General features: G+C 59.7%; 42 protein-coding genes and 7 pseudogenes. 24 read left to right on the top strand and 25 right to left on the bottom strand.

Going from position 1 to position 44933, the window contains the following annotated elements; translation table 11 throughout:
• Positions 1 to 167 precede the first annotated feature (167 nt).
• Together FJ417_RS22185 and FJ417_RS33620 are read right to left on the bottom strand one after the other, a co-directional pair.
• Positions 168 to 665, bottom strand: a complete 498-nt coding sequence (locus FJ417_RS22185; protein WP_226892151.1) for a response regulator — start codon at positions 663 to 665, stop codon at positions 168 to 170.
• On the bottom strand, positions 640 to 3342 hold the full coding sequence (locus tag FJ417_RS33620; RefSeq protein ID WP_246672472.1) for a PAS domain S-box protein: 2703 nt from the start codon (positions 3340 to 3342) through the stop codon (positions 640 to 642). Before FJ417_RS33620 ends, FJ417_RS22185 begins: the two co-directional genes overlap by 26 nt.
• A 437-nt stretch (positions 3343 to 3779) precedes the next feature.
• Between FJ417_RS33620 and FJ417_RS22160 the strand changes: the two genes are divergently transcribed.
• Positions 3780 to 3986: a hypothetical protein gene (locus tag FJ417_RS22160; RefSeq protein ID WP_140646433.1), complete on the top strand. Its 207-nt coding sequence runs from the start codon at positions 3780 to 3782 to the stop codon at positions 3984 to 3986.
• A gap of 236 nt (positions 3987 to 4222) precedes the next feature.
• Here FJ417_RS22160 and FJ417_RS22155 read toward each other — a convergent pair whose 3' ends face one another.
• Both FJ417_RS22155 and FJ417_RS22150 read right to left on the bottom strand, forming a co-directional pair.
• Positions 4223 to 4429 (bottom strand): hypothetical protein, encoded by a 207-nt coding sequence (locus FJ417_RS22155; protein WP_140784907.1) that lies wholly within the window; start codon positions 4427 to 4429, stop codon positions 4223 to 4225.
• Between the two features lie 933 nt (positions 4430 to 5362).
• A pseudogene (locus FJ417_RS22150) lies at positions 5363 to 5801 on the bottom strand (AAA family ATPase); the annotation flags it as partial.
• 291 nt (positions 5802 to 6092) lie between these two features.
• Between FJ417_RS22150 and FJ417_RS22145 the strand changes: the two are divergent.
• Entirely contained in the window at positions 6093 to 6317 is a 225-nt protein-coding gene (locus FJ417_RS22145; protein ID WP_348639949.1) for a hypothetical protein, read from the top strand.
• 295 nt (positions 6318 to 6612) lie between these two features.
• Here FJ417_RS22145 and FJ417_RS22140 read toward each other — a convergent pair whose 3' ends face one another.
• The gene (locus FJ417_RS22140; RefSeq protein ID WP_140784906.1) at positions 6613 to 6996 is read right to left on the bottom strand and encodes a GFA family protein; all 384 of its coding nucleotides are present in this window, start codon (positions 6994 to 6996) and stop codon (positions 6613 to 6615) included.
• 438 nt (positions 6997 to 7434) lie between these two features.
• Here FJ417_RS22140 and FJ417_RS22135 point away from each other — a divergent pair.
• The 4 genes and pseudogenes from FJ417_RS22135 (at position 7435) to FJ417_RS22105 (ending at position 11916) form a co-directional block, all read left to right on the top strand.
• Positions 7435 to 7848: pseudogene (locus tag FJ417_RS22135) on the top strand (MucR family transcriptional regulator).
• A gap of 976 nt (positions 7849 to 8824) precedes the next feature.
• Complete coding sequence (locus FJ417_RS22125; protein ID WP_140784904.1) at positions 8825 to 9022, top strand: hypothetical protein; 198 nt, start codon at positions 8825 to 8827, stop codon at positions 9020 to 9022.
• Between the two features lie 2307 nt (positions 9023 to 11329).
• The gene (locus FJ417_RS22110; RefSeq protein WP_140648186.1) at positions 11330 to 11509 is read left to right on the top strand and encodes a hypothetical protein; all 180 of its coding nucleotides are present in this window, start codon (positions 11330 to 11332) and stop codon (positions 11507 to 11509) included.
• A 95-nt stretch (positions 11510 to 11604) separates the two neighbouring features.
• Positions 11605 to 11916 (top strand): TetR family transcriptional regulator C-terminal domain-containing protein, encoded by a 312-nt coding sequence (locus tag FJ417_RS22105; RefSeq protein WP_140784903.1) that lies wholly within the window; start codon positions 11605 to 11607, stop codon positions 11914 to 11916.
• A gap of 463 nt (positions 11917 to 12379) precedes the next feature.
• Here FJ417_RS22105 and FJ417_RS22095 read toward each other — a convergent pair whose 3' ends face one another.
• The 5 genes from FJ417_RS22095 to betI all read right to left on the bottom strand — a co-directional run bounded on the left by FJ417_RS22095 (position 12380) and on the right by betI (position 18179).
• Complete coding sequence (locus FJ417_RS22095; RefSeq protein ID WP_140708155.1) at positions 12380 to 14470, bottom strand: ABC transporter permease subunit; 2091 nt, start codon at positions 14468 to 14470, stop codon at positions 12380 to 12382.
• On the bottom strand, positions 14467 to 15564 hold the full coding sequence (locus FJ417_RS22090) for an ATP-binding cassette domain-containing protein (RefSeq protein ID WP_140784902.1): 1098 nt from the start codon (positions 15562 to 15564) through the stop codon (positions 14467 to 14469). The genes FJ417_RS22095 and FJ417_RS22090 overlap by 4 nt, the downstream gene beginning before the upstream one ends.
• An 80-nt stretch (positions 15565 to 15644) precedes the next feature.
• Positions 15645 to 16580, bottom strand: a complete 936-nt coding sequence (locus FJ417_RS22085; RefSeq protein WP_246687514.1) for an ABC transporter substrate-binding protein — start codon at positions 16578 to 16580, stop codon at positions 15645 to 15647.
• A 57-nt stretch (positions 16581 to 16637) separates the two neighbouring features.
• A complete protein-coding gene (locus FJ417_RS22080) occupies positions 16638 to 17447 on the bottom strand; it encodes an SDR family oxidoreductase (protein ID WP_140784901.1) in 810 nt (269 codons plus the stop codon).
• A 102-nt stretch (positions 17448 to 17549) separates the two neighbouring features.
• A complete protein-coding gene (betI, locus tag FJ417_RS22075; RefSeq protein WP_140708161.1) occupies positions 17550 to 18179 on the bottom strand; it encodes a transcriptional regulator BetI in 630 nt (209 codons plus the stop codon).
• Between the two features lie 83 nt (positions 18180 to 18262).
• Here betI and FJ417_RS22070 point away from each other — a divergent pair, with 83 nt between their 5' ends.
• Positions 18263 to 19336 carry a helix-turn-helix transcriptional regulator gene (locus FJ417_RS22070; protein ID WP_246687513.1) on the top strand — a complete coding sequence of 358 codons (1074 nt, stop codon included), beginning with the start codon at positions 18263 to 18265 and terminating at the stop codon, positions 19334 to 19336.
• A 9-nt stretch (positions 19337 to 19345) separates the two neighbouring features.
• On the opposite strand, the gene FJ417_RS22065 is transcribed toward FJ417_RS22070, so the two are convergent.
• Positions 19346 to 20740, bottom strand: coding sequence for an NAD(P)-binding domain-containing protein (locus tag FJ417_RS22065; RefSeq protein WP_140784900.1), 1395 nt, complete (start codon positions 20738 to 20740; stop codon positions 19346 to 19348).
• A 209-nt stretch (positions 20741 to 20949) separates the two neighbouring features.
• Between FJ417_RS22065 and FJ417_RS22060 the strand changes: the two genes are divergently transcribed.
• From FJ417_RS22060 to FJ417_RS22050, 3 genes are all read left to right on the top strand, one after another.
• The gene (locus FJ417_RS22060) at positions 20950 to 21726 is read left to right on the top strand and encodes an SDR family NAD(P)-dependent oxidoreductase (RefSeq protein ID WP_140784899.1); all 777 of its coding nucleotides are present in this window, start codon (positions 20950 to 20952) and stop codon (positions 21724 to 21726) included.
• Between the two features lie 110 nt (positions 21727 to 21836).
• On the top strand, positions 21837 to 22658 hold the full coding sequence (locus tag FJ417_RS22055) for an SDR family oxidoreductase (RefSeq protein WP_246682882.1): 822 nt from the start codon (positions 21837 to 21839) through the stop codon (positions 22656 to 22658).
• A 107-nt stretch (positions 22659 to 22765) separates the two neighbouring features.
• Positions 22766 to 23650 carry an SMP-30/gluconolactonase/LRE family protein gene (locus tag FJ417_RS22050; protein WP_181183273.1) on the top strand — a complete coding sequence of 295 codons (885 nt, stop codon included), beginning with the start codon at positions 22766 to 22768 and terminating at the stop codon, positions 23648 to 23650.
• A gap of 877 nt (positions 23651 to 24527) precedes the next feature.
• Here the strand turns inward: FJ417_RS22050 and FJ417_RS22040 are convergent.
• Positions 24528 to 25466 (bottom strand): LysR family transcriptional regulator, encoded by a 939-nt coding sequence (locus FJ417_RS22040; RefSeq protein WP_140784896.1) that lies wholly within the window; start codon positions 25464 to 25466, stop codon positions 24528 to 24530.
• Positions 25467 to 26084: 618 nt separating this feature from the next.
• Between FJ417_RS22040 and tnpB the strand changes: the two genes are divergently transcribed.
• Together tnpB and FJ417_RS22025 are read left to right on the top strand one after the other, a co-directional pair.
• On the top strand, positions 26085 to 26255 hold the full coding sequence (tnpB, locus tag FJ417_RS33615; protein WP_319023014.1) for an IS66 family insertion sequence element accessory protein TnpB: 171 nt from the start codon (positions 26085 to 26087) through the stop codon (positions 26253 to 26255).
• A gap of 81 nt (positions 26256 to 26336) precedes the next feature.
• A complete protein-coding gene (locus tag FJ417_RS22025; RefSeq protein ID WP_140708171.1) occupies positions 26337 to 26546 on the top strand; it encodes a hypothetical protein in 210 nt (69 codons plus the stop codon).
• Positions 26547 to 26729: 183 nt separating this feature from the next.
• On the opposite strand, the gene FJ417_RS22020 is transcribed toward FJ417_RS22025, so the two are convergent.
• Both FJ417_RS22020 and FJ417_RS22015 read right to left on the bottom strand, forming a co-directional pair.
• A complete protein-coding gene (locus tag FJ417_RS22020; protein WP_140645537.1) occupies positions 26730 to 27236 on the bottom strand; it encodes an Hsp20/alpha crystallin family protein in 507 nt (168 codons plus the stop codon).
• A 96-nt stretch (positions 27237 to 27332) separates the two neighbouring features.
• Positions 27333 to 27812 (bottom strand): Hsp20 family protein, encoded by a 480-nt coding sequence (locus tag FJ417_RS22015; protein ID WP_140784895.1) that lies wholly within the window; start codon positions 27810 to 27812, stop codon positions 27333 to 27335.
• A 278-nt stretch (positions 27813 to 28090) separates the two neighbouring features.
• Between FJ417_RS22015 and FJ417_RS22010 the strand changes: the two genes are divergently transcribed.
• On the top strand, positions 28091 to 28474 hold the full coding sequence (locus FJ417_RS22010) for a DUF982 domain-containing protein (RefSeq protein WP_348639948.1): 384 nt from the start codon (positions 28091 to 28093) through the stop codon (positions 28472 to 28474).
• On the opposite strand, the pseudogene FJ417_RS22005 reads toward FJ417_RS22010, so the two are convergent.
• Both FJ417_RS22005 and FJ417_RS22000 read right to left on the bottom strand, forming a co-directional pair.
• A pseudogene (locus tag FJ417_RS22005) lies at positions 28458 to 28726 on the bottom strand (protein usg). The gene FJ417_RS22010 and the pseudogene FJ417_RS22005 sit on opposite strands and share 17 nt — an antisense overlap.
• Positions 28727 to 28744: 18 nt before the next feature.
• Entirely contained in the window at positions 28745 to 29086 is a 342-nt protein-coding gene (locus FJ417_RS22000; protein WP_140645541.1) for a hypothetical protein, read from the bottom strand.
• A gap of 336 nt (positions 29087 to 29422) precedes the next feature.
• Here FJ417_RS22000 and FJ417_RS21995 point away from each other — a divergent pair.
• Positions 29423 to 29737, top strand: a pseudogene (locus FJ417_RS21995) (co-chaperone GroES).
• Between the two features lie 56 nt (positions 29738 to 29793).
• A complete protein-coding gene (locus FJ417_RS21990) occupies positions 29794 to 29994 on the top strand; it encodes a hypothetical protein (RefSeq protein ID WP_140784894.1) in 201 nt (66 codons plus the stop codon).
• Between the two features lie 651 nt (positions 29995 to 30645).
• Here FJ417_RS21990 and FJ417_RS21985 read toward each other — a convergent pair.
• From FJ417_RS21985 to FJ417_RS21955, 6 genes and pseudogenes are all read right to left on the bottom strand, one after another.
• Positions 30646 to 31008, bottom strand: a complete 363-nt coding sequence (locus tag FJ417_RS21985; RefSeq protein WP_140784893.1) for a hypothetical protein — start codon at positions 31006 to 31008, stop codon at positions 30646 to 30648.
• 547 nt (positions 31009 to 31555) lie between these two features.
• The gene (locus FJ417_RS21980) at positions 31556 to 32689 is read right to left on the bottom strand and encodes a substrate-binding protein (RefSeq protein ID WP_140708180.1); all 1134 of its coding nucleotides are present in this window, start codon (positions 32687 to 32689) and stop codon (positions 31556 to 31558) included.
• An 85-nt stretch (positions 32690 to 32774) separates the two neighbouring features.
• Positions 32775 to 33047 carry a hypothetical protein gene (locus FJ417_RS21975; protein ID WP_027024197.1) on the bottom strand — a complete coding sequence of 91 codons (273 nt, stop codon included), beginning with the start codon at positions 33045 to 33047 and terminating at the stop codon, positions 32775 to 32777.
• A gap of 90 nt (positions 33048 to 33137) precedes the next feature.
• On the bottom strand, positions 33138 to 34682 hold the full coding sequence (locus FJ417_RS21970) for an HD domain-containing phosphohydrolase (protein WP_246687512.1): 1545 nt from the start codon (positions 34680 to 34682) through the stop codon (positions 33138 to 33140).
• A gap of 229 nt (positions 34683 to 34911) precedes the next feature.
• Positions 34912 to 35137 (bottom strand): annotated as a pseudogene (locus FJ417_RS21965) (GMC oxidoreductase); the annotation flags it as partial.
• Between the two features lie 302 nt (positions 35138 to 35439).
• Positions 35440 to 35784 (bottom strand): hypothetical protein, encoded by a 345-nt coding sequence (locus tag FJ417_RS21955; RefSeq protein ID WP_140784889.1) that lies wholly within the window; start codon positions 35782 to 35784, stop codon positions 35440 to 35442.
• An 807-nt stretch (positions 35785 to 36591) separates the two neighbouring features.
• Here FJ417_RS21955 and FJ417_RS21950 point away from each other — a divergent pair.
• From FJ417_RS21950 to FJ417_RS21915, 8 genes and pseudogenes are all read left to right on the top strand, one after another.
• Complete coding sequence (locus FJ417_RS21950; RefSeq protein WP_140784888.1) at positions 36592 to 37017, top strand: hypothetical protein; 426 nt, start codon at positions 36592 to 36594, stop codon at positions 37015 to 37017.
• Positions 37018 to 37088: 71 nt separating this feature from the next.
• Complete coding sequence (locus FJ417_RS21945) at positions 37089 to 37334, top strand: DUF982 domain-containing protein (RefSeq protein ID WP_140784887.1); 246 nt, start codon at positions 37089 to 37091, stop codon at positions 37332 to 37334.
• A gap of 13 nt (positions 37335 to 37347) precedes the next feature.
• Positions 37348 to 37911 (top strand): SH3 domain-containing protein, encoded by a 564-nt coding sequence (locus FJ417_RS21940; RefSeq protein WP_140784886.1) that lies wholly within the window; start codon positions 37348 to 37350, stop codon positions 37909 to 37911.
• A 14-nt stretch (positions 37912 to 37925) separates the two neighbouring features.
• Complete coding sequence (locus FJ417_RS21935) at positions 37926 to 38522, top strand: hypothetical protein (protein WP_140784885.1); 597 nt, start codon at positions 37926 to 37928, stop codon at positions 38520 to 38522.
• Between the two features lie 10 nt (positions 38523 to 38532).
• Positions 38533 to 38724: a hypothetical protein gene (locus FJ417_RS21930; protein WP_140784884.1), complete on the top strand. Its 192-nt coding sequence runs from the start codon at positions 38533 to 38535 to the stop codon at positions 38722 to 38724.
• Positions 38725 to 38951: 227 nt separating this feature from the next.
• Positions 38952 to 41129 (top strand): glycogen debranching N-terminal domain-containing protein, encoded by a 2178-nt coding sequence (locus tag FJ417_RS21925; protein WP_140784883.1) that lies wholly within the window; start codon positions 38952 to 38954, stop codon positions 41127 to 41129.
• A 98-nt stretch (positions 41130 to 41227) separates the two neighbouring features.
• A pseudogene (locus FJ417_RS21920) lies at positions 41228 to 41569 on the top strand (chloride channel protein); the annotation flags it as partial.
• A gap of 212 nt (positions 41570 to 41781) precedes the next feature.
• A complete protein-coding gene (locus FJ417_RS21915) occupies positions 41782 to 42543 on the top strand; it encodes an IS5 family transposase (protein WP_140784882.1) in 762 nt (253 codons plus the stop codon).
• Between the two features lie 205 nt (positions 42544 to 42748).
• Here FJ417_RS21915 and FJ417_RS21910 read toward each other — a convergent pair whose 3' ends face one another.
• On the bottom strand, positions 42749 to 43549 hold the full coding sequence (locus FJ417_RS21910) for a nitronate monooxygenase (protein ID WP_210240663.1): 801 nt from the start codon (positions 43547 to 43549) through the stop codon (positions 42749 to 42751).
• Between the two features lie 85 nt (positions 43550 to 43634).
• On the opposite strand from FJ417_RS21910, the pseudogene FJ417_RS33610 reads away from it, so the two are divergent.
• Positions 43635 to 43770: pseudogene (locus FJ417_RS33610) on the top strand (IS5/IS1182 family transposase); the annotation flags it as partial.
• A gap of 119 nt (positions 43771 to 43889) precedes the next feature.
• On the opposite strand, the gene FJ417_RS21905 reads toward FJ417_RS33610, so the two are convergent.
• Both FJ417_RS21905 and FJ417_RS21900 read right to left on the bottom strand, forming a co-directional pair.
• A complete protein-coding gene (locus FJ417_RS21905; RefSeq protein WP_246687511.1) occupies positions 43890 to 44600 on the bottom strand; it encodes a DUF4336 domain-containing protein in 711 nt (236 codons plus the stop codon).
• A gap of 27 nt (positions 44601 to 44627) precedes the next feature.
• On the bottom strand, positions 44628 to 44837 hold the full coding sequence (locus tag FJ417_RS21900) for a hypothetical protein (RefSeq protein WP_140784881.1): 210 nt from the start codon (positions 44835 to 44837) through the stop codon (positions 44628 to 44630).
• Positions 44838 to 44933: the final 96 nt, after the last annotated feature.

Genomic DNA, 44933 nt, shown 5'->3' with positions numbered 1-44933 from the left:
CCCATGGCTGCCTCCAAAAGACAGCCTTGAATCTGATTTGCTCACTCTGGGGAATCCCAAGAGTCCACACTTCCTAGACCTGGTCCATAGGTTCAAATCACACCCAAAATCAAGCACTGACGTGGCGCTCGGCGCGTCCGACTGCTTAAATGACCCTCCCCGCGCGTTCAGCTCTCCTTCTCGAGCTCCTGAAGAGCATTTCGAATGGCTGCGACTAGCGTCGCTATCGAATAGGGTTTCTGCACCCAGCCCAGCGGTCTGGCCGCTTCGGCTCGAAGCCGCACGTCGCGATCGCTATGGGCCGTCGTAAAGACGCACCGTATGCCCAACTCGCGGTACAATTCCACGGCCGCGTCGATGCCGTCCCGCTTGCCGAGCAAGCGGATATCCATCAGGGCAAGCACCGGCTTGGTCGAGAGCGCCATACTTATCGCCTCATCGGCGCTGGTCGCGAGGCCCGCCAGCGAGAAGCCTTCGGCCAGCAGTCCCGCCTCTACATCCAGCGCGATCAGGTAGTCGTCTTCGACGATCAGAATCGGCTGGTTCAGAGCGGTTTCGGGGTGTCCTCCGCTCACATCATCTCGGGAGAAGACTACCTGCGGCTTGAAGGGCCGATTGATGTCCCCCGCACGGCTCAACTCAGGTATCGCTGCTTTTGGTCGCAAGGCCAATCTCCTGAGGCATCTGAGAAAAAATAATGGTGCATCTGGACGGGCTCCGGCTGACTTCGAACGTCGCGCCGATCTGTCGCACCAGGCCTTCGACAAGTCGCAGGCCGGACGACGACGAGCGTACCGAACTCAGTTCGAAGCCCGGGCCCTCATCCTCTACCACAAGGCTAATCGCCCGGCCGTTCTGTCTGATGGAAACGCGAATAGTTCCATGCTCATTTCCGGGCAAGCCATACTTCACGGCATTGATCAAAAGCTCGTTGATAATAAGCGCCAGCGGCATCGCAACGTCGTTCGGCAGTTGGATCGGATCTGCCTCGCAGACCAATTGAACGGCTGCGGGAAACATCTGTTTTGCTGTCTCGCAAACAGCTCCCAGGAAAGGTTCGGCACCGAAGTTGATGGCATCGGGCGTGTCATAGAGGACCCGCTGAGCGGCAGCCATGGCGGCCACCCGCTTGCTGGCCTCATGCAGAACGGTTTGAGCCTCCGAACTCTTGCTGGTCCTTGCCGCCATGGAAAGCAGGGACTTCAGCATCATCATGTTGTTCTTCACGCGATGATTGAGCTCGTCGAGCAAGATCCGTTGCTGGCTTTCTGCCTGCTTACGCTCGCTCACATCGACCAGCATGTTTATGGCGCCGGTGATGTTTCCCGCGGCATCGCGCATCGGTGTGGGATAGGGAATGAATGGAACCCGGGTACCATCCGGCCGCTCGGCCACCGCTTCATATCCCCGGAGGGGCCGCCCTTCGCGCAGTGAGATGGCCATGGGACACTGATCGTGGGGGAGCGGCGTTCCATCCGGCCAGTAGAGCTTCCATGTCACGCACCATTCGTCGGTGCCAATGACGGGCGTTCGGCCGGCAAGTTGCACCGCCGCTTCATTGAAGTAGGTGATCTTACCGTCGCCATCCGTGGTGTAGATCGCGGCAGGAATGGCCGCGAGCAGGTCTTGAAGGTGGCGCTCGCTGTCTTGTATCTTCGCTTCCGCTACCTTTTTGTCGGTTATGTTCCGGGCGATTTTGGATGCTCCGACGATATGGCCTGACGCATCCCGCACCGGCGATATTGTGAGAGAGATATCTACCAGCGTTCCGTCTTTGCGGCGGCGAACCGTTTCGAAATGATCGACGAGTTCGCCGTTGCGGATGCGGCCTAATATCAGCGGCTCCTCGTGCTGCCGACCCTCGGGAATGATAGTGGTGATGGGCTTACCGACCATCTCCGCGGCCGTATAGCCGAACAACCGCTCGGCGCCGCGATTCCAGGTCGAGACGACGCCTCTGAGATCCTTGCTTACGATGGCGTCATGGGACGACTCCACGATTGCCGCCAATTGCCGGGTCGCATTCTGTGTCTTGACACGCTCAATGCCAAAGCCGAGCTGGCGTGCAATTGTCCGGGCGACTTCAACCTCTTCGGCCGAGCATTCGTGCGGCTCGTCGAAATAGGCCATGAACTTGCCCAACAGACGCCCACCTTCGGTTATCGGAATGAAGCAGACCGCGTCGATGCCTTCTGTTCGGATTGCCTGTCTCAAGCCGTCGGGGAGTTCGGCCTGTTCCACATCGCGCATGCAAATCGGCTGCGGATCGCGGTCTGCCGCGGACCAGGGCGAATGGCCTTCCACGGCGCCTCGATATGCCTTCGACAAGCCCCGCCAGGCGACAAACTTCATGATCCCGCCTTCCAAGAGCAGAACAGAAGCACGCTGACATCTTAGCCCGCGCTGGATCGCGTCGAGCGCCGCCTCGTAGACGTCTTCGCGGGTACGGGCGTGCTGTAGCATTTCCGTTAATTGATGCAGCGCAGCCTGCTCCTCGGCCCTTTGGGCGAGCGTCGCCTCAATCTCTTTCCGCTCGGTGATATCGTGCTGCACCCGTACCGCGTAGTGAAACCGCCCACTGCCGTCGTAGACGCTGGAAGACGTCACGACAGCCCAGAAAAGCGACCCGTCCTTGCGCACGAACCGCTTCTCGATCGTGTAGCTTTTGATCTCGCCAGCGACCTGTTGGCGATATTTCATGCGATCCGCCTCGACGTCGGGAGGAAAGGTCCGATCGAAAATAGATCGGCCAACAAGGTCCTCCTGCGTACAGGCCAAAAGACGGCACAAATGTCCGTTCACCCGCAGCAGCCGGCCTTCGGCGTCAGCTTCCACGATTCCCACACCAGCGCTGTGATAGGTCAGGGCAAGCCTCTGCTCCTGTTCGCGCAACAACTCTTCCGCTTCGACCTTCTCAGTCACGTCGATGGTGATGCAGCGCGTATTGAGGAACTGACCACCAACCGAACGCACATTCGATGTTATCTCGACCCAACGCATGGAGCCTTCTTTGGCGCGCAACCTCGCACGATAATGTCGAAGCTGCTCATGCCGAGAAAGGCGGTGCAAAATGTCTTCGATCGCGGCGGGATCGGCGTGGAATTCGCGGATGTTCCGGCCGATGTATTCCTCCGCGGCATAGCCGAGCAAGTCCAGTTCGGCTCTATTGGCGCGCAAAATCGTGCCATCATTCGCGACCAGGTGGAGAGCCACGGCTGCATTCTCGAAGAAATCTTCCATATCGCTGCCGGGGAGCAGGACCGCACGGGGCCCTTCGACGTCCCTTTCATCGGCGAAGGATTTCGCGCCAGAAATGCTGGAGGGCAAAGCTCGTTGTTCCATGAAAGATTGAATTCCCCTAAACGCAGCTTAACACTCGATTTCACAAGAGGTTCCAACGGGCTGCACAATTCACCCGGCCATTAACGGCAGGTGTTATGCTGGAAGGCGTTCGCGGGCGCCGGACCAGCAAATCCGGCGACTCGATGATGCCGCTATTTTTCGAGCCGTCGCAGCACGCTTGCACGGCACCGCGACCTGACGCTTATCCAGACCTATGCGGAAAGCAGCCAGTCAAAGATCCGGTTCCCGGCTTGGCTTTTGCCGAGAAGCCGCCCGCTCCAAGGACATGCGCAACGGATGCTGCGGAGCGTTAATATTCTTCTGGACGCTAGTACAAGCCGCTACATATTTAACGATCGGGCAGCTGTCGGAGACCTTCTAGGCACACGACTGCCGACCAAAGGGATGATCCGCTGATTTCGGGATGGAGAAAGGCCGTGGAAGATCGCGCCGGCTCGCTGCCCAACGTAGCTGACTTCGTCATTCACAAGGTTCTGGATACGTTCGAATACTCCGACCGCGGCGCGGTGATCACGATGGTCGATCCGCAGGGCGCACGCATCCGTCTCCACGTCAACATCGTCACCGGGGAGTTGCTTTGCGAACACATTGCCGAAGCGCTGGAGCAGCGATACGGGAAATAGAACGCCTACTTCAACAGCGTCATCGTCCTGTCGACGGCGCGATGCAATAGTCGGCCCAATTGTCGATCAGGAAGTCGGCGATGAACGACGGCCGGTCAATCACCTTTTTCACATCGCGAACCGCCGAGTTGGGGCAGACGAAAATGTAGCTGGTGGGCAGCGTGAATTCGCCCTGGCCCGCATGGTAGAAAATTTCCCGAACTCGGTGACGAACTCCGCCTTGCCCAAGGGCGATTTCAGGTGCTTACACTGATAATTGTGCCATTCGCCGTCGTAGCGTTGTTGGACAGGAATCCGACGGCGGCGCGACCCATGTCCGCTGATCGCGTGGGACGCTCAAATCCGATATAGCTGCTTTCGAGGCGTGCGAACCACTTTTTGATTAAATCTTCCAGTTCGCTGTCGGTCAGATTCAGGACAAGGCGGTCTTCGTTAAACGGCATTGTGCGCTATTCCACCTTCGCACAAGAAGTGGCGAATATTCTTTTCGTTCTCAAGCTGTATTCGCCCAAGGTGACGCGGCGGCGGGGATTATATAGGGGCGCTTCAAGCGCAGCGAGCGCTCTCAATGCGGCTGACGCCGGCAAACTCGTATTCCAGTTCCCAAGCTCGAAGCGGACGGGGTTGGCCGCCAGTTGCCAATCTCGGCAGGCCAGTTCGAAGGCCTGCCGTTTTGCGCCTCGCGTCCGCAACCGCCAGACGGCTTGCGGGCCCAAGCCATGGTGCTGCCGACACCGCTCCTCGTCTGGCCGATCAAGGCAGCGGAAACTCATATGGGCCATTCTCATTTCGATGATGCTAGCCGAGGGCGAGCCGCGTTGAATGCGGCAAGAACTTGAGCGCCTATCCGACGTAGCGCGGACGGCCGCTTCAACGCGCTCGGTGGGTTGCTGACCCGTCGGTCTTTCGACTGGGAACCGGTCAGTCCGGCATCGAACTGCTGACGTTGGCTTAGCCCCAGAAGCGTTAATCATGCATCGCCTATTTCGAAAGCGGCGCTACCGCAGCTGCTCGCTCGAACTCTGTAATGGAGCGCGCAGGCGGCCGACCGGAGGCTTCCAGCAGAGCATTTCAGAATCGCAGCAGGAGCGCGCGCCGTTCATCCGGCGTCCAAATCTCCAGCTCTTCGTTCACGTCCACCCAAGGGCTCACAGCCGGGAAGCGTTGCGTTTGGTATTGGCCAGGCAAGACAGTCCCGGTCAGATCACCAGCGCCAAGTTTGATTCCGATCGGACCCTTGCCGCCCATCGTCCTGATGGCGGCGACGTCTCTTACTCACGGGGATTTCTTTCCCACGTCTCTTGGCGAGCAATGCATGGGAAAATGGGCTCTGTTCGTTCGATTGTCTTCCCTTTGCATGGTTATTGATTTTCCTCTCGCAGGAACATGATGCGGTCGCCGCTGGCGAAAGCTCTCGCGCCGCGTTCCACTTCCACTTGAAATATCTTCGTCGAGATCGCCTGCAGCGCGCATGCGCTCGCGTGCTGCCTGGTTGAGCGCGCGCACCTCGTCGTTTGTGTGGGTGAGAATGATCCGGCTTGCCTCAGGCTGCGTCTGCCTGTCGCGATCCCAGCGTTCGACCAGACCGCTGCGCGCGTCGTCCCGAGTCGCCGCCTGATGGACCATGCCTTGCGCCTCATAGGCGTCGATCGCTGCGCCGATCCTGCCGGTTGCCAAATCGCAGGTGGCACCACGCTGCCAGTCCTCGCGCTGCTTGCGCACCTGGCCGATTTCGACGCCGCAGTGACGTTCGTGGATCGAACGGAACGCAGCACCCGCCTCGATCGCCTGCAGTTGCTGTGGATCGCCGACCAACCATACGGGGCATAGCGCTACTCATCCAAAGTGGCCGAGACTCTCGGCTCGAGTTCTCCAACGCCTCTCGCGGCGCGGGCGCGGCCGGAGACCTCCCAACAAAGCGGCGCGGACGATTCCACGCCCGGCATTCACCCAACTTGGTGGCTGATTGAACGTTCCATTAGCAATTGCTTGACTAAACCGCTGCCCGCTCCAGACTCCCTTTATGGCGAAGGGCAGCATCAAAGTCGGCGACGAGGTCGCCATCACCGCTAAGGTGCGGGGTCGCGTGACGGAGATCGCGTCAGCGTGACGATCCTCTCATACGACTTTCCCCACTCGACTATCGACCGAACGACAAAGATCACGCATGGCCAGGAGATCGAACTGACCGGCGACGTCACCCATGTCGACGAAGCGAAGGTCACGGTCAACCTGGGCATTCCCGTTACGGTCAGCGCCGATACGGTAAGGCTGGTCATGCGCAACGTCCCGCCGAAGCGGAAGACGCCTCTGATGGACAAGGCGACATGACGAAGCTTTCGGAGCTCGGCCCATTCGAAGCTCACCTCAACGGAAGGATTTGCGAGCACGAAAGTGAGTATTTCTACCGCTGCCCCCGGTGCGGTCAGATGGTGGATGAGCGGGACGCGCGGCAGGTGGTCTGGCACTCTTTCTCGGAGCATCGGCGGCTGATCATCGATGGTGAGGCGCCTCACTTGCCATAAGCGACGAATTGTAGCTGGCAGCCGAAGCGTGCAGGCCAAAAAAACTGGCAACCGACGGCGGCCGTTTGAGGCGCCCCCATTCGAGCGCCTGCCGGCTGAACCTAGCCATCCTGCTCCTGCGGGAGGCCGTCGGTTAGATCGTAGAAATCGGACTTCGAGCCGACGAAAATATGCTTGGCAAGGCGCAGGCCGGTCGGTCGGTCAAGGGTTCCAGCAGCGACGAAGGTTTGGATGCCCGGAGCCGCCTTCCAGAATAGATTACCACCGCAGCGCGAGCAGAAGCCCCGCTCGACGTCATCTGACGACCGGTACCAACTGAGAGTCGACGACGCTTGCAGTCGGAGATCCTCCGAGCGACAGGCCGCCATAGCCGCGAAGTTGCCGCTTGTGCGGGCGCATTGGGTGCAGTGACAGGCTATAGGGAGTGCAAGCTCGCCCGCTATTTCGTAACGCACAGACCCGCATAGACAACGACCCGATGACATGGAGACCTTACCCGCAGAGGAAGATATTGTTCCATGAAGTTGCAAGCTATTAGAGTCATGGGCTGAAGTAGCGGCCGGAGTTCAAGGCGTCTTCTGAATCCGCTCGCGGCTACGGCGAAAGGCTTCAGATAATGTAAATCGCATACGCCGCTCGACCAGCTTGGGTTGCTAGTCAGCCAAATCGCTCCGCTCCAAAATGAGCACAAAGTAGCTGATCAGGCGGCGGGATCGCTGTCGCTCAGATTGGAAGAACCTTCGGCATTAGAGGATTGGTTGAGTTGGGCCATCTGCTTTGCCTGGGGCGCGCGCCGTCATGTTCTGTTCCTCGAAGGCAACCCGGCCAGGTATCTCTGATTGTGCGGCGAAGCTTCCGATTGGCCGCCCGGTGACTAGCAGGATAGAAAACGACTTGGCCGACCAGACCCAAACAACGAGCTAATCAACTTAACCGCAGACATCGTCTCCGCATATGTCGGCAACAATCCCCTCCCCGTATCGGGGCTGCCCGACCTCATTGCTTTTCTCGATACCTCGCTGTCCGGCATTCGCCAGCCAAGGCACCAGAGCAACCTGCGTTGGCGCCCACGGTCAATCCGAAGCGATCGGTGCTCCCCGACTACATCATCTGCCTCGAGGACGGGAAGAAGTTCAAATCGCTGAAGCGGCATCTTGCGTTGCACGGCCTGACGCCCGACGAGTACCGCGAGAAATGGGGCCCTGGCTTGTTACTATCCGATGGTAGCGCCAAATTATGCCGCGCAGCGGTCGGCACTGGCGAAGGCGAGCGGACTCGGTCGCAAGCCTGGGGCCAAGCCAGGGGGGATCGCCGGAAAAAAGCGCTCGGGCCGGTGATTGTACGCGTCGTCGTTGCGTGGGCGACTGCACCGCATCCGGCCCGGTCTGCATCGACGAATTGAACACTGTTAGAAGCTGGAATCGCCGTTCCGCTACGCCCGCGTCAGCCACCCGCTGAAACGTTGCTGCTCCGCGCGGGTGTGTATCATTTTAATACAATCCTCAATTTGTAGACTCCTGCGATGCATTGGCGGCTATTGGTTCTGGCCGTCATTTAGGAGGGAAAAGCCGCGCGGGAGGAATACCAATGACCATCCAAAAGGAAGACTATCGAACCAACAGAGCCGACTATGCCATCGCATCGATGCAAGGCCAATCGGCCGCTTTTGATGCTCGCCATGAGAGACGGGAAAGCAAGAAATCCCTGTGGCTGAGAGATCGGCGGCTCGCCAGATTGGCCGAAAATCCGTGTGAAACCGTGCCAGGATCAAGAGTCAGACGGCGCGGGAATTAGCGCGCTGGTTGTCGTTAGCCGGTGCCGTGTCTCGCCCCCGAGACCCATCGGCTAGGCCCGGCGTTTGCTGGCAGCTGCCAGCCTGCCGGGCCGCTCCTGCTGTCCTTTGCTCATCGCGCCAGATCACCCGCTTCTCGCACCGGATTTCGACAAGCCGCCGAAAGCGGATCGTGTGGGCCGGCTCGCCGGTCGCGTGAAATAGCTGCGCGCTCATCCATTCGCGGCCGCCGCACTTCTGACAGCGGGCTTTGCCCCTCACCTCGTCGATCGTGACGTTGCCGATGACCTCTCGCAACTCGATCGGCTTGTAGTAGCGCGTGATGTTGCAGCGGGCGCAGCGGATCCCCGCCCTGCGTCGTGGGCATGCGACAAGGTCCAGGGAGCACCTCTCGGCCACTTCTTGGGTTGCTCAGGCATAGGAGTGAAATGAGGAACGCAATCCTGTGTGGTCAAGGGATCCCTTGACATTTTGTTCTCTTTTCGTTCACTGTCTCTCAATTGCGACGAAAGGAGCCCGAGATGCTGCATAAACCGCTGCACAAGCCGCCTCACATGCCAACTGGTGTCTCTATCGCAATGATGGACGACGGCATAACCAAGGTCGGGGTCTTAACGCTGCAGACGATCGGCGAGGATGTCGAAATTGCAATCAACCTTGAAGCCGTCGCCGTCATGACCAAGGCGCTTAACGCCTTGGCTCAGGAGCTACGCAAATAGAGGGCATTGGGCCGCCGCGTCGACGCAATTGCTTGCGGTTTTCGCAACTCACGTTTTTCGGCCGCAGTCAGCTTATCCACTGTCAATATGCGTTACATATATTAGCAACTGCTTGACAGACGCCGGCCGCCCCAGAATGCCAGAATGGCGAAGGGCTCTTTCAACATCGGCGACGAAGTCGCCATCACAGCGACGCTGCGCGGGCGTATGTGACCGAAGACCGGATTAGCGTGTCGACCCCAGCTACGACTTTCCCCATTCGGTAATGGACAGGACGTCGAAGGTGAAGCACGGCCAGCCAATCGAGCTGATAGGCGATGTCACCCGCGTCGATGAGGGCAAAGTGACAGTCAATCTCGGCGTGCCGGTCACGTGAACGCCGATAAGGTCAGACTGATGACCACCTACGTTCCGCCGAAGAGAAAGACGCCACTGGTCGACAAGCCGACATGATCCAGAGTCTCAGTTTGAAATTTGCCCTCCCGCACATCCCGTTTGATGACATAGGCGGAAGCGCCTTTATGCTTAGCGCAATGCAAGGGAGGGGCGGCCCGCCGTGATCGTTGCTCAGATGACAAACGACTTCGTCACGGTGCAGGTTTCCGGGAGCCATTTGCGATAGGTGCATTGCCGAAGCCCTGCGTCTCAGCTCTCATGCGCATGCCGCCCAGACCACCGAGGCGTTGGGGACCACTTCGGATTTCATCCGACAGCGCGGGCGGTGCGCCAGATGCTGTAGCGAAAGGACAGTGACAGTCGCGCATCAGGATAAATAAGCGGGCCGTCCAATCCGGGTGATCTGCAAACAGAAAGCCCGTCGCAGCTAATAAGCGTAAGCGACCGGCTTTTCTGCGATGGGTGGTCAGCGGCTACACCCCGTAGAGATCGACCACTTGCCGACTCAGATGCGCGGATTTGGTTGCAGACAAATCAAACGAAAAAGCCGCCGCTCGCTTGAGTTGACTAACACCCTTCGGTGGTTGTTTTCATCTGGCCCGGGGCTGCTGATTTCGCGCTGGTATCTTGCTGGCCCGGAGCCGCCTGTTTTGCGCTGCCGGTCTGTTGGCCAGGTGCACAATCCTTTGCCGAATTGGAATTGGTGCCGCTAGTGGTGGTGGAGTCGGTGCCTTGAGCGCTGGGCATTGTCGTCGTGTTTGAAGAAGATCCACTCGTGGTAGTGCTGTTGGTCTGGGCCAAGCCTAGCCCCGTGGACATGGCCATTATCGCTGATGCTAAAAGTATCTGCCTCATTGTTCTCATCTCCTTGGAAGCTGCAACGTCCCTTCTGTTGCATAACATCGAGACAAGCGGGCGGTTCCAGATCCGCAAGTGCCTGGGGACTGTCAATGCCGATTTTTCAGGAATTGCGCTTCGCGGAGCAAAGCGGTCCAGTCCGTCCCAATCAGATGTATTAGCTCAGCGGCCCGCTGCTCGGTGATCCCGGTCTCTTTTGCCAGCCTCTCGGCCAGCTGCCGCTTTGCAACGCGCGCTCGTATCCGTTCGGTTCCATGTTGCACTCCTTCCGGATAAAAAGCAGGAGCTTTCGATTTTGTTTCGCAATCCCTCGGCTTCAGAAGGGAGAAGCCAGCCGGCGGCCCTCTAACGAACATTAGGGCGCATTAATCCTCACGGCGCCGTGCCGCGCCCCAGAATCGCTGGCATGGCAAAGAGCATCAAGGTAGGCGACGAAGTCGCCATCACGGCAACCGTGCGCAAGCGCGTCAGTCGACGAGGATACTGTGACGGTCGGCGGCAAGGATCTCGGGATTACGGTCAAGCGCAGTGCCGTGCGGCTCTTCACCAGCCATGTGGCACCGAAGCGTAAGGCTTGAAATTAAACCCGCCAGGCACAGGCGCACGCCCCCACACCCGTCCTATTTTGAGGCGGCTCAGTTCATGACACCCGATCTCGGGGCAGCTCGAGCGCGGCAGCGGCAAGCAGTCTGAGTTCCTCTCTTGTCAGGGCTATCTCGTAGTGCTGCTTGGATTTCTTTGTGTAGATGTCATCAGCAGTCACAGAGATTATAACAACGTCTTCCTCTTCCACCTGCACACTATCGATCGGTAGTGGCCCCGAAAATATGCACTTCAACGCGCCAGCCCTTCGGCTCGGCCGAGTATGTATCCGCATCTCGTCACCCCTTTCCGCTCTCGAAAGGGTCCAATGCAGGAAAGATGCCAGATCGTGGCTATTTCAACCTTGGGCCTCAACACCGTCCACGCCTTCGCGGGCTGAATATTAGCAACTGCTTGTATTTGTCCTACCGCAGGCAGATAATGCCATTCGGGACTTTGAGGGAGGTTCCGATGCGCTGGCCCCTTATCGTGATCGCGTTCATCACTGGCTTCATCCTCTGGGACCGCTTCGAAAACGACGGCACCTATACCGCCGACGTCGAGCGAAGTTTCCGTGAGGCATCCTTGGATATGCCGGGCGGGTGGAGGCCACCTACCATCACCATCAATCGCGATTTGCTAAAGCGATAGCCGAGGGGCCATCGTCTCGCTCCGGCCCCTTTTCATCACAGGAATGAAGCCGCAGCCACCCGCTTTAGATTGCTGCTGGCAACGTCGATCAGCGAATGTATATCGCCGGCCGGGCTCAATATTGGATTTCCTATTGCGCGCAGGCCACGTTCTCGGCTCGCTTTGCAAGACTGTTGAAGATCCAGAATTCGCGCATGCGAAGCAACCTGGTGCATGAATTGAGGCAGCTTCTGCCCAACGCCGAGGCTGAAAGGGCGGCGGAGGTGCTCAGCATGCTGATGGATGGCTTCTGGCTGCGAATGGCGGTGACCAAAACCGACCCCTCGCGAAAGGCCGCACTCGACATGCTTACAAACCTTGTGGACAAGCTGGTAGGTCCGCATGGCAGCCGGAAGCCGGCCTCGTAGCCATGCAAGCACCGCAGCGCGCCAACCTTCGCCGGTGCGCCCGTGCCCGGACCGGTTGTGAAGATTGTCCCGATATGAGCCGCAAGGTCGTCACGCCTTTGCCAGCAGTCGATAACTGCCCGACCGTTGCTAAATTCCCGAGCCGGGTTGTCAACCCAGCCGTCCGCCACGCTCCACAAGCATTGCGATCGCCAGTGCGACCACCCCTTTTGTCGACGACAAACCTTGATCAGCGTGTCTTGCAGCCATGGGCGGCAACGGGGCCGGCATCAGTATGACCTCCCCAAAGATCCACAACCGTTTTGCCGCCGGCCACCACCGATCCGCCGCCGCCATGCTCGAGGCCTTGTTGCAAGCCTCCAGCGAATGCGTCGCGACCCTGGCAAAGCCTGGATCGCAGTCACCCTCAACGGTCGTGGCGCATGTCTTAATGACGTCGACCCACGAGGCTTTTGCCTAGCGGCTAATCCAGCGCAGCGCCGGCGGTTGAGACTGTCGCTCGCATAATGCGGTCCGAGATCATGGCGACAAGAGCGATCGACAGGCCTGCCACCAGACCTTGGCCGGGATCCGCTTTGCTCAACGCGATATAAACCTGCTGTCCCAGATCCTTGGTGCCGACGAGCGCCGCCACCGGCAGCATCGACAGCGCCCCCATGATCGTCTGGTTCACGCCGAGGACGACCACCGGCTTGGCGACCGGCAACTCAACATGGATCAAGCGCTGCCAAGCAGTGCAGCCAATCTGGCGCGATGTTTCGACAAGATCCGCCGGGACACTTCTCAGCCCGTACTCCACGTAGCGAATTGGCGGCACGATTGCGTACAATGCTATTGCAATCAGGCCGGTAAGCTCGCCGACCTGGAAAAACATCAGAGCGGGGATCAAAAATATGAACTGCGGCATGGTCTGGAGCGCGTCGCAGATGGGCTTCAAGACAGTCGAGAACCTGTCACTCTTGGCTGCGGCAACGCCGAGGAGCCCTCCCGTGAACATGCATATCAGCACGGCCAGGAGGCACAGATATAATGACTGCCCGAGCGGGCGGTAGAGACCGCTGCCGACAATGAAGCAAGTACCGAAAGCCGCGAGCGCGGCCAGGCGCGTACCACTGACCGACAACGCCAGGAATGTCACGACAACAATGAAGGCCGGCCAGGGAAACCCGTTGAAGCCGAGTAACAAAAAGGTCGCGGCTATCAACGTGCCGACCGCCATCTGCCATTGACCCCTGAACCATAGCCAGGCTGCCAGCGCTAGCGTCAGACCGCAATAGACGGCATTGATCTCAGGCGTCCAAGCAAAGCCCCAGGTGAAGGGCGTGACAGCGCCGACCAGACCGATGCGCAGTGGCAGCATGAAATGATAGAGGACAAAGACCTTCAATGCGTCGAGCGGCGCGGAAAAGTCGTGGACAAGCCCGATCACGAAGCGATTCAGGCCTGACGGGTCCATCACACCACGAGCCCGGTCGGCGAAGGCCATGGCCGATGGCGAGGCATGCAACAAGACAGCGATAAAAACAGGTAGCGCCAGGATCGCTAGAGTTCGCAGGATTTTGCGCCACGTCGTCGGCGCTTTGTTACGTTGCGGCTGGGCCATGCCGAAGGTAATACGGTCCACCACCATCGCCAAAACCGCAACGACGAGGCCTGACAGCAAGCTTTGACCGAATTCGGCCTTGCGCATGGCGTTCAGCACCTCCCAACCGACATCGTTGAAACCGCCAATGATGGCCGCCATGATGACCATGCTGAAGGCCGCCATCGTGGTCTGATTGACACCTGTCAGGATCTCTCGCTTTGCCGTCGGCAAAATGACATTCCAGAAGCGTTGCCAGCGCGTGCAGCCAGCCATGGTGCCGGCCTCGAGAAGAGAAAGGGGTACGCGCTCTAGCCCGAGCATCGTGCAATGGACCATGGGGGCCACCGCGTACACAAGGCAGGCGATCAAACCGACGATTGGCCCGAAACCGAACAGCAGCAGGAGCGGGATCAGGAATGCGAAGGCTGGCACCGTCTGCAGCAGATCCAGCACCACCATGGTGACGCTGCGGACAAAACGGGACGAGTGGGCCGCAATGCCGAGCAGGAAACCAAATCCGACGGCGAGCGGTACTGCCAGTACGACCAATGACAGGGTATTCATACCCTGTTCCCAATAGCCGGCCAGCACGACATAGCCCAGCGCTGCCGGCGTGAACAATGCCAACGGCCAGCCCCGGGCCAACCAGCCGAGCACTGCGAAGAAGAGGAGCATTGCCGGCCAAGGCATCCACTGTAGCGCTGCGCTGCAGGCATTCAAAGCCGCGCCTAAAATGGTGGCCAGCACCGCGCAGATCGGGGTTAGCAGGGGTATGATGAAGCCGAAGATCCCGGTGATGAGGGGAGCGACCGGCAACAACCAGGCACTGGGATAGTCTACGAGCCACGGCATCGCGGATCGCATTGCGACACAGATCGCAATGAAGGCCAGAACCGCGAGCCAGAACAATTGCCTGGATTTTATTGGCAGGCTTTCGTTCGGGGCAAACACTGCCTGTTGAGCGCTCACGCCGCTCCCCGCTTGATTGTGTCATTGGCCAATACTTTTGCGATGACCTCGGAATTCAAGAGACCTACCCGGCCCTCACCTTCCCGCGTGATCACAAACGTTCGGGCGCCGGCGATGCTTTGCGGAAGCAGGGCCTCGATCGGCACGGCGGCGTCGATCTCGTACGCGCCCTCATCGCCATTCCAGCCCTGTGGGATTGCTTCCATGACCGAGCCGGCGGTCACCACCTTGGTCAGCGAAACCTCCTCTGTAAAGCTCGCCACATAGGCATCCACCGGGTGAAGCATGATGTCGGCCGGCGTGCCGATCTGGATGATGCGGCCTTCGCGCATGATCGCGATGCGGTCGGCCAGGCGAAACGCCTCCTGAATGTCATGGGTGATGAACACGATCGTCTTTTGGAGCAGGCGTTGCAGTCGCAGAAACTCGTCTTGCATCTGGCGCCGGATCAGGGGATCGAGCGCGGAGAAGGGTTCGTCGAGGAACCACAGCTCCGGATTGACGGCAAGCGAGCGTGCGATCCCCACGCGCTGCTGCTGTCCGCCGGAAAGCTCGTGTGGCATGCTGCGCTCGCGGCCCTGCAAGCCGACAAGCGAGATCATTTCACGGCCGGTCTCCAGGCGTTGAGAAAGTGGCATTCCCTGCATTCTGAGCGGGAATATCACATTGTCGAGCGCATTGAGATGCGGAAGCAAGCCAAAGGATTGGAATACCATCCCCATGACTTTGCGGCGCACGTCAACCAATCGACGCTCGGTGGCCAAGAGGAGGTTTTCCTGACCGAGCCATACCTCGCCGTGCGTTGGCTCAACGAGGCGCGACAGGCACCGCACGAGCGTCGACTTGCCCGAGCCTGAAAGACCCATGACAACGAAGATCTCCCCTTGCCGGACGTCAAAGCTGACATCTGCCAGGGCCAGGAAATTGCCGGCAGATTCTAGCCTTCGCCTGAGCGACGCAGGAGGCTCGGTCGAGGATAGGGCCATGGCCAGGGCCTTCGCCGGCCGAGGTCCATAGATCTTCCAGAGACTTCTGGACCTGAGCTTGGCGGGTGCCCTCGGCGCGGCGCTTGATCCATCCACAGGATTGGTCATGTCCAACTTTTCTTCAGCTGGTTCCAGAAGGGCGGCGAGCCGGACTTGGCGCCACCGCTCGCGATTGATCCGGGCTCAATTCAGTTCTGAGCCGCCTTCAGCCAGGACTGCCAGTCGCTCTGGTGTTCCTCGATCCAGCCATCGACGGCCTGATCGAGGTTCTTGCCTTGCTTGTCCACGGCATAAATCATCTTTTGCTGGTCATCGGCATGGATCTGCAGCGATTTCATCAGCTCATAGCCGGCTGGCCATTTTCCGCGAAACCCAGCCCACGCAACCTTGATCACCGGCGGCGCAACGATGCACTCGGCCAGGTTGTTCGGGTCGCAGGGCGGCATTTTGAGCCATTCCACCGGCACTTCGGCCAACACCCAATGCGGCGCCCAGAAACGCATGAGTAAGGGTTTGTGGGCCGCAACCGCTGCCTGTAGCTCGGCAACCAGCGCCCCCTCGGAACCGGCGGGCACCGGCGTAAACGGAATCTCGGCGTTCTTCAGCTCAGGCCCGCTGACCGATCCCCAATCGGCCGGGTAGTCGAGAAGCCGCCCGTTCGGAAATGTTTCCGGCGTTGCAAGCGCCTGCACGCAGGCGGGCTCTTTTAGCGCCGTCCAATCGGGCAATTTCGGACAGACGGTCTTGGTGTCGGCTGTGAACAGCCACCCATCCTTGGTTTCAAGACCGAGCTCGCCGATTTCTTCGAGCTTTCCCTCCGCCTTGGCCTTCGGGTAGACATCACCCAAGTTGCTCGGCCAAACCTCTGGTGACACAGAGAGGCTGCCACTTGCGATACCGGTGAACTGAGGCAACGTGCCGGCAGTGATATATTCCACCTTGTATCCAAGCTTTTCCAGCAACTTGCCGGCGATGTGCGCGGACAGGTTCTGGCCGGTCCATTCGTTGATAGCGATCTTAATCGATGTACTCGTGTCGCCCAAGGGCTTCGCCATCGCTGTCGGAGCGATCGCGAGACCTGCGGCAAGTGGCACTGTCCAAAGTGCAATTTTACGACCTATCATGATTTCTTTCTCCCATTGTCTTTCGTTCTTGTCATCAAACTCGGGGTCCCGGAGGGCTTAAGCCCCAAGTTGGCGCGGCGGAGCGCTGATAGGTGCAAATATCCCGGCAAGCATCCCACCATCGACAGGCAGCTCAGCCCCCGTCACGAGCCGAGCAGCGTCAGACGCGAGGAACAAGACCGCCTCCGCGATGTCCAATGGCACCGGCAGCTTGCGCATCGGCACCACTCCACTCAACCCGGCCACTGCCGCTTCGCGGCCGCCGACCACATGTGCGAAGCTTGCAAGCATTTCTGAATCGACATAGGTGGGATGAACCGAGTTGCAGCGCACAGCCAATGAGTTGGCAGCGCAATAGAGCGCAACGCCCTTGGTCAACATCCTCACCGCGCCCTTGCTGGCGGCGTAGGCAACCGCGTCATCAGAAGCAATGTTGCCGTAGATCGAGGCGATGTTGACGATCGATCCGGAGTTGCTCTTTTCCTTCATCGCCGCCACGGCGGCACGGCAGCCCAGGAAAGTCCCGGTGGCGTTGATATCCATCGTGCGTTGCCATTCAGCGAGCGAGTAGCTGATGAAATCGCCGTCACTCCAGATCCCGGCGGAATTGACCAACACATCGAGCCTGCCGGCCCGCTCCAGAACCGCGTCGACCGCGCTTGACCAGGAATTCTCCTTGGTCACGTCGAGCTCGACGTAAGACGCAGACGCCCCGATCTCGGCAGCTGCGGCCTCGCCGCGCCGGCGATCGATATCGCCAAGGAACACGGTGGATCCCTCACGTGCAAAAAGCCGGGCCGTCTCCCTGCCGATCCCCGACGCCGCCCCAGTGATCAGGGTTACTTTGTCAGCGAGCCGCGCGGCCATGGAATTGCTCCTTCACGTTCAGGTCTGTCAGAGCCTATGCAGCCATCCGTTGTCCAACAATGGTGCCAACGGTCACCATCCGCGACGCCATGCGCTATCCCCTCAACCCGGCCGGTGGCCGGGATCGGTGCGCGACAGATGCTCCTCCCAGCTTATGTGAGGGATGCGGTGAGCCAGATAGTCGCTCAGCTGCTCCAGCGCTTCGAGTGCAGAAATTTTTGCCGGCCGCAGTCCGAGCCTGAGCCACAGCCCGTCGATGATTGTGGTTATTCCAAGCGCCACGGCCTCGCATTGATCGGCTGGGACCAGCCCAGACAAGGCGCTCATCAAATTCGAATGCATACGAGCGTGGACGACGCGCTGAATGCGCGCCAGCTGCGGCTCGCGCGGCACTTCGGAACAGAGTGCAAGCCAGGCATGGCAAATTCCCGGCGTAAAAAACGCTGTACTGAAATTGCCGGCGATGATCGCCCACAGGCGCTCGTCCGGGCTACGCGCCAAACGCATCAGCCGAATGACCTCGTCACGCAGCAACGAGTTCGAATGGCGCATCGTGTGCTCGAAAAGCTCCTGCTTGGTTTTGAAGTAGTGATGGACGATGCCTTTCGAGGCGCCCGCCTTCTGGGCGACTTTCTCGATTGTAGCCCCCGCCATGCCCTCGCTTTGCAGAACCTCAAAGGCTGCATGGCGCAGCTCGCGGCGTCGGATGTCACTGATTTTTGTCAGGCTCATGAGTTCACATTGACATATTTGTCCAAAAGGATCAACAATTGGCCATATGACCAATTTTTGGGCCAAAAGGCCAAGGAGGAGGAATGAACGTCCATTCTCCGGTTAGAAACTACGTTCCGAACCCCGGCCAGATCCGGTCTGAAGTTCGAAACGGCATGGCGGGACTGGGATTTTCCACTGCGATAGGACGCGCGAGCGCCGCGATTGGCGATGATGTCTTCTATGACAGATTGCTCGAGGTGATTGCCTCCTTGGTCGAGGCCGACGCGTTTTCTTTGGTGCGGTATTCAAGTTCCGGAGCGCCGGACCTCATCATTCCACGCGAAATCCGCAGCGAGGTTGCCGCGCCCTACGCATCTGGTCTGTATACGCTCGACCCGTTTCACGATTATTGGCGAAGCGTTGGCTCGCCGGCGGTGTGTTCGTTGCGCCGTCTGGCGCCCGCCGAAATGTGGAAAAGCCGGTATGCCCTTGAGTTCCTGCGCGCGGCCAGCATCAGTGACGAGATTGCCGTGTTCTTGCCGCCGATCGGCGGCGCCAGTCCGACGCTCGTGGTCGATCGCGCCGTCGGCGAATTCGGCGCCGCGGAGCTTGCAACGATCGAGAATGCATTTCCCTCGCTGGCCGGTCTGCACGATGCCCACTTGAAAGCCATCATCAGTCATGGCCTGGCAGCAGATGCCACCGAAAAGCCCCTGCGCCTCCTTGACCGGCGCGGCGACGAACTCGCCGCAAACAGCGCGTGGCGCAGGCTGGTCGCCGATCCAAGGGGCGGGCTGGTGGAGGCATTGGTTGAGCTCGCCAGCACCGGCAACACCAAGGCATTGCTTCCTGATGGCCGGCTCGTCGTCCGATCGGCCCTGGGCGCCGATTTCGGTGCAGCACCTGGTGGCCAATGCGACCAAGTCGAGGTATCTGCCATGCACGCACCGCGTGCCGATCCAAATGACTGGCTATCCGTTCTTACCAACCGCGAACGCCAAATCGTCGAGTTGACGCTCGAAGGCCATCCGATCGCCAGCATCGCGGATCGCCTGGGCGTCAAGCGTGGAACCGTCAAAAACCACCGGCTTCGCCTTTATCAGAAGCTCGATATCACCACCGAACGCGAGCTCTTTCTCACCTACGTCCAGCACCTGCGGGTGACAGGCGCCTAACGGCGTTCCTCACTCGGCTGCGGCCCGAAACTCCACATCGGCGACCCTGGGAACCGGCAGCCGGGTGCGCCCGAAGCCAAGAGAACGGGCGCGCTTGCGTCCGCGCTTGAGTTCGCCCTCGAGCTCCGAGAAATAGATGTCCTGGTCGAGCTGCATCGTATGGCGCGCCGACGCGTAATAGCGGCTCATGTGCTTCTTTTCATCGGCGACAATGGTGCGCTTCTGCTCTTCCACGTCGGGCAGTGCATAGTCGCCAGCAAGATATGTCGCTATCCACTTTGCCTGCCGATCTGCAAGCGCAAAGAGCGTGATGCTCGGTTGCGCCAGAGCGATAAAGAACAGGTTTGGTATTCCGGGTTTAAGCACGCGCTTGAACAACGGCAGGCGATTGCCCGGCGCCGAGATCAAGGACCGGTCGAAGAAGGGAAAAGAGACCTTGTAGCCGGTAGCCCAGACGATGATGTCGATCTTCTCACGGCGTCCATCTTCGAAGACGACGCTGTCACCGTCGAGCTCTCTGATGCCGGGCCGAATTTCGATATCGCCCGAGGCAACCAACGTTGGAAATGTGTCCGACACCGAAACGTGCGCTTCGAACACGCGGTGGTCAGGCTTAGGCAACCCGAAATCTTCCATGTGACCGACCGCGAAATGGAAGATCCGACGGCCAACCCAGCGCTGGAGCGACAGCGGCAGCCAAGGATAGAGCTTGCCTTTGTCGGCAGGCTTGCCGAGCAGGAAACGCGGAAAGATATGCGCGCCGCGCCGGGTGCTTACAAAGAGCTTGTTGGTGATATGGCGTGGGCAAAGTTCGTTGGCGATATCCATCGCCGAATTGCCCATGCCAACGACCAGGACGTTCTTGCCCGTGAAATCCACCGGCGTGAACGGGTCGCGATAGCCATGCGAGTGAAGCTGCATGCCCTCGAACTTGCCTGGATAGGCGGGCTCGGGCAGACGCGGATCCCAATGATGTCCGTTGCACACGAACAATGCGTCGTAGGAGCGCGTCTCGCCGTCGCCCAAACGAATCTGCCAGGTCCCATTGGCATCACGATCAGCCTTCTTGACCTCGGTATTGAGTTTGACCTTAGCGGTCAGACCGAAATGGTCCATGTACGACTTCAGGTAGGCCAGCACCTGCGTGTGGTGCAGATAGTGCGGAGTATCTGCGGGCATCGGGAAGTCCGCCAGCTCCAGCTGCAGCTTGGAGGTATCGATGTGCAGCGATCGGTATGCCGCCGACTTCCCATTCGGATTTTCGAATGCCCACTGACCGCCAACCCGATCGCTCATCTCGTACCAGTCGAAGGGAATGCCGCGTTGCGTGAGTGCCTTGGCAGTGACAATTCCGCTGCAGCCTGCTCCGATAATGCAGCATTTGGGAAGGGTATCTGGCTTCATGGCAATGGCTCCCGCGAGACAAATCGTGATCTTGGCAGGACCCTAATTCACGCTTTGAGACCTCAACAATGGTGCCGACGGTCACCATCTCGGACGCGGGTCGGCGAGATGATGCTATCAATAGTGACCTTCGGCACCATTGTTGCGGCAGCGCGCGGTGAAATAGCCTCACCGTTAGCCAAAATCGCCTTTTTCGCCGGAGCCATCACATGACATTCGCCAACCCCTCGCAGGAGAGTTCTTCTGCCCCGTTTCAGGTGCCGCAGCTGCTTGCCGGCCGACGCGCCGTTGTGACGGGCGCGGCCCGCGGAATTGGCAAGGCCATCGCAGACGCATTCGACCAGGCCGGCGCCGCAGTCGTGCGCCTCGACATCAACGCGTCCGAAACGGTTCGGGGCTGTGATATTGCCGACGAAGAGTCCGTAAAACGAATTTTGGCGGAAATCGCTGCTGAAGGTCCCATTGACGACATCGTTCACGCTGCGGCGATCGGTGTTGTCGCCCCGTTGGCCGACATGCAGGTCGCAGACTTTCGCCGTGTACTGGATGTCAACGTGATAGGGGCGTTCCTGGTCGCTCGAGAGGGATCACGGCATCTGCATCGCGGGGGCAACCTCGTCCTCATCGCGTCGCAGTATGGGCTGAAGGGATGGCCTTTGTGGGGTGCTTACTGCGCTTCCAAGGCTGGTGTCCTGCGACTGGCAGATGCGCTGGTGGGAGAACTCGCACCACGGGGCATACGCGTCAACACCATCTCGCCTGGCAGCGTCGACACGGAGATGGTGGCGGCGACAACCGCCAACGTTGCGCGGCAGACTGGCAGCGATGCCGCAACCATCCGCGCCAGCTATGAAGCGGCGATCCCGATGGGGCGCTTCGCGCAACCGCAAGAGATCGCCTATGTCGCCGTCGCGCTCTGCTCGGGCCTCTGCTCGTATGTGAATGGGTCCAACATCGTGGTGGACGGCGGCGAGCTTTCTCGCTGATTGGCGGGGCACCAAGTCTCGGCCTGCGTCGTTCGTTGCGCTGCCGTTGCCGTCAATCGCCGCCTTCGTCGGGGGCTGGTGCCTACACTAAAAATAGTGCCGAAGCGTAAATGACGCGCGCAGCGGCGCCGCGTCATATCCGGGACAACAAGGAGGATAAAATGGTCCAACGCGTGATGATCACTGCGGGAGGTTCGGGCATCGGGTGGGCTATCGCCCAGGCCTTCGCTGACAGTGGCGCCAAGGTCCATGTCTGTGATGTCGATGAGCGGGCATTGCACAATGTGACAAAGACCCATCCGCAGGTCTCGGGTAAGAAAGTGGATTTGAGCGACGAGAAGGCCATCAACGCCTGGTTTGATGACGCACTCCGTGATCTCGGCGGTCTTGATGTCCTCATCAACAACGCCGGCACCAAGGGTCCTACCGGCTATGTCGAGGAGCTCAAACTGAACGACTGGCGTGACTGTCTCAGTGTGTGCCTTGACGCGCAATTCCTGTGTGCCAGGCGCGCCGCGCCTCTGATGAAGAGCCAGTCCTCCGGCAGCATCATCAACATCTCTTCAACGGCCGGTCTGTACGGCTATGGGTTGAGGACGCCTTATGCCGCCGCCAAATGGGCAGTGATCGGGCTCACGAAATCTCTGGCTGTCGAACTCGGGCCATACGGTGTGCGCGCCAACGCGATTTGCCCTGGATCCGTCGATGGCGCCCGCATGCAGCAAGTTATCAAGGCCGAGGCGGAGAGCCGCGGGGTCGCAATCGATGTCCTCCAGAAGGAATATGTCCAATCCCAGTCGATCAAGCGCTTCGTGAATCCGGAGGAAATCGCCGACATGTGCGTGTTCCTGGCTTCGCCGGCCGCGAAAATGGTGACGGGTCAGGCAATAGCGGTCGACGGCCACACGGAGACTTTCCACATTGGCAGCTGAGCCTCGAGGTTCGACTTTCACGGGGCTTCTGAGAGGCCGACGCAACACGGGCCGCCGTCGCGTTCGGATGCTCAGTGATGCGCCCCAAACCGGCAAGGATCGGAAACATGCCAGCAGACATCGCGGAATGGAAAATCTTCGCCCCAACACGCGATCGGCTGGGCGAGAGCATCCTGTGGCACCCGGCAGAGCAGGCACTCTATTGGATAGACTTCTATGGCCCAACCGTGCACCGGCAACGACAAGGCAGTGGCGCCCGCGACAGCTGGAAAATGGATTTCGCCGAGACTATCGGGTCGCTCGTCCTTACCGAAAAGGGCCTGCTTCTCGCGGTGGATCATGGGCTGCACCTTCTCGACACAGCCACTGGGAAAACCCGGGTTTTCGCAAATCCCAAGCAAGGACAAATGAACCTCGTCTACAATGACGCCAAGGTCGACCGTGCCGGGCGCTATTGGGTGGGAACCTATGATGTGTCGGAGCGGGAGCCAAACGCGCTCTTCTATCGCATGGTCCCCGGCACAGGCTGGGTGGTCGGCGACCGGGGCTTCGTGATCTGCAATGGCCCGGCTTTCTCGCCCGACAACCGCAAGCTCTATTTCAGCGATACCGTGGGCCGCCGCATCTTGTCTTACAATCTCGGCAATGACGGATCGATCTCGGGTCGTCGCGTGTTCTTCACCTTTGCCAACAATGATGGAATGCCTGACGGCCTTGCCGTTGATAGTGCGGGCAATGTGTGGTGCGCACTTTATGGCGGCAGCAAGGTTGTCTGTATCGACCCAAAAGGCACGCTTCGACGGTCGCTCTATCTGCCTGCCACATTCGTGACCAGCCTGTGTTTTGCAGGACCAGAACTCAAGACATTGTACGTGACGACCGGCTGGGACGGCAGCACGACCGAGGCGACCAAGGCGAACGACGTCGGAGGCGCGGTATTCATGCGGCGGGTCGATATCGCAGGGTTGCCTGAACCCATCATGGCCCTGTGAGCTGGTGGCCGTTCGGGCCGTCAGACAACCTGCTTGTGACTGCTCCGGGAAAATGGCATTTGCGATCCCAGTAGCCGGAATTGAGGCGCAAAGCTGCCGCTCACATTTGGATACCTGCTGACGCGTACCATGAGGAGGCAAACGCGCCAGGAAGTCGATGCCTAAAAATCGAATTCAGTATCCCCCTTTGTCCATAAGCCCCGCAATTCGGGCTGAGGCGCGACCCAGAAAGTTCGAAAAGCTTCCAAGAACTCCAGTGGATTGCGAGTTGTAGAAAATTTGCCGACCGCTTTGGGGCCGTCTTCTGCCAGTCAGGATTTGGAGCGACAATGCGAAGCGGACCTTCGAAAGCCTGCCCGCCGGAGTCCAAGCCGGCCAAAGTCTTCATGGCGGTACCCCCACGGCATTAGGCTTCGGGAGACAGGGGGTAAGAAGCGAATTGTTCTGCAGTCCCGCGCGGACTCTATCGCGCTACGCGACTTGCTGTCTGGCTAGAACCTGCATCCGACGCTCGATCGCTATCTCGCGACCCATAAACGATCCCGAGCACAAGCACAAAATATCCGACTTGCAGAAGCACCAAAGTGAGAGTGGCCCAGACGGCCGCGATCCAGAGGGAGCCTGTCGCGCCATATGCCCGCGCCGCTAAGGCGCCCGACGTCACCACCATTCCCGTGAGAAACTGAGGAAAATACATGCCACCCAATTCCCTGCCATCATCCCCTCGCGGGCCGTATTTCATTATTTTAGCAGGTACGCAAGTGCGTCGTATTGACGTGCCAACTGCCTCAGGAGCGCAGGAAGAACGGACATTCAAAAACCGCCGCCTAGGGCCGGAAGGCGACATGTTGCGCCGCAACGGCAACGGAGGCCAACTCTATTTCACGCTGGCCGCACCCTGTCGTCCGTGGCGTTTCGGCTGCGGCGACGACATCGTGCCGAGATTGTTCCGGCCGTCACGTCGCGGCTTCAAACCGTCGAACAGCTCCCGCTGGCTCACCATTTCCGCCAGCATGTGTTCGCGAAACAGTCGCACACGCTTGGTGCGTCGGAGATTGGGATGGTAGAGCAGCCAGAGGCCGACATCATGATGCGGCTCCGGGGCGAGATAACGGAGCAGTCGGGCGTCATTGTCGCCCATGAAGCACGGCAGATAGGCGAGGCCCATTCCCTCGCGCAGCGCCGCGAGAGTCAACAAAGTATCGTCGACAAAAAAGCTGTAGTCGCGGTTGGGGCACGCGGCATTTGTCAACGACTGGTGGAAGGCGCAGCATTCCACGCCCAGCCATTTCCGCGTCGCGCCGGAGCGCAATGAGACTACATAGTTGCGCTCGCCATAGACGGCAGAGGCAACCTTGCCGAGCAACGTGCCGACCAGTGTCTCTTGCGGCGTGTTGGTCTGGCGGATCGCAACATCGGCCTGACGCTCGGCCAGGCTGACATACTTGTTCGAGACCTGCACGTGCAGCTCGATTTCTGGATATTTTGCGCTGAAGCGCGCGAATATCGGCATCAGCACCGACGAGGCCATGTTGTTGATCGCAGCGACGCGGAGTACGCCTGTTGGACGATCTTCTTCGCCGCCGAGCGCGCCTTCGACCTCCAGCACCTCGACTTCCATTTTGACGGCAGCGAGCTTCAGCTCCTCGCCCGCGCTGGTGAGCTCGTAGCCCGACGCCTTGCGCTCGATCAGGCGCGTGCCGAGCTGCTGTTCCAGCGCCTTGATGCGGCGCGAGACCGTCGAATGCTGCACGTCGATCCGTTTTGCCGCGCCGCTGATCGATTTATTGCGCGCGACAGCGAGGAAGACCCTCAAAACTTCGGGTAGTGTCTCAGTTTGAAATTTTGACGTTGGTTAAAATTGTCGGGACCGTTGCGCGGTCGCCGCATTAACCGGGGAAGCGGTCGCTCCTTTCAGGGGTGTAGCCGCTTACGAAATCGCAGGAAGCCCGCCGCTCGACTGGGTAGCGGCGGGCTTTTCGTTCCCTGGACGTCCTGCAATCGTTCTTCCGTAGCGTCATCTAATCGACCTGCGGTTGTTAGGAGTTGTCCGCAGCGCGCTTCTTATATGGACCGCGTGCCCGGCTTCGGCGCAACGGCGTCCATTTTCTCGCAAAGGTCTTCCATCGACCACAAAAGTGAACGTGCTTGCTATTTTCCCCAGTGTTTCGCTGCTGCCTTCTTAACGATCTCGGCGCCGCTCTGGCGTCATGTTCTCGGCGCGCTTCTTTCCGCCCTTGGCACCTAGCGCCTTGGCAGCGGGGTCTTTATGATGGGCGGCGCGTGTTTGCGCCGACTGGCAGCACTGCGGCCGCGGTGAAGCGGCAGCTGGCGGCCACGGAGAAGGCGTTATGATCGTCGTTCCGGCCGGCGTGAAAGTGCATCTGGCTTTGGGTCACACCGACATGCGCAAAGGCTCGATGGGCTCGCGACGCTGATCCAGGAACATCTGAAGAAGGAGCCGTTCTCGAGGCATCTGTTCGTGTTCCGCGGCAAGAATGCCTGGCTGCTGAAGATCCTGTTCTGGGATGTCACCGGTCTTTGTCTGTTCACCAAGCGCATGAACCACGGACAGTTCATGTGGCCGAGCCTGGCGGCTCGGTGACGCTGTCGCCGGCACAGCTGTCGGGTTGGCCGAACGTCTGCAATGTTTGGGAGTAGAGGCTGGGCATCCGGGAGAAGTCTAATGCCGGCACTCACCCTGGCAGTCGAGATTGCGGATGCGGTAGCAGCAGCAAAAAAGCGGCGGCGAGCTTCCTTTGATGTGAAATCCAAGGCAGAAGAACTGGCGAGGACTCACTCCAACGCGGGGGCCAGCGTCGGTGATGTCACAGATACTCTCGAAGAGGAGAGCTTGGCCGCTGGCATCATACCGATATCTGAGCCGGGCCATTAGGCCGCGCTCAATCGAGCAGCATGCGTTCCTCTTTAGCGGCAGCCTCGATCGTTCTCGACGGCGCCCGCGTGTTTCGTTCGGGCTTTGCCGGAATGCGGCTCGTCGCTGAGAGGCATTTCTCTTCCTGGTAGAGCAGGTGTGGCGCGGGAGGCCCGGCCTGTCGGCGACCTTCCGCGCCACATGTCAGCTCTTGATTTCGATGCGCTTTGCCTGTGATTGCGCTTTCGCGGTCTTCGGCAGCCTCACCGTCAACACACCGTTTTTGAAGCGGGCGTCGACCTCGCCCTCCTCGACTTCGTAACCGAGGGGGATGCGCCGCTCGAAGCGGCCGTAGTAGCGCTCCGAGAACTGCCGGTCCCTGTCCTCCGTTTCGGAGCGCTTCTCGCCCTTCAGCGTCAGCACGCTGTCATCGAGCAGCACTTCGATGTCCCTTTCCTCCAGACCGGGAACCTCGGCCGTCACCTTGATCTCCTTCTCGCCGTCGGAAATCTCGACGCTCGGCCAGCCGCTGCCGAATGAAGATAGCGTACCGAAGGCCGGTAGCGCAGGGCCGAAGCCGCGGAAAGCGTCGTCGAACAGGCGGTTCACCTCGCGATGCAACGAGAGAAAGGGGTCGCGCTCGTCATCGCGAAACAAGCTCGGAAGCCGGCTATTTTCCCGTCTCCAAGGGATCAGATCACGTACACTCATTGTTGTTCTCCTTTCTGTTGATTGGATTTGACCAATCGTTTCGCGACGGCACCGGGCGAGGCCCGATGCCGCGCGCGCCAGACCATCAGCGAGCTCTCAGGCGACCTGCCTCTCAGCTTCGATCTTCCGGTTCGCCGCGACCTTCGGCATCGTCTTGTCGGATGCGATTTCGATCCTGCGCGGCTTCATCTCTTCGGGAATCTCGCGCTTGAGATCGATCGTCAGCAAACCATTGACGAGACCGGCGCCGCCAACCTTGACGTGATCGGCCAGTTCAAAACGGCGTTGGAAGGCTCGGCCGGCAATGCCGCGATGCAGGTAATGGCTGTTGTCCTCGCCGACCTTCTGGCCAGACACCATGAGCATGTTCTGCTCCTGCGTGACGGTCAGTTCGTCTTGGCTGAATCCGGCGACCGCCATGGTGATGCGGTAGTCGTCCTCATCGGTCTTGGCGATGTCATAGGGCGGCCAGTTGTCGATCGGCTCGCCTCTGCTCGCAGCCTCGAGCGCGTTCAGCATGCGGTCGAAACCGATGCTCGACCTGAACAGAGGGGTAAAGTCGAATGTCGTTCTCATAGCTACATCCTCCATTGAGCAATATAGATACGAGGAGCGCCAAGGATGCGGCGCTCCTTGACCTTCGCTGGCCCTTTCAGGCGCCAGCAAAATCGATCTGGGAATTCAATTCCACCGCGTCAAGAGGCAGAGCGGCAATCATCATGGCGCCCGAAGGCATCGCCGGGCCGATCGGGCTGCCGGCTGCCGATGGGGAGGTTCAACGGTTTTGACGCCGGCCATGCGGCAACCTTGACACGGCATGGGCGGCCAACCATCTCGACAAGGGGCGTTCGCCGATGGCGCCGCCCGATTGCTTGCTCGCAAAAAGACTGGAACAACAAACGGAGGAAGTGATGAACGACGTTCGGTTTCCCGAACCGGTCAAGCTCGAATTTCCCGCCACTTCGCGCAAGGTCGCCAGCAGCTTCGAGGCATTGGAATGCCTGGATCAGCAATGGCCTGAATGGGCGCAGGGACGCAGCTGGCGCGCCGCAGAGCGGGCCTGCCGCGACGCGCTGGATGGCTGGCGCAGCGGCCGTGAGGCTTACAACGCTTTCAAGAAAGCGGCGAAACGGGCCGGCCTGATACCGGCAGATGGCCATTCCGCGCTCCGCAAATGCCGTCCGATGAGGACGACCGGAGGCTTGCGATCTGACGCCACGCTCAGTGGATGGCAATGATCCCGTCGACGGTGCGCAATTCCGAAGGTTGGATGAGGCGACTCGCATGGAATGCAGCGCGCCCACCAGTTCACGCTCCCAATAGCCCAGGAATTCTTGCAGCTCCGGAAACTCCGGCGCCAGGTCATATTCTTGCCAGACGTAGAGCTGCAGCAGGCTCGGGTGATCGGGAAGATGGTAATGGATCTCGGCGGTGGTCAGCCCGTAGCCAACCATCTGCAGTCGGAACTCCCTGCTGACCGCGTTGACCATATGCTTCTCCTTACGATTTCATGCGTCCAGTCGGTCAAACATGTGCCGATGATCGGTTGCCGGATATGGCGTCGCAGCCTCGACATCGAGTTTGCACAAGGCATCCATAATCTGGTCCAAGGTTACCGGCCGCTCGGTACCCGGCGGCTGACGCAGCGCTGGCATGGATTCCACAGCGCAGGCATCCGAAGCCCAGGACGACAGAATCGCCCGCTTTTCCTGACGATCGAGCGTCTCGTCCTTCAAGACCTCGTCAGGATGCTTGAAATGCCTGGCCGGCGCCAGCAGGCGATCGAGCGAATAGTCGGATGTTTCGGGGGCAAGAGAGGAAATTATCGGCGAAAACGTCTGGTGGTTCATCGATGTCCTCCGTCTGCAAAAACTCCTCGAATGGCGTTCGTGTTCCAGGCTGCCGTCCCATGGGCAGCAGCAGCGATAATTTTGTCTGCGAGTCGCGAAAATTCAAGCTGCAAAGTCTCCCGTTCGAACGAAATAGCTGCACGATAACAGTCCGTTGGCACTCTCATTTGCCGAGTGCTAATTTTTTTGCATCGGCCCCTTGAAACCCGAAAATCCCAAAACTAGCTCGATATGCGCGCGCGATGCCCGAGAGGGTCGCGTCGCCCCGCACCGGCCGATATTGCCGGTCCGGTGCGGGGGAACCTCAAAACCTGTTTGTCCTTGAAGGAGAACGACATGGCGTTCCGTCCATTGCATGACCGTATCCTGGTCCGCCGCATCGAAGCCGACTAAAAAACGGCGGGTGGCATCATCATCCCCGATACCGCCAAAGAAAAGCCGAGCGAAGGCGAAGTCATCGCCGTCGGCTCTGGCGTTCGTGACGACGGCGGCAAGCTGGTCGAACTCGACGTGAAGGTCGGCGACCGGATCCTGTTTGGAAAATGGTCCGGCACCGAGATCAAGCTGAACGGTGAGGACCTGCTCATCATGAAGGAGAGCGACGTGATGGGCGTGATCGAGCAGACTGCCACAATGAAGAAGGCCGCCTGAGGGCTTTTTCAAACAGTCAACCAGTCAATGAAAGCTGCCTAAAGAGGAGTTATCCAATGGCCGCCAAAGAGGTGAAAGGTACCGGGATCTTCAGCCCCTCCGAGCAAGCACCCTCCTATGGCGAACCGCGCGATGAAGATGCCAGTAGCTGTCCCCATGGCGACGCATTTGGAATTCCAGAGCTTCCTGAAAGGTTGGTGGGTCAAGGAATTCGTCGAAAAGAGGTTTGGGGAATTTTTCGATCGCACGGGGTTTGACACCGGGTTGCTTTCGGCTTGGCGAACCTTCGCACTTCGTTGGCGCGAACTCTCTGTTCCTGCTTGCGGTCGATGCCTTCGCTGTCCTCTGCTGTTGATGGCAATGCTGAGGACGTTCCGAGTTGGCGGGGCGGGACGCGCCAACGATCGCCGGGCTCGGCGTCTCTTTCGCATAGCGGACAATTGCGTCCAATGCGTGCTCAATCACGTTTCTAGCAGTCCGCATCGCGTTGTGGTCGAGGCCGCATTGGGTGGCGATTTCTCCCCAGTCATACCCGCGGGGTTTACACGGAGGCATTCGGGAGCGGGCGATCAGCTTAAGTAGATACTCTTTTACCTGGGCGCTTTCCTGTGGAGGGAGCACCGGGTCGAGACGGAGGCGGCAGAAGTCAGAAATCTTACGGGCGAGCAGTGCGGTATGCAAAGTTCTAGGCATGCAGGTAAGGCTGATTGGAGTCGCGATGACATTGGAAAGGAACGCGGACATACCCGATTCTCGCCGCTTTGCGATGCCTATGCAGACAAGATTTGCCGAGATCGTTGTAGGCTCGGCAAGATTAGCTGGCCGACGAGCTTTAGGATGGGTCGTAAATTGCGCCCGACCAGGTCGAAGATGTCAGGCGAGGACCGAGCACCTTTGAAAGAACGCAGTTAGTCATTGCTACCTGTGGCTTCGCGGACATCATCCCTGAGAGCGGACATGAACTCGTCTGCCTTCCGCACAGCAAGCCGCGCTGCCATTCGCTGCCCTTCGGCCCAGATAGCTTGAAGCGCCGGATCCTTAAAGACATCGGCAGTGTCTGCCTGCTTCAGCATCTGGGCGCTTCGGCTATGGACGATTGCAACAGCGCGCTCAGCGTCCTCCATCCCGAAGTCATTGCCTCTTATCCGACCAAAGGGCTTCTGGTCCGCTTCCGGAAGCTCATGCCCGGTAACCAGGTTGAATGCCTCGTCCAGCTTGTCGGCTACGCACACGTCGCCTCGTTCAATTCTGAGTTTCGTTTCGACTTTCATAGAGCTCTCCTCGTTGTCTGGTCCCATTATACCCTTCGGCATTCATGATGTTGAACGACGCGTTGAGCTTTTTTGACGTGGGTGCGTTCCAGACGACGCTACGCTCAATCAGGGCGTCGGTTTCACTGGTGCTATCTCTGCTACGTTAGCCCGGCGGCTCTCGGCGCTGCATGCCCGGGACGCAAAAAGCCGCCCCGGTTAGACCGGGACGGTTATTGATTTATGATAAAATTGGTTGCGAGGAGACGTAACCACTGACCCTGACATCCGCTGATTGTGACGATTTGACGAGAGTGCGCCGGATCGAGATTGGCAATAGCTAAAACAGAAAATTCACATCTTGCAAAGGAACAGGGCCTGCACCGGCTAACACCGGCGCTATGCAGCTTGGGCACAGACGGTCCGGTTCATCCAGAAAGGTACCACTCTGCTGGCGATCCCCATCTTGGCGCAACGTCGTCGCTGGCCGTTACGAGAAGGTGGACGGCGAGGGCACCATCTAGCCGCCCTCGCCTATTGGAAGAGCAGTGATCGGGATCCGCGCAGCTCACCTCACGTTGCTCAGTTGGAATTCTTCGGTAAGCATTCGCTGGTTGGGATCGATCGGACCCAGGTTCTTCACGACCCTGAATCGACCGCTCTGTGCCTGTGCGATGTACATGTTCATCCGCACATGATGCTGGCCGGGAACCATCTCCGCCGGGCCCCCAGGTCCCTCACTGATCCGAGCGTGATCGAGCGCCCGGATAACCGCGTCGCGCTCGACGGTGGCGGCCTCATGAACGGCGGCCTCCCACATCTTGATCGCCCGGTAGTGACCAGTGCACCCGCTGCCCGCAGTCAAGGTAGCGCCACCGGGGAACCGCGCGCTGTAGCGCCGCAACAGTGCGCGACCGAACGGTTCGTCGAGTTCCTGGTAATAGTCGAGGCAGCTGTAGAGGCCCTCGATCTGGTCGGGCGGCACCAGGTTGAAGAAGTTCTCATCGAAGTAGGTACAGACGATCCGGCCGCCGCGTTTGCCGAAGCCGGCCTTGTGCAGTTCTTCGAGGAACGGTGTCAGCCCCGGCGGGACGATGGTGTTGAAAACCACGTCGGTGCCGCTCGCCATGATCTGCTGCACCGTCCGCCGGAAATCGACAGTGTCCAGCGGAAAATACTCCTCGCCGACGATCTCGCCGCCATTGGCGCGCACCACCTGGCTCGCGGCCTTGTTCAGCAAATGAGGCCAGATGTAATCGGCCGATGGCAGGTAGAATTTCCTGGCTCCCGTGGACTCCATGAGCCATGGGATCAGCGGCTCGACCTGCTGCGCGGGCACCGGGCCCGTGCAGAAGATCAAGGGATCGTTCTCCTGTCCCTCATACTGCTCGGTATAGATGTAAAGCGTCCTGCCCCGGGTGACCGCCTCGCTTTTGATGGCCAAGCGGGTCGAGCTGTATATGCCGCCGACGACCACATCGATCTTGTCGACGTCGATCAGCTTTGCGGTCCTTGCCTTGGCGGCGCCGTCGTTCGTCTCGCCATCCTCAATGACGAGCTCCACCGGCCGGCCGAGGAGGCCGCCCTTGGCGTTGATGTCGTCGACGAGCATGGTGGTGAGGTTCGCATTGGCGACGCCCATGAAAGACAACGGGCCGGTGAGTTCGGCGATAAGGCCGATCTTGATGGGTTTCGGATTCATGTCATTTCTCCGATTCTGGGTGTTGCGAGTTTTGGGATTGCCGGGCGCGCCGCCGCCAGCCAGCAGGCGGCGCGCAGCGTGGACGTCAGGCCTCGTAGTGACCGAGCAGCAATGCCGCCTGCGGCTTGCCCACATGGCCGGCTTCCTGCAGGATCGCAGGCACCTCCGGATCCGATACGAAATTCTTCCAGCCCTCGGCGTCCCAGTCGAAGATCGCCCAGACGCGGTCGGGCTCGCTGGGGTCACGGAACACGGTTGCGCCGTTCGAGCCGTGCAGCCGGCGCTTGTCGGCGCCCTTGGTCGAAAAGATCCGAATGAAGTGGTCGACGTCCGCCACCTTGGTCGTTGCGAGAAGCATCTGATTTCCTCCTGTCGGTCGCGGCCACCATTGGTCCATCGACAGGCTCACGATGCGCGCGCCGGAGCGGGCGCACATGGGGTGGATTCCCTATGCCGGCATTTCGCCCGGTCGGACAAGGCCGTGCTCGACCGCATAGAGCGCGGCACCGGCGCGGGTGGCCACGCCGACCTTGGAGTAGACGCTCTGGATGTGGTGGTCGGCGGTCTTGGGCGAGATATCGAGCTTGCGAGCCGTCTCCTTCGCCGTAAGGCCGGCGGCGATCAGGCGCAGCACCTCGATTTCGCGCCGCGTCATGCCGGCTAGCGCCTGCGGCGCCGCCCGGCGGGACTGCTGCCCGGCGAAGGACAACACCGCCTCGGCGGCGTCGGGGCAGATACAGCCGTCACGAACAGCCGCACGCAACTGCGTCGCCGCCGCCTCGCTGGACAGCGCCTTGCGGTGCGGACGTTCCTCCCGCGACGTCTGAAAGGCCTCGGCGGCAGCCAGGATCCTGGCCGCCGGAGACAGATCGGAGCCGCTGACCTTGCGGTGATATCCCGAACCGTCCAGGCGCTCGTGATGGCGCAGCACGAGCGCGCCCATCGCATCGCCGCCGTGGCCGAAGGAAGCCAACGCCCGCTCACCGTAATAAGCGTGCAGCTGCGCCGCGTCGCGCTCTCGCACCGACAGCGGGCCGTTGCGCATCCAGGTCGCCACCGGCACGACGAGTTCGCCGATGTCATGGATGCAGCCCGACCAGCGCAGGTCGCGGACATCGGCGGTGGGCAACCCGATCCGCTGGCCCGCACCCGCGGCCAGTTCCGACACCATTCGCGAATGGCCCTGCGTAAAGGGCATGCGCATGTCGATCATGTCGGCGATGGCGAGGAACGCCTCGTCACAAGCCGCCTCATCGAGCGTCACCGGCGGATCGGGCTCCAGCGCCAAAATCGTCTCGCGATCGACTGTCGCGCCGATATCCTTCATCAGCGCGGTCGCGTTGGCCGAGACGAGCCGGGCTAGACCCGCTTCGTATGGGCCATCGCCGCGACTGGCAACGGTTTCGGCCATCGCGTCGATACCGACAGCATCGCTGAGCGCAATAACATCCTGCGCCAATGTGATCAGGCGGACGGCCGGCAGAACATCCTCGCCGCTCAGCCCGCGCGGCAGGCCCTTGCCGTCCCAGCGTTCGTAGATCTGGCCAAGGTTGCGCCGGATGTCCTCGGACAGGCTAAGCCGCTCGCCGATACGCTGAGCGACCTCGCAATGCGCAGTCAGCACCGGGCGCGCCACGGCCAGCGCCTGCGCCATCGCAGCCTCGATCGCCCTGGCCTGCGCGTCAGGCTCGAGATCGTAGTAGAACCGCTTGAATGCCTGCACGAAGACCCTGCCCAATTCCGCGCGGTTGCCCATGTCGAGAGCGACAAGATCCTGGCGCAGTGCGATTTCGTCACCGAAGGTGGCCGCCAGGAGGGCCGTATCCGCATTGCAGCCGACATAGCGCAGCATCGACTGGTGGTAGGCATTGCGCCGGTCCTGCTCGGAAACACCCGCAAGGTCCGCGATCCGCATTGCAAGCACGCAAGATTTCAGCGCGAAGTCGCGGGAATGGCCTGTCGCGAGGTCCGACGCATACGCGAGGACCATCATGAAGTCCGCTCGGCGTATCGAGACTTCTGTCATCGCACACCCCAACCAGCACATATGCTATCCCGGCGCGCGCCGAATACCTAGGGCAAAAGTCGGAGGCCGGATGTGTATGCTATAAAGAAGCGGCTACCCGCTTGAGGCCGAAACGAGACGGTCTGCGTTCACAAATTCAGAGGCTAGACGCCGATTTGACTAGAAAGTTCAGATTCTAGACGGGTGACATCTCAGCTCATGCGACCGCCGCCATTGGCGGTTGCGAACGACCAGAGCGGATGCCTTTTATGAGATCGGCACCTTTTTCACCGATCATCATTGTCGGGCCGTTCGTATTGCCGCTGATGAGCACTGGCATGATCGAAGAGTCAATCACCCTTAAGCCATTTACTCCGCACACCCGCAATTCTGGGTCAACGACGGACATGTCGTCGATGCCCTCCTGCGGTCCCTGCCGGGTGAGGCTGCGGGTTGTGATCGTTCACGATGACGAAGGATTGGCCCCCAGCCAGTGCCTGGGCAATCCCGAAAATCCGAGCGTGGCGCTCGACGGGCGGGACGGCGCGCACGTCTAGCTGGGGTTGTGATGAGACTTGCGATTCAGACATATTCATAAATCCCGACTGCTGTGGAAAGCGCCGAGCAACGACACCCTTGGCCCGGCGCCAAAGTTTTAGCCCGGTCGAAATCCGTCTATTTGCCGAAGCGCAAACAATTCGCCGAAAGTGCAGAGACCCGCCAGGTCCCGCTCGGACTTATTCTGCTACACAACGATCAACAGGACCGTGCCGCCGAGAACGATCAGGGATAGCCCCGCGATGAGCATGGGCAACAAGGTGTGGCCCGTCTTGGCCCCGCTTGCCGCTTCAGTGCTGAACACGAGAGCTGGCCACTCTTCGATCACTTTTTTGCTCCTGAGCTTCATCGCGCCACCCGCGCTCGCTGCTGCGCTGGTATTCGCCGTCTGCGGAACGATCGCGCTGGCAATTCCCGGTCCGAACGGGAAAATCTTGCCGCTCCGCGCAATCCATTCGAACTGGCGCCGTTGCTGATCTTTGCGTGCTATTTGCGACGGCAAGCGCTGCGCTGGCATCGCAATTCGAAGCACGGGGTCTTCTCGCGCCCGGTAGCGACGTGACCGCCAAAGGCGATCTGTGAAATTGATTTCACGAGCTGAGCAAGAGCCCCAATGACTACTGCAAAGTCGGAGCTGTAGCTGCCGGTGCCCAAGGACAAAATGGCCACTCACCGATGGCTACTCGCCGTAGCTTTGACGAGGGCAACGGCTGAGGTTTCAAAAATCCGCCAAGCCTATCATTGGCGGGAGCGCGGGCAGGAGTGATTTCTGAGCGACTAAATATAAAGTGTTTCACGAGTTATCCTGGGATCCCAATTGTGCAACCATCGGTCTCCGCACGAGGAGTTTTCAGCGGCGGCGTTCCAGGAAATGCCTTTCCATCGCTTGCCCCCAAAGCGCGAGGCACTAGCGTCCGACCGCATCGCCGGTTCGGCCGCGAAAGCTGCCAAATTCCAGTCAACTGATCACGCCAGCCTAACTCCACTTCACATAATCGCGACTGGCCTGGAATAGTTCAGTCGCGGGCTCGGTATATGCGGCATCGAGGTGAAGTTTGTCCGCACTCACTATTTTGGAAAATTTCCGAACGCTCCAGCATATCGTCACAGGCGCTAGAGTACGGGGGACGAGCGTGAGCGTTCGAGGACCTGCGCCGGCGTGCTCGCGACCGAAAGTTCTGCCAATCGGCCCCAGCATTCCCCTGCCCTGTCTCCTGACCTGGGTCGCCCCTGCGGAGAGGCCTCATCATGTCGATCGATCGGTCGATTTCCGGCCATTGTCGGTTGGGGCGGCGGAAATCAACCGGAAACAATGAGCGTATCTCAAAAGGAGGAAACCATGGCAAACGATCAAACACTATCGCAACGCTTCGACGAATACCAACCGTCCAAGACACTCTGGTTTTGGTCGGTAGTGGGTGCTGCGGTGCTGACGATGATCGTCGGCTTCACAGCCGGCGGTTGGACGACGGCCGGAACGGCATCGGAAATGGCGAAGACCTCCGCCATCAAGGCCAAGGCCGAACTGGCGGCTAATCTCTGTGTCGAGAAGTTCATCACAGCGTCGAACGCCAGCGATAATCTGGCTAAGCTCAAGGGAACCTCCTCATACCAAAGAGATAGTTTCATCAGCGATGGCGGGTGGGTGAAACTGGCCGGTATGAAGAAGGATGTGCCGGGCGCCGCGGATCTGTGTGCGGACAAATTGGCCGCGATGGACACCATCCCGCCGAACAGCGTAGCTCAGGACAGCACCAAGAGCTAATCGCCGATCCTTGATTTTCGCCCGGCGGCGCGAATGTTTTGCTGGGCGGCCATCACGATGGAGGCATAGCAATGTATGAAGCGTGGTTTTCAAGGCCGGTGCCAGTCGCCACCGGAATATCCGGCGAGATCAAGAACCTTTCCAACGCCAATCAGGCAGTCGACCTGCTTAGCAAGCACTGGCGCAGTGCAGGAAGTCAGAAGCATCTGGCGGCGCTACGCGCCTGCCGCCAGGCCATGAATGGCGGTATTGCGGCTGACGTTGCCAGGAACGCATTGATCGACGCGGCCCGAGAGGCGCACATGCTCGTCGAATAGGCCAAGATTGCCCATGATCGAGCTTGGAGCACCGTTCGGTTTCTTAGCGGTCCGGCGGCAGGTCAGACGTCAGTTGTGCAACGCACTCGTCCGTTTCGCTCTTACGATTGCGTTGGTTGCGGCATCCGCCAGGACGACGGGGCTCCGAGCAGAAGCTGGCCCCCTTCCTCTGCCTCGCTTCGTCTCGCTGAAAGCTTCGTCCGCTAATCTGCGTGTCGGGCCGGGCACTGGGTATAACATTGAATGGGTCTTCAAACGACGGGGTATGCCCTTGGAGATTTATCAGGAGTACGGCAATTGGCGCCGGGTAAGGGATTGGGACGGAACCAGCGGGTGGATCTACGGTTCACTCCTGTCAGGGCGCAGGACCGGCATCGTCGCCCCTTGGTCAAGGGATCACATTGCCCTGTACGCGAAGCCGGCAACGGATAGCTCCATCGCTGCCTGGCTCGAACCTCGCGTCGAGGTCAAGCTGACCCGGTGCGACGGGCAGTGGTGCGCGGTGGCGTCAGGTCCATCAACCGGCTTTATGAAACAAGTCGGCCTGTGGGGTGTCTACCCCGGTGAAGTGCTTTGAAGTGGTGGCTCAGGATGGTCGATCGAACGGTATTGATTTCGGGCGGGGGATTGCGGGGCCGGCTCTTGCCTTTTTGGCTCGCGGCCGCCGGATTCCGGCCAACGCTGATCGAGCAGGCGCCTCAATTGCGCGCCGGGAGTTATGTCATCGATTTTTGGGGTCTTGGCTATTGGATCGCAGAGAGGATGGGCCTGGGGGCAGACATCAATCGCGTGGGATATCATGTGCGCGAAATGCGCATCGTGAACGATAGCGGAAAGCGCGTCACAGGCTTTGGCACGGACGTCTTCGGCGAGTTGACAAACGGCCGCTATGTGATCCTCGCACGCAGCGATCTCTCTCGCTTGCTGTTCGAAAAGATCAAAGACACAACCGAGATCATTTTCGGCGATGAGATCGCCGGATTCGAGGAAAAGTCAGACTGCGTCAGCGTGCGGCTGAAACATGGGGCCAAACGCGAATTTGATTTGGTGATTTGTGCCTTCCTGTTCGTCTTTACCGTCGACAGCGGCTCCCTGGCACATTTGGGGCACAAGGTCCATTTGTCGCCCGTACCAAACAAAGGCAAGCGGACGCTTGGAAGCGGCTATCATGCGTTCGCCCGGCACTAGGGAGGCAGGCATGTCACCGTACGGTGTGGTTGATCCCGTGGAACTCGCTATTTTGAGAAAAGCGTTCGACGACTATTGCGCCGCGCACCGGGTCGTCGCCGATTCTGACCGCGAGCGGATCGCACTCAAGGTGATGAGCCTTTTCAGGCAGGGCGTGATTAATCCCGAGCAACTCTCGGCGGAGCTCGAAAAGGTCGCGTAGCGACCACTGATGGACAGAGTGCCAGACGAGACCCTCGCGGTCCCTGCCCTGCTCGGAACCGTTGTTCTTGCCCGGGAAATTGGCAATCCGGCTCCGGATATATTCTCGCCGGCGCGAGAAACCGGGCCTTGAGCTTTCAACCGTGACGGCATGCCACCCGCTTGCCCAATTTCTTTCCGGATCAATGGCGGGCGACTGCGACCAACGACAGATAAGGCACCTCCGGCATGACCCTTGAAATTGCGATCGGACCGCCGCGATTGGCAATCAACGAGGGCCTCGGCTTCCTGGTCACAGATCAGGATGGCCAAATCACCTGGCCAACACACCAAGGTCTATACGCCTCCGATACACGCGTCGTCTCCAGTTGGCAGATCTATGCGAATGGAGAACCCTGGGATCTGCTCAACTCCGGGAACATCGCCCACTTCGCCGCCAAGATCTATCTCGTAAACCGGCTCTTCGAGACCGAAACCGGTCCGGTGGAGGGTGGCAACCTGGGGTTGCTTATCGGTCGCGCCCTGGGTCACGGAGGGCTGCATGAGGATTTTGACCTGGTGAACCACGGATCGGAGGCGGTTGAATTCAATCTGGAGGTCGGCATCCGTTGTGACTTCGCCGACCTCTTCGAGGTGGAGGCCGACTCAGTTGTTCGCCGTGGTCGTATCACCACGAAATGGACGCCTGCAAGCGCGCGCCTTCGCACGTCGTACGTCAATCGGGATTTCAGGCGGGCCATCACCATAACGGTGGACAGAACACCCACAAAACCTGTCTATGCGAATGGGAGGATATCGTTCGACATCAGGCTTGATCCTGGCGCTAGCTGGCACGCCTGCCTGCTCTACGACTTCGAACAGGGCCAAAAGACGTCTCGGGCCTCGCGCGTCTGCGTCGACGACTGCTTGAGTTCGAAGGCCGCAAAACGGGTCTCCGCTTGGCGCAGCATGGTATGCAAGCTCAGCACGTCGAATGGCGAATTCCAGCAGCTCTACAATCAGGCGATCGAAGATATGGCGGCACTTCGACTGCCGATCGAAGGCACGGACCAGCTCGAGTATGTTCCGGCCGCCGGTTTGCCTTGGTTCATCGGGCTATTCGGCCGCGACAGTCTGATTGTCTCGCTCCAGAATTCCTTGATCTATCCCGATTTCGCGCGAGGCGCCCTCGATGTCCTTGCTCGGTTTCAAGCCACCTCACATGATGACTATCGCGACGCCGAGCCCGGAAAGATCATGCACGAGCTTCGTACAGGCGAACTCGCTCATTTCAATCTCATTCCGCATACGCCCTACTATGGCACCGCCGATGCGACGCCCCTCTATTTGGTCGCGCTTCACAACGCCTGGCGCTGTACCGGGGACGCAAGTTTGATCGAGCGGCACATCGACACCGCCGAGAAGTGCCTGGACTGGATCGATCGCTATGGCGATCGCGACGGTGACGGGTTCCAGGAATACGAAACTCGCTCAAACGCAGGCTATGAGAACCAGAGCTGGAAGGACGCCGACGACGCCGTCGTCTATCCCGACGGCACACCGGTCAAGGGACCGAAGGCCCTTTGCGAGCTGCAGGGCTATGTCTACGATGCCTGGCAGCGAATGGCTGAAATCTACGATGCCAGAGGCGATGGTGATCGTGCCGGGCAACTTAGGGCCAAAGCCAAAACGCTGTTCGAACGGTTCAACGACGTGTTCTGGGATCAGGCGTCGGGCTTCTATGCGTTTGCGTTGGATGGGAACAAGAAGCCGGTTCTGAGCGTCGCATCCAACCCTGGCCATTGTCTTTGGTCCGGTATTGTCGCACCGGAGCGAGCCGCCAGCGTGGTGAAGAGGCTCATGATGCCCGACATGTGGAGCGGCTGGGGCATCCGGACACTCTCGGCCGATCATCGAGCCTACAATCCGCATTCGTATCAAAGAGGCTCCGTCTGGCCCCATGACAATGGGCTGATCGCGCTCGGGTTTCGGCGCTACGGATTCTTCAAAGAAGCTGCTTGTATCGCCGGAGATGTGAGCGGTGCGGCGAGCTACTTCATGCAGCATCGCATGCCCGAACTCTACGCCGGGTCGACGCGGACGCCGACGACTTTTCCAGTGCAATACAAGCGGGCAAACGTTCCGCAGGCATGGGCCGCGGGCTCATGCTTTTCCTTTTTGCAGGCGATCGTTGGGATGCGAGCAGACGCGCCCAACGGCAAGTTGTACATCGACCCGAGGCTGCCCGATTGGATGCCAGAAATGACCTTAAGGGACCTGCGCCTGGGTGAGAATCTCCTCCACCTTCGGTTTTGGCGTAATGGCCCTGCCACGCATTGGGAAGTGTGCGGAGGAGATGCGTCTCTGGCGGAATCCCACAATTGCGCGACAGGCCCGAACTTGTGGGACGTCGGCCGTGGCACCTAATGCATTGGCGCAAACCGTGCAGCAGTCACTTGAGCAGAACGGCGGCAGCGGAGTGCCTCCGATCGCACCGCGCGCCTGGATATAGCCCGTTCCGAAGGTTCTTCTTCGTGGAGAAGTTCGCGGCCGGTCCGCTGTCGATTGTGTCGGGCATCCAGAGGGTATCTTCGCGCGCCGTCGCTGGCCGTGGGCGCCGACCTGGGAAGCACGCTTGGCCTCATCCTCGGCGCAAGCACCAGCTTCGCCATGCTTGGTATGGCCGGCTACTTCGCCGGCGTCGATGACAGCCTTCGTCATCATCCTGGAGAGGACCGGAAACCACGATAACGTGATTGCGCTGATGTGTGCGGCGATGCTGGGCTACGGGACGGCTCGCCTGATTTCGCATGAGCCACATGCAATTCCCGGATATTCATGCCGAGGCAATCAGGAAGCGACGGGCGGTATCGGGACGCCGTCAAGGCGATTTAGTGGCTTCAGAGCCGCCCTCCCCAATCAGGTGGTTCGAAAAGCACACGGACGAGATGGATGGCAATTGCCAAAGCAGCACCACAATCAAGAGTGCGATCTTTACCGTTTGTCCATGGCCGGAGCCTAGGCTCAGGACCTATTAATTTAGTTTGAGATGTGTTTCACGGTTTCCGAGGAGGCCGTAATGGGTGACTTGTTTTTGCTGAGCGAGCGCCAGATGGCGCGGATATTGCCGTTCTTCCCGCTGTCGCACGGAGTTCCCCGGGTCGATGACCGGCGGGTGGTGAGCGGCATCATCTACGTGATCCGCAACGGGCTGCAGTGGAAGGATGCGCCGGCCGGCTACGGCCCGCACAAGACGCTCTATAATCGCTTCATCCGCTGGAGTCCGATGGGGGTGTTCGACCGCATCTTCGCCGGCCTTGCCGGGGAAGGACCGAAATCCGAGCGCATCATGATCGATGCGACGCATCTGAAGGCTCATCGCACGGCGGCGAGCCTGCTTAAAAAGGGGGATGTTACACGTCGTATCGGACGCCCCAAGGGCGGGCTGAACTCGAAGCTCCACACCGTGTGCGACGGTGATGGACGGCCGCTCATCCTGCTCCTGTCGGAAGGCCAGATGAGCGACCACAAGGGCGCCCGTCTAGTGCTCGACGCTTTGCCGCCAGCCTCTCATCTAATCGCTGAGCGCGGCTACGACAGCGCTTGGTTCCGCGAGGAACTCGAAGCCAGGGGCATCGAGCCGTGCATCCCGTCCAGCCGGAGCCGCAAAGTCCCATACGCCTACGATGCGGCGCTCTACCGCCTGCGCCACAAGGTCGAGCACCTGTTCGCCAAACTCAAGGATTGGCGGCGCATCACCACCCGCTACGACCGATGTGCCCATACCTTCTTCTCGGCTATCTGCATCGCAGCCGCCGTCATCTTCTGGCTCGATCAATGAGCCCTGGCGTTGCGGGCTTTAGAAGGTTGGATCATTCCCAAGCCGTGCGAGTATTGCCCGCGCCTCGTCCCTTATTTCGCGGACAATCTCGGCGGCCGGCTGGAGGTGATGGACGAGGCTGACGCCTTGGCCCGACCATAAGGCAAGGGCGTCAATATCGCCGTCGTCCCCCGATCCCGGCGTGTGAGATTGATATGTAATCACATCACCATATGGCGACGACCGCGCCTTCGTTGGGACGCCCACCTGCCAGCGGGCGTCCGGCTGCCTCCCAAGCTTCAATTGTTTTGTTGCGGAGGCTACGGTGTGGAGCGTCGGGCCACCCGACATTGAAAACAGTCCCGTATTCTGTGTCCGTCTCCTTGGCTGCGAGGATGCGGTCGCGATAGCGCGGATGAATTGGAGCTTCGATGCTCGCGAGAAAGCGGGTACCGATCCAGGCGCCCGCGGCACCAAGTGCCATCGCCGCAGCTAAACCGCGTCCATCCGCAATGCCACCGGCGGCAAGAACGGGAACCGGCGCGACCTGGTCAACAACTGCCGGAACCAACGCCATCGTGGCAACCCTACCGTAAACGTGGCCACCCGCTTCCCAGCCTTGCGCAACGATTGCGTCCGCACCATCCTCGGCTGATATCCGAGCCTGATCGGCGCTTCCTGCCGTATGCAGCACCTTTGCACCGCCACGATGCGCCGCAGCCGTCAGCGAGCCTGCCTGACCCCAGAAAAATGAGACCACCGGCACGCCTTCTTCTAAGCAGATCGCGAGGCGCTCTTCCTGCGGATAAGTCAACACGAGATTGACGCCGAATGGCCGTTCAGTCAGGGCCTTAGTAGCCCGAATTTCTGCGCGTACCGCTTCGGGCGGACTCCAGCCGAGGGCGAGCATCCCGAGCCCGCCTGCATTGCTAACCGCGGCCGCGAATTGCGGAGACGTAGCTCCACCCATTGCCGCCTGGACAATCGGGATTTCTATGCCGACAACAGTAGTGAAGACGTTGGTCATTGCGCTCCCCCCTGAGTCCACCATCCGGGCAACGCCTTTGCCCGACTTAGGGACAGTGATCCAAAGAAGGCATGGAGGCAAACGGTATCTCGTCAGCAATTGTGACACCATTGAGCGGATGGTTGTGCGGCCTAAACATTTCCGCCGCATTGCCACGCGTTGCGATCGATCGGCAACGAGCTTCCGTCTCACTTACGGCAATTGTCGGCTACTGGTTATGAGTCCTGACCCTAGGGGCTGTTATCTGCGGGCAATTCAAAAGGGCGTTAGGCTTGCGAGGCAGCGAGGTACTCACAACACCCATCGAAATGCCCGCCGCAGCTCGGAAACCCCGTCTTTCTCATACCATCGTCCGTGCGAGACGATAACGCGTTCCGGATCCCAGTCGAGCATCTGACGAACCGCCAATCGGAGCGCTGTACGGCGCCCAAAAAAGCTCAACCGCATGTCGACGGGGGCCTTCGCCGTCGGGATCTGCAGCGCCGGCAAGTTTCAAGAGAAATCGGAAAAGCCAGTTATGAATCCGACTTGGCTCAAAGTTCTCGATCAGGTCAGTGAGGATTAATGTTCGAGTGCGGCGGTGAAACAGAACCGCCTCCGTTAGCATATCGCCGCGCACCACCAGTAGGTCTATGTCATCGGGCCAGGGCGAATTACGACCTACCAGCAGCGTGTCGACATCAAAACGACGCTTCGCTCGACGTCTCAGCCCGCGGACAGCCAGAACCTTTGCCGCGGGGACGGCGGCTTTCCAGTCGGGCACCCACCAATAGTGGAGTGAGTTCGGCGCAATCAGGTAGCGAATTGGTCCCAATATCTCGATGGCCGATCGAAGCCCGGGGGAATACGCCACCGGTGAATGCAGGACCAATTCCCCGCTTCGTAGCCGAAAGATCGTCATGCGCGTTGAAAACGGGAATTTCAGCCAGCCCAGCCCGAACCTGATTTCTGATCCATCGACAATCCAGAGGTCGGAAGCCACAGGCTTCAGAACGTTGATTGGCTCGTAGAGGTCCAGGGCGGACCTGCCATTAGCGTGTCTGTGAAGCATTGGCTGGCCCAGCGCTGGTTGAAGAATCTAATCAGGGACGTCCGAACGCTCAGGCGCCAGAGATTGATGTGATGCGTGTCCTTCGGTCGGAAATCGCGCGTTTTCGCGCGCCGTCAGCCATTCGCGAATTGCGAGGCGAATGATCTCCAACCGGGTCAAGTTCATCATAGCGGCGGCAGCCGAGATTGCTATTTCAGTGCTGGCATCCAAAATCATGGTGTTGGACGTGCGCAGCATCGCAGCGGCCTCTAGATCGGCGAGCCTTTGTTTCTCGCTAGAATCCTTATTCCCTGCAGGCAAAACGTTCCTCGCGGTCATCAGTTAGGGTTGTGG

The sequence above is a fragment of the Mesorhizobium sp. B3-1-7 genome, assembly GCF_006439385.1.
GTDB lineage: Bacteria > Pseudomonadota > Alphaproteobacteria > Rhizobiales > Rhizobiaceae > Mesorhizobium.
The sequence above is the reverse complement of the archived record's forward strand: the minus strand, read 5'-3'. Positions and strand labels throughout refer to the sequence as shown.

Coding starts and splice junctions, on each gene's coding strand:
- FJ417_RS21975 (WP_027024197.1), bottom strand. CDS start 33,047: ATGCTTCTCGCAACGACCAAGGTGGCGGACGTCGACCACTTCATTCGG.
- FJ417_RS22060 (WP_140784899.1), top strand. CDS start 20,950: ATGACATTCGCCAACCCCTCGCAGGAGAGTTCTTCTGCCCCGTTTCAG.
- FJ417_RS21935 (WP_140784885.1), top strand. CDS start 37,926: ATGGTCGATCGAACGGTATTGATTTCGGGCGGGGGATTGCGGGGCCGG.
- FJ417_RS22025 (WP_140708171.1), top strand. CDS start 26,337: ATGCCGGCACTCACCCTGGCAGTCGAGATTGCGGATGCGGTAGCAGCA.
- FJ417_RS22000 (WP_140645541.1), bottom strand. CDS start 29,086: ATGAACCACCAGACGTTTTCGCCGATAATTTCCTCTCTTGCCCCCGAA.
- FJ417_RS21905 (WP_246687511.1), bottom strand. CDS start 44,600: ATGCTTCACAGACACGCTAATGGCAGGTCCGCCCTGGACCTCTACGAG.
- FJ417_RS22110 (WP_140648186.1), top strand. CDS start 11,330: ATGCGCTGGCCCCTTATCGTGATCGCGTTCATCACTGGCTTCATCCTC.
- FJ417_RS22125 (WP_140784904.1), top strand. CDS start 8,825: ATGCTGCATAAACCGCTGCACAAGCCGCCTCACATGCCAACTGGTGTC.
- FJ417_RS21980 (WP_140708180.1), bottom strand. CDS start 32,689: ATGAATCCGAAACCCATCAAGATCGGCCTTATCGCCGAACTCACCGGC.
- FJ417_RS22080 (WP_140784901.1), bottom strand. CDS start 17,447: ATGGCCGCGCGGCTCGCTGACAAAGTAACCCTGATCACTGGGGCGGCG.
- FJ417_RS21930 (WP_140784884.1), top strand. CDS start 38,533: ATGTCACCGTACGGTGTGGTTGATCCCGTGGAACTCGCTATTTTGAGA.
- FJ417_RS33620 (WP_246672472.1), bottom strand. CDS start 3,342: ATGGAACAACGAGCTTTGCCCTCCAGCATTTCTGGCGCGAAATCCTTC.
- FJ417_RS21925 (WP_140784883.1), top strand. CDS start 38,952: ATGACCCTTGAAATTGCGATCGGACCGCCGCGATTGGCAATCAACGAG.
- FJ417_RS22155 (WP_140784907.1), bottom strand. CDS start 4,429: ATGCCGTTTAACGAAGACCGCCTTGTCCTGAATCTGACCGACAGCGAA.
- FJ417_RS22085 (WP_246687514.1), bottom strand. CDS start 16,580: ATGATAGGTCGTAAAATTGCACTTTGGACAGTGCCACTTGCCGCAGGT.
- FJ417_RS21985 (WP_140784893.1), bottom strand. CDS start 31,008: ATGAAAGTCGAAACGAAACTCAGAATTGAACGAGGCGACGTGTGCGTA.
- FJ417_RS21990 (WP_140784894.1), top strand. CDS start 29,794: ATGGCCGCCAAAGAGGTGAAAGGTACCGGGATCTTCAGCCCCTCCGAG.
- FJ417_RS22020 (WP_140645537.1), bottom strand. CDS start 27,236: ATGAGTGTACGTGATCTGATCCCTTGGAGACGGGAAAATAGCCGGCTT.
- FJ417_RS22010 (WP_348639948.1), top strand. CDS start 28,091: ATGGCGCCGCCCGATTGCTTGCTCGCAAAAAGACTGGAACAACAAACG.
- FJ417_RS22140 (WP_140784906.1), bottom strand. CDS start 6,996: ATGTCATCGGGTCGTTGTCTATGCGGGTCTGTGCGTTACGAAATAGCG.
- FJ417_RS22015 (WP_140784895.1), bottom strand. CDS start 27,812: ATGAGAACGACATTCGACTTTACCCCTCTGTTCAGGTCGAGCATCGGT.
- FJ417_RS22070 (WP_246687513.1), top strand. CDS start 18,263: ATGAACGTCCATTCTCCGGTTAGAAACTACGTTCCGAACCCCGGCCAG.
- FJ417_RS22105 (WP_140784903.1), top strand. CDS start 11,605: ATGTATATCGCCGGCCGGGCTCAATATTGGATTTCCTATTGCGCGCAG.
- FJ417_RS21940 (WP_140784886.1), top strand. CDS start 37,348: ATGATCGAGCTTGGAGCACCGTTCGGTTTCTTAGCGGTCCGGCGGCAG.
- FJ417_RS22050 (WP_181183273.1), top strand. CDS start 22,766: ATGCCAGCAGACATCGCGGAATGGAAAATCTTCGCCCCAACACGCGAT.
- FJ417_RS21915 (WP_140784882.1), top strand. CDS start 41,782: ATGGGTGACTTGTTTTTGCTGAGCGAGCGCCAGATGGCGCGGATATTG.
- FJ417_RS21945 (WP_140784887.1), top strand. CDS start 37,089: ATGTATGAAGCGTGGTTTTCAAGGCCGGTGCCAGTCGCCACCGGAATA.
- FJ417_RS21970 (WP_246687512.1), bottom strand. CDS start 34,682: ATGATGGTCCTCGCGTATGCGTCGGACCTCGCGACAGGCCATTCCCGC.
- betI (WP_140708161.1), bottom strand. CDS start 18,179: ATGAGCCTGACAAAAATCAGTGACATCCGACGCCGCGAGCTGCGCCAT.
- FJ417_RS22090 (WP_140784902.1), bottom strand. CDS start 15,564: ATGACCAATCCTGTGGATGGATCAAGCGCCGCGCCGAGGGCACCCGCC.
- FJ417_RS21910 (WP_210240663.1), bottom strand. CDS start 43,549: ATGACCAACGTCTTCACTACTGTTGTCGGCATAGAAATCCCGATTGTC.
- FJ417_RS22055 (WP_246682882.1), top strand. CDS start 21,837: ATGACGCGCGCAGCGGCGCCGCGTCATATCCGGGACAACAAGGAGGAT.
- FJ417_RS22065 (WP_140784900.1), bottom strand. CDS start 20,740: ATGAAGCCAGATACCCTTCCCAAATGCTGCATTATCGGAGCAGGCTGC.
- FJ417_RS21950 (WP_140784888.1), top strand. CDS start 36,592: ATGGCAAACGATCAAACACTATCGCAACGCTTCGACGAATACCAACCG.
- FJ417_RS21900 (WP_140784881.1), bottom strand. CDS start 44,837: ATGCTGCGCACGTCCAACACCATGATTTTGGATGCCAGCACTGAAATA.